Raw genomic sequence first — 57,671 nt, 5'->3', positions numbered from 1 at the left:
AGAGGGACACCTTGTTCTTTTACAAATACTTCTTTTCGAATATGAAAGGCAGTTTCTAAATCAGTAAGTTCTGTTATAAGTTTGGATTGCAAAATGTTCAGTCCTTTCTAATGTAATCAGCTTGTGTTTTCATAGTATATCATAATAATGCGCTATAAAGAGAAGAACATACTAAAAAGCCAACTTTAAAAAGTTAGCTTTTATTACAATTCCTTTATCCCATTTTTAGCGCCGATAATTACTTTACTCGTCATACTTATAAACAACCCTGTTTCAACTACACCAGTAATCATTTTTAATTGAGTGTGTAAATGGGCAGGATTAGAAATATGATTAGGGAATATACAATCGATAATCATGTTATTGTTATCGGTTATATAGGTTTCATTATTTTTCAAACGTAATGTTGTTTGACATCCTAAAGACTGAATTTTATTTTCGGTTTGTTTCCATGAAAAAGGGATGATTTCAATAGGTAATGGAAAAGTACCTAAATGTGTTACAAGTTTCGATTCATCAGCAATGATAATTAGTTCTTTAGAGGAAGAGGCAACGATTTTTTCACGAAGTAATGCACCGCCACCGCCTTTTATAAGTTGTAAATTTGAATCAATTTCATCCGCTCCATCAATTGTAAGATCAAGACTTTGTACGTCGTTTAACGAAATTAGGGGGATATTTAGTTGATGTGCTAATGCTTCAGTTTCCTTTGATGTCGGTACAGCTTGAAATGATAATCCTTCTTTTACACGCTCACCTAATTTTTGTATTGTCCAATATACAGTAGAACCTGTACCAAGCCCAATCTTCATGCCATCATTTACAAAGTTAGCGGCATATTCGCCAGCGAGCTGTTTTAAATTCATCGCTTTACTCCGCCGGACGCGGTCCAGCATCAAGACCTGAATTTTCAACTGTAAGTACCGGACGAACGACTATATCTTTATGTACACGCATTTGACAAGATAATCGTAAATGATCTTCAATCCCTTTTTCCGTCATTGCATGTTTCTCATTCGCACTCGCTTCACAGAAATCACCTGCTAGTATTTCTACTCTACAAGTTGTGCAACGTGCATTCCCGCCGCAACGATGAAGAATGTTGACACCGCTATCTTCAATTGCTAATACTAACTTCGTTCCTTCTTTTACATCAAATGTTCCCGCACCTTCAATTGTTAATTTTGGCAAATTTGTTCCTCCTCACGTAAAATTGTACATAACATATTTATGACCGCGAATTATTGAACATAAACATTATTTTTTTATATCCCCGTAACTTTTTTTAATGTTGAATCGTTTATTAAGTAAGCGCTGAAAAGGAGTGGTTATTTTGTGCACAAAAGTAACTCATGTTTTAAAGAACCGTATCGATATGAATCATTCAAATATAAACTTTTTAATTGAACAATATGGAGAGTTAAAAAGATACTGTACTTTTTTAACGAAAAACAAATGGGATGGGGAAGATCTCGCCCAAGAAACAGTGTGTAAAGTGCTTCAAAAATATAGAAATAAAGATATTTGTATGACACTCGTCTATAAAATAGCAAGAAATCGTTGGTTAGATCAGATGAAGTCTAAGTCTGTTCATGAAAAAATAAGAGAACAAATCACTTTTGAAGAACCACATGAGAACATTGCAGATTTGCATGAAATGGTAGGGAAAGTATTGTCTTCATTAAATGTACAGCAATCCGCAATTTTATTATTAAAAGATGTTTTTCAATATAGTATCGCTGATATTGCTAAAGTGTGTTCTGTATCAGAAGGTGCAGTGAAAGCTTCTTTATTCCGGAGTAGAAATAGGCTGAAAACTGTAAGTGAAGAAGGGGTCGAGATAGTCGAATTCACAGATGATATGGAAGTTGTAGTAACGTCTATTCGAGAAGAGAGACCGGAATTATTAACGAAACTGCTTCCCTCAATAGATTTTACTAAGTTACCATCTAAACAGCCAGTCTTATTATTTAATGTGAAACAACCTTCTTCCTACAGTTGTATGCTTTGCGCAGCATAACAAGTATTGGAGGGATTTAAAATGAATGCAATTCCATATGTAGTAGAACAAACAAAATTAGGAGAACGTTCCTATGATATATATTCAAGGTTATTAAAAGACCGCATTATTATTATCGGTTCAGAAATTAATGATCAAGTAGCGAGTAGTGTCGTAGCTCAATTATTATTTTTAGAAGCAGAAGATGCAGAGAAAGATATATTCTTATACATCAATAGCCCCGGCGGTTCAACGACAGCAGGTTTTGCAATATTAGATACGATGAATTTAATTAAACCAGATGTGCAAACGCTGTGCATGGGCTTTGCGGCATCATTTGGTGCATTGCTATTATTATCTGGAGCAAAAGGAAAACGGTTTGCGCTCCCTAACAGTGAAATTATGATTCATCAGCCGCTTGGTGGTGCACAAGGGCAAGCAACAGAAATTGAAATAACTGCGAAAAGAATATTAAAGTTAAAGCATGATATTAATAAAATGATTGCAGAAAAAACAGGCCAACCGATTGAAAGAGTAGCACATGATACAGAAAGAGATTATTTTATGACTGCAGAAGAAGCGAAGGAATATGGGATTGTAGATGATGTTGTTACGAAAAAATAAGATGAAAAAGGCTAGAGGATATATTAATTCTCTAGCCTTTTTATTAATCCTTTACCCATTCATCAACTAATGCTTGATTTTTTTTAATCCATTTTCGCGCAGCTTCTTCAGGATCTTTTGTTTTATTTAACATGACCATTAAAGTACCGAGCTGTTCATCGTTCATTTTCCATTTATCAAAGTATTTTATAACATCTGGGTGATCTTTTTCGAAACCTTTACGAACGGAGTAATAAATGTCATCTTTTTCACCATATACTTTCTTAGGGTCTTTTAAATATTTCAAGTCAAATTCTGAAAAACCCCAATGCGGATTCCAAAGCGTAACAGCGATTGGTTTCTTTTTTGTATATGCTTTCTTTAGTTCACTCATCATCGCAGCTTCAGAGGATTGGACAAGTTTTAGTTTTATATCATATTCTTTCATTGCTTTATTCGTTAAATTCATAAGACTACTACCGGGTTCGATACCGACAATTTTATTATCTAGTTCATCTTTATGAGCATTTAAATCTTCGATACTGTTTATGTTTTTCATATAAGAAGGGACGACTAAACCTAGTCCAGTACCTTCGTACCATTTTGATTTTAAGACAATATCATCTTTATAACGATCGTTTAGCGGTTTATCTGTAACTGGTAGCCATACTTCTAAATTCGCATCAACATCGCCACGAGCAACACCAGTCCAAATTGCGGCTTTTTCTAAATACATGAGCTCAACTTTGTAGCCTTTTTCTTCTAATAAAACTTTCCACATGTTTGCAGTTGCAATATTTTCTTTCCAACTTGTTACACCAAGTTTAATTTTCCCTTTCGAATTTGCATTTGTTGCATTACATGAAGTGAAAATCATAGTAATAAATAATGCAAGGCATATAAACCAAATTTTCTTTCGCATTGAAAACCTCCTAAGTAACGTTTGCCTTATAAAATAAATGTATAAGTAAGCATTCTTATTATGAACGGAAACGAGAATTTTAAAGAAATCTTATGAATGTCATTTTTATGTAATATTTCTTTGTAAAATCGCAACACTATGTGAATAGATGGGTAGAAAAGGAGTAGTGACATGGATAATACAAAGGTGCGTGTTGAAAACGTAACAAAAGTATTCGGGAAACATCCGCAAAGAGCCCTTTCCTTATTAAAAGAAGGAAAAAGTAAATCGGAAATTTTAAAAGAGACAGGAATGAACGTTGGGGTGAAAAAAGCAACGTTTGAAGTATACTCTGGAGAAATTTTCGTTATTATGGGTTTGTCTGGTAGCGGGAAATCTACGCTAGTTCGTATGTTAAATCAATTGATTAAACCAACTGCAGGTCATATATACATAGATGGTGAAGACATCGCAACGATGGGAAAAGAAGAGTTACGAAGAGTAAGAAGAACGAAAATGAGTATGGTATTTCAGAAATTCGCTCTATTTCCGCATCGTACAGTTATACAAAATGTTGCATATGGGTTAGAAATACAAGGAGTTCCGGTTGAAGAGCGAGAGAAAAAAGCGTTAGAATCGCTACAGTTAGTAGGACTCGATCATCATAAAGATAATTATCCAAGTCAACTTAGTGGCGGTATGCAGCAGCGCGTTGGAATCGCAAGGGCGCTAACGAATAATCCAGATGTATTACTAATGGACGAGTCATTCAGTGCATTAGATCCACTTATTCGAAAAGAAATGCAAGATGAATTGTTAGAGTTGCAAGATAAAATGGAAAAAACGATTATATTTATTACGCATGATTTAGATGAAGCGCTTCGAATTGGAGATCGTATCGCATTAATGAAAGATGGAGAAATCGTTCAAATTGGAACGCCAGAAGAAATTATGATGAGCCCCGCTAATGAATTTGTAGAAAAGTTTGTTGCGGACGTGAATTTAGGAAAAGTAATTACGGCGGAGTCTATTTTAAAACGACCAGAAACTTTATTAATTGATCGTGGACCTCGTGTAGCCCTTCAAATTATGAGGAATGCTGGTGTTTCAACTGTATATGTTGTAAACAAAAAGTATGAGTTTTTAGGTATATTAACTGCGGATGATGCGAGTAAGGCAGTACAAAAACAGTGGCCGATTGCTGATTTATTACTTAATGATATTCCGCATGTGTATTTAGATACTTTACTGGAAGAGACGTATGCAAAAATGGCGGAGATGAAATATCCGTTACCAGTAATCGATGAGAAGAAAAGGCTAAGAGGAATTATTAAACGTGAAAGTGTCATTCAAGCTCTTGCAGGAAACATTGAGGAAGAGGTGAAAGACGATGAATAGTATACCGCGTATTCCGTTAGGGGAATGGGTCGACTCATTTGTTGTAAGTTTATATGAGCACTTTGAAGGCTTATTCCGAGGATTCTCTTATATTATTGGTGGATTCGTTGATTTACTCACTAATTTTTTAATAATAATTCCTGCCATATTGATGATTATTATCTTATGTTTCCTCATTTGGTACACAACGAGAAAACTATCTTTAGTCATTTTTACGCTTATTGGATTATTATTTATTTTGAATATTAACTACTGGGCACAAACGATGCAAACATTAGCACTCGTACTTACGTCAGTTATTATTTCAATTATTGTCGGAATTCCAATTGGTATATTAGCATCTCAAAATGAACGTTTCTCAAAATTTTTAAAACCAACATTAGATTTTATGCAAACAATGCCTGCATTCGTATACCTTATTCCAGCGATCACATTTTTCGGAGTAGGTGTAGTACCTGGAATTATTGCATCAGTAATCTTTGCAATGCCACCGACAATTCGTTTTACTGACTTAGGAATTAGACAAGTTCCAGAAGATTTAATTGAAGCAGCGAATGCATTTGGATCCACGGCATCACAAAAACTATTTAAAGTACAATTACCACTTGCAACCGGAACGATTATGGCTGGTGTGAACCAAAGTATTATGCTTTCATTATCGATGGTTGTAACAGCATCACTTGTAGGAGCTCCAGGACTTGGAGTTGATGTATATCGCTCGGTAACACAAGTTAATATCGGAATGGGATTTGAAGCTGGATTAGCTATCGTAGTAATCGCAATTATATTAGACCGAATTACACAAGGGTTCCATACGAAAAGAAAATAATGACCAAAAAACACACTTTTATACTACAAAGTGTGTTTTTTATTGCATCCAGTTTACATACGAACGATAACAGAACCTCCAGCTGGTGCACAAACTTGGTTTTGCTGTTGTTCCATGGATTTAATTAATTGATTATTTTCTTCAATTAATGAGATTAATTTAGCTAACTGACTTTCAAGACTTGCGATGCGCTGCATCATATATTGTGAATCATGATGCAATGTATTCCTTACAGGATGGGGGAATAAACATACTGTTGATTTATATTTGGATTCCAATGAGGATGCATTTGAATCGTTCCTCCTTCAATAAATTACGGATCTTTCTTATAGTAAATGCCTATATATATTTAATGGTTACTTGAAATTTTTTCATTATAAAAGGAGTATGTACAGAAAATGGAAAATATTATATATGAAGTTAAAGTGCATTTTTTGAAAAGATTCAAGCGAGATAGTGCGTATATTAATACATTTAAGTGAATGCATGTTGTTTAGGGAGAAATGATGGGAGGAGATGCAATTTTGGCTAAAAATAAAAAAAGAAATGATGCTTTGGCAATAGGTGTCGGTATAGGGGGTGTAATCGGTGTATTTCAAGGGCACTTTACAAATAATTTAGTAATCGGAATTGTGATTGGGATTATAATTGGGATTGCGTTTTTGAAGAAATAATGAGATGTAAATTCATTTCAAAAATTGTTGTATCAAAAGAATGAAAATTCGGAATACGAAACCTGTTTTTCCTTTTTTTGTGCTATTATATATGAAAAGGAAGGTGATGGATAATGTCAACAAACAATCAAATAGAACAAAACTGTTTCATTTGCGAAAAACATAAAGGAATTATTATAGTTCCAGGTGGAGCTATTTACGAAGATGAACTCGTTTACGTTGGACATGTCTACTGGGATAGTGAAGAAACATACCTAGGTTATGTAATGATAGATATAAAAAGACATGTACCTGGCCTTGCTGAACTAACAGATGAAGAAGCGAAAGCGTTCGGACTTATAACAAGTAGAGTAAGTAAAGCGCTAAAAGAAAGCGAAGGTGCAGAGCATATTTACACTTTTGTTTCAGGAAATGGTGTACCACATATGCATATGCACATTATTCCACGTTATCCAAATACACCAAAAGAATTTTGGTCACCAACCGAAGTAGCGAAATGGACTGGTGCACCATATGGTGATGAAGAGAAAATAAAAAAACTATGCGAAAGAATACGTAAGTATATGGTAAATGAGTATGCATACAACAAATAATACACAATATTCATGGGTTGGAAATATAGAAATGTGTTTAGGAGAAATTTCAGTTAAGCAATATGGTGATATTGTACTTGGTAAATATGGCGGGAATATAAGTGCTGGAGCGAAAAAGAATGAAGATGGTGCATTAGTTTGGTCAAATGGTGAATGGGAATTTGCAGCTATATTAGATGGACATAATAGTGCAGAAAGTGTTGATTTAGTAGTAAATACAATCGAAAAAGAATATGAAAATATAAGCGTAATTTTGAATGAACCAATTGATAAAGTATTTCAGTATGTTGAAAATCATATACTTACAATTTTTCAGTCATCTTCATTTAAGGAAAAGTGCAAAAGAATACAAGGTGAAACAGCTTGCTTACTATGTGTAAGAAAAGAAAATTATATATGGTGGCTTTCTATTGGTGATTGTTTAGTGTATGTATTTCATGAAGAGTTACATAAGTTAGGACAATATGCATTAAATCAACGTCATTTTTACGAATGGATTGGAAATGTAAACACATTTGATTTACCTGTTCCTTGTTATTCATCAGGTATTCGTGAATTACGTACTGCAAAGAACCGAATTGTAATGGTGACAGATGGAGTATTAGAATGCGGGGAACGCCGATATGAAACGCCAGTAAATCTGTATAATAATATGAATAGAAATAATAAAAAACTTGAAGAAAGTGTTCATCATGTATTAGAGCACGTTCATCATCAATTCGGACGCGATAGTGCGACTATAATTAGTTGGGACGTTGAAAATAAAGAGAGTGCTACGTATCCGAGTGATCAGCCGGAGAAAAGGTAAAGGAGGAGGCCTTTCTGTTTCTTTTGAAACTAATTGTCTTATTGTTATGGATTATAATTTTATTCTTTTTAGAAAAAATTGTGAGGAAGAAGTTAAATATACCGAGACAAACTGGATGGAATAGTAAATATGTCAGCCAATCACATAAATGGGGGCAATGGATTATCATTATTTCTTATGTAGTACTTATGATGATAGGTTCAATTTTGAATCCAATATACATGACTTATATACCAATTTTCTTTTTTATGACGTTGTACATTTTTCAAGGATATATGCAGTGGAAATATGATAGGAAAGCAAAAGAATATATTATTTCGTTTGGAATTGTTCCGTTACTAATAATTACAGGTTTTATTTTGAATGTATTCTATAATACGTATTGGTGATGAATGGTCATACAAATAAAGGGTGAGAAAATGATAAGACCACGTTTACGGGCTGAAGTAATGATTGTAAACGACGAACATTCAAAAGTACTAGTACAATGTGATGAGAATGAATCATTTTATCGTTTTCCAGGTGGCTCTATTGAATTTGGTGAAACGTCAAAAGAAGCAATAATTCGAGAGTTAATAGAAGAATACGATTTGAAAGTTGATGTTCAAGAGTTAGCAATTGTAAATGAACATATTTTTGAGTGGGGCAACGAAAATGGTCATCATTGTACATTGATACATTGGGGGACTGTTGAAAAAATCATTACAAATGAAATAAGGCATAAAGAGCATGAGGATATTATATTAATTTGGAAAAGTCTAGAGGAATTACAGGAGAAGCCGACATATCCTGAAGGCATCATAAGTTATTTAGAAGGGGATAACCGTAATATAGTCCAATTTATTTCAAGTAATTAAATGAAATAATAGGAGGGGTTAAAATAGGAGCTTCTACTTTTTGGATTATAACTATTGTTTTTTGTATAGCTGTCTATTTTCTCGATAAGTTTTCAAGAAAAAAATTGAATATGCCCACGGGTGGTTTTTGGGGATATAAGAAACATGTAAATAGTTTACATAAAAAATTGGAAATAGGACTACTTTTTATTTATTTAATAACTAGCTTTATATTTATCTTTAAATTTGAGAGTGTTAATATCGCTTATGTCATTTTTACTTATTTAGGTGGGACGTTAATCTTAAGAGCATTGATGGAATGGAAGTATGATAAAGAATCGAAAGAATATATATTTTCGGTAATTGGGGTATTCACGTTTATTTTTATGACTTCGATACTATTTTACTTCTTTCCACCTGCTGTATAATAAAAATTTGATAGTACAAATAATGAAATAACTAATAAACAAGAAACCATTTACTACTAAATGGTTTCTTGTTTATTTAAGCATTTATTTTAGTTAATATAGATGTAATGAAATTAGTTTTATCCTCTGCATACTTATGTTTATCAGTAGGATTAGCTTGTGAAAGTTGAATCTTTAACTGTTCATACTGCATGCGTGCAGTTTTATTGTCTATTAAGTAATCACGAAATTGTAATTGTTCTATTAAATATGTATTCCCTTGTTCATACATATGAATTTGATGAGTTCTTGGTTCACCTTTATTAAAATAGTATCTTTCGGGTAATACTTCTTTTCTATATTTATAGTTTAGTAGTTCTAACTTTTTAATACAATGTATACCGTCCGTATAATTTTCTAATTCAATTGCTATATCAATAATTGGCTTTGCACTTAAATATGGAATAGAAGTACTACCAATATGGTGTATCGCTAAAATATGTTCGCCAATTTGTTCCTCAATGATTTGTTTCTCTTTCATAAACTCAATTTCCCATTCTTCAGTCCACGGCACTAAAAACACTTTCCCATACGGTAAACCTAACATTTAATTAGCACCTCTTTCAAAATAGTTTATTACATCTTCTTAAAGCTTCTCAAAACAAGGTATTCCCACAATCTCCAAGGAAGAATCTTCTTCGTAAAGATCATAAATTTTACACCTTTTCCAATAGGATATCGTAAAGTAGTACGCTTTTTTTCAGCAATTTCAACGATTTTATTAGCAACATCTATCGGATTACCAAATGTATCACTACCGCTATTAATATGTTTTTGTATTTTATCCATATATTCTTTGTAAGGAGATGTTGTATCAGATTGGTTTTCAGCTAGTTGTTTACCAACCTCCCATATATTTGTGTTGTAAGAACCAGGTTCAATTAAAGCGACATCTATTCCGAAAGGTTTTAATTCTAAGCGAAGCGATTCACTCCAGCCTTCTAATGCATATTTTGAAGATACATAAGGAGATAAACCAGGGAATCCAACTTGGCCGCTAATGCTGCTTATATTAATGATTTTTCCACTTCTTTGTTTTCTCATATACGGTAAGACAAGCTGGGTAATTGATATAGCTCCAAATATGTTCGTTTCAAATTGTTTACGGTATTCCTCTACTGGAATTTCTTCTACAAAGCCCCCATTTGCATATCCTGCGTTATTTATAAGGAGATCTATTCTATTAATTTCTTTTAAAAACAATTGGAAATTATGTATAGAATTTTGATCTGTTACATCTAATTGTTGAACTTTTATATTGTGCTGTAAGTTAAGTTGAGTAACTTGGGATAGTAAGGTTCCTTGTTTTTCTAGGTTTCGCATTGTAGCGATAACTAAATAATCTTTTTTTGCGAGTTCGAGTGTAGTTAATAGTCCAAATCCACTTGAGGCTCCTGTAATTATTGCGATTTTTTTATTCATTTTCCGCCAGCTTTCTTTTTCTTTTATCATAACGAGTTATGATAAGAAAATCTATTATTCTTACATTTAGTATGAAATCAATTTGTATGTAAAAAAAGGGGATCATAGGGAATCAGCGTATATAGAGTAGTGTATATTAATATGATAATGAAATGAGGGAAGAAACATGGTCCATGTAAAAGCTGTATTAGCAGATCAGCTATTAGCGAATGCAAATGATCCCAGTTGGTATATGCCATTTTCAGATGCAGTTAAGGATTTATCTGAGAGGGAAGCTTTCTGGAAACCGAATGAAGAGAGTAATAGTATAGCTGAAATCGTACAACATTTACTGTATTGGAACTCTACGTGGCAAACTAGGTATAAAGAATCAAATGTGAATGCAGTACCCGCTATAGGAGATAATAACAAAAGTTTTATGCTCTCAGATAATCAAACTTTCGATGAATTACGGGAAAAACTACTAGAAAAACTGTTACAATGGCAAAATCTCATAAATGAAGAAAAGGTTGAAAGTGATGTAGTGGGATTTCCTGTTTCTGCAAAGTGGTGGGAAGTGCTAGCGAATGTAACAACTCATAATGCATATCATATTGGTCAAATTATTTACATCCGAAAATTACAGAAGAGCTTTGATAATGAATAAAGTAACAATTCTCTTATTAAGGGAACAAAAGTGGACAAAACGAGACAAACGTCTCATTTTGTCCACTTTTTTATTGTTAAAAGATAGAGAAAACCTATTAAAACAAGGATTCGAAATTGGCACAATACTTGCAATATAAAAGACGAACAAGAAAATAGGAGGGCTGGACATGTTAAAAACAACTGAAAGTAAAGGGAATGAAATTACGAAAGAACAAGCTCGTTGGATGTACGAAAAAATGTTAGAAATTCGTAAGTTTGAAGATAAGGTGCATGAATTGTTCGCGCAAGGCGTTTTGCCAGGTTTCGTTCATTTATACGCAGGTGAAGAAGCGGTAGCAGTTGGTGTATGTGCCCACTTAACGGATAGTGACAGTATTACAAGTACACATAGAGGTCATGGACATTGTATCGCAAAAGGTTGTGATTTAAATGGTATGATGGCTGAACTTTTCGGGAAAGCGACAGGATTATGTAAAGGTAAAGGCGGTTCCATGCATATTGCCGATTTAGATAAAGGAATGCTTGGTGCGAATGGCATTGTAGGCGGGGGTTTCCCACTTGCTTGCGGTTCAGCATTAACAGCTAAATATAAAGGAACAAAAGATGTAAGTGTTTGCTTCTTCGGTGACGGAGCAAATAATGAAGGAACATTCCATGAAGGGGTTAATTTAGCGGCGATTTGGAAGTTACCAGTTATTTTTATTGCAGAAAATAACGGTTACGGTGAAGCAACTACATTTGAATATGCTTCAAGTTGTGATTCTATCGCTGATCGCGCAAAAGCTTATAATATTCCAGGTGTTCAAGTAGATGGAAAAGATCTTCTAGCTGTATATAAAGCTGCTGCAGAAGCAGTGGAACGTGCACGTAATGGTGATGGTCCAACAATTATTGAATGTATGACATATCGTAATTATGGTCATTTCGAAGGTGAAGCACAAACATATAAAACATCAGAAGAAAAAGAAGAACATTTAAATGAAAAAGATGCAATTGTGAATTTCCGTAAGCATTTAATTCATGAAGGTTTATTAACGGAATCTGAACTTGTTGATATGGAAAAAGCAGTAGATGATGCAGTACAAAGATCCATTGAATTTAGTGAAAATAGTCCATACCCAGACGATGAAGAATTATTAAAAGATGTATACGTTTCTTACAAATAAGAGGAGGGTGAAAAATTATGACTAGAACAGTAAGTATGTCAACTGCAATTAATGAAGCGATGAAAATCTCAATGCGTCGTGATGAAAATGTAATTTTAATAGGTGAAGATGTTGCAGGCGGTGCACAAGTTGATCATCTGCAAGATGATGAAGCTTGGGGTGGTGTTCTTGGTGTTACGAAAGGACTTGTACAAGAGTTTGGCCGAAATCGTATATTGGATACACCAATTTCTGAAGCGGGTTATATGGGAGCTGCGATGGCAGCTGCTGCAACTGGATTACGTCCGATAGCTGAGTTAATGTTTAATGATTTTATCGGTAGTTGTCTTGATCAAGTATTAAACCAAGGTGCGAAATTCCGTTATATGTTTGGAGGTAAAGCAAAAGTACCCGTTACAGTACGTACGATGCATGGCGCTGGTTTTAGTGCAGCAGCTCAACATTCACAAAGTTTGTACGCATTATTTACGAGCATACCAGGTATTAAAGTTGTTGTTCCTTCCACACCGTATGATGCAAAAGGCTTATTATTAGCGGCAATTGAAGATGATGATCCAGTAATCTTCTTTGAGGATAAAACACTTTACAATATGAAAGGTGAAGTGCCAGAAGGATACTATACAATTCCATTAGGAAAAGCAGATATTAAACGGGAAGGTTCTGATGTAACAATTGTCGCAATCGGAAAGCAAGTTCATACAGCGCTTGCAGCTGCAAAGCAATTATCGAAAAAGGGGCTTGAAGTAGAAGTAATTGATCCACGATCTTTATCACCACTTGATGAAGATACTATTTTATCATCTGTTGAAAAAACAAATCGTCTTATCGTCATTGACGAAGCGAATCCTAGATGTAGTATCGCAACAGATATTGCGGCAATTGTAGCGGATAAAGGTTTTGATTTGTTAGATGCACCTATTAAACGAATTACAGCACCACATACACCTGTTCCGTTCTCACCACCACTTGAAAAGTTGTATTTGCCAACACCAGAAAAAGTAATTGAAACTGTATCAGAAATGATCGGAGACCAATCTTTATTACATGTGTAATAAAACGATGAGAAGGGAGAGAGAGACATGGCTGTAGAAGTTGTAATGCCGAAGTTAGGTATGGCGATGAAAGAAGGTATTATTACGAGCTGGAATATTAAAGCAGGCGATAATGTAGCAAAAGGAGAACTAATTGCTAGTATTAATTCAGAAAAAATTGAAACGGAAATTGAAGCGCCAGCTGATGGTACGGTACTTGATATAGCTGTAAGTGAAGATGAAGGAGTGCCGCCTGGTACTGTAATTTGCTACATCGGTAAACCGAATGAAAAGGTAGAAATGCAGGAAAGCACACATGTTGTAGAAGAAAAAACATCTAATATAGAAGTACAAAATGTACAAAATCAAGAAGCAAATGGGAAAGAAGTATCGAAGCAAAGAATTAAAATTTCACCTGTAGCGAAGAAAATTGTAAAGTCTGAAAATCTGGATATCAAGGCATTAGTTGGTACAGGTCCTGGCGGAAGGATTACAAAGGCAGATGTATTAAAAGCACTTGAGGTAAGAGTAAACGTTCCGGAAATATCTGAACGAGAAGAAAGTAAAGCGATTCCTGTTACTGGTATGCGTAAAGCAATCGCAAATCGTATGCACGCAAGCTTACAAAATAGCGCACAATTAACGTTAACGATGAAAGTAGATGTAACAGATTTAGTTGCTTTACATAAAGAAATAGCGGAAGTTGTACAAAAAAGATATGATAATAAATTAACTATTACGGATTTCGTCTCGCATGCTGTTGTATTAGCACTTGGAGAACATAAAGAAATGAACAGCGCTTATATAGATGATGCAATTCATCAATTTGAACATGTGCATTTAGGCATGGCAGTCGCATTAGAAAAAGGGTTAGTCGTTCCAGCTATTCGCTTTGCAAATAATTTATCTTTAGTAGAGTTGTCTAAAGAGATTAAGAATGTGGCACAAAAGGCACGAACAGGTAGCTTAAGTAGTGATGATATGCACGGAACGACATTTACAATTAGTAATTTAGGTAGCTTTGGTATTGAATATTTCACACCTGTATTAAATACACCTGAGACTGGCATTTTAGGTATTGGCGCAATTGAACATGTTCCTGTATATAAAGGGAAAAAATTAAAAAAAGGTAGTATGTTACCTTTAAGTTTAACATTCGATCATCGTGTACTAGACGGTGCACCAGCAGCTGCATTTTTACGCACAATTAAACATTATTTAGAAGAACCTATAACAATTCTTTTATAAAGAGAAGGTGAGAGAATGAGTAAATTAGTTGTTATTGGGGGCGGACCTGCTGGCTATGTAGCAGCAATTACCGCGGCTCAAAATGGCAAAGATGTCACTCTTATTGATGAAGCTGACCTTGGCGGAACGTGTTTAAATGTTGGTTGTATGCCTACGAAATCACTGTTAGAAAGTGCTGAAATACATGACATTGTGAGAAAAGCGAATGATTATGGAGTTACGCTTAATACAGGAAGTATATCAATTGATTGGGATCAAATACAGGCGAGAAAATCACAAATCGTAATGCAACTCGTCCAAGGAATACAATATTTAATGAAGAAAAATAAAATTAAAGTTGTAAAAGGAAAAGCGAAATTCGAAACGGATCATCGTGTGCGAGTTGTACAAGGAAATAAAGAAGAAGTAGTTGATGGAGAGAGCTTTATTATCGCATCTGGTTCCGAACCTACAGAATTACCATTCGCTCCGTTCGATGGAAAATGGATTTTAAATAGTAGCCATGCCATGTCTCTTGAGAGTGTACCATCGTCATTGTTAATCGTTGGCGGTGGTGTAATAGGATGCGAGTTTGCAAGCATTTATAGTAGACTTGGCACAAAAGTATCGATAGTTGAAATGGCACCGCAATTAATACCTGGTGAAGATGAAGATATCGCGAATACTTTAAGAGAGAAATTAGAAAAAGATGGGGTGAAAATTTTTACGGGAGCAGTTTTAAAAGGTTTAAATAACTATAAGAAGCAAGCTTCATTTGAATACGAGGGAATTACTCACGAAGTAACTCCAGAATTTGTTCTTGTTTCTGTAGGAAGAAAACCACGAGTGCAACAATTAGGATTAGAAAAGGCAGGGGTTCAGTTTTCAAATAAAGGGATTGCTGTGAATGAACATATGCAAACGAACGTATCGCATATTTACGCAGCTGGTGATGTGATTGGTGGAATTCAGCTTGCTCACGTTGCCTTCCATGAAGGAACGACAGCAGCATTACACGCAAGCGGAGAAGACGTGAAAGTAAATTATCACGCTGTGCCCCGTTGTATATACACAGCTCCAGAAATAGCTAGTGTCGGGTTAAGTGAAAAAGGTGCAAGAGAACAATATGGTGATATTCTCATCGGAGAATTTCCTTTTACAGCGAACGGAAAAGCTCTTATTTTAGGAGAACAAGTAGGTAAAGTAAAAGTCATTGTAGAACCTAAATACCAAGAAATTGTAGGGATTTCTATTATCGGTCCTCATGCAACTGAACTTATTGGTCAAGGAACCGTAATGATTCATACAGAAGTTACCGCTGATATAATGAGAGATTATATTGCAGCACACCCTACTTTATCAGAAGCAATTCATGAAGCGTTAATGCAAGCGGTAGGACATGCTGTACATGCTTAAATGGAAATATAATAAACCACTATTCTCTAAACAAATAAGAGAATAGTGGTTTGATTTTTTATTAATAGAATATCTTATTATTTTTTAATTTCAATCGCTGAAGTAATATCGTTCCAATCAGGAGCTAAATTAGCAGTTTTACCATACCAATCAGCGTGTTTAAATATAACACCTTTTCCATATCCTTGTGTTGAAGTGTGCTCCCAAAGTGTCGTTGAATAACTTGCAGAAGGTGAGGCTGTACTTACAGAAGAAATTCTGTCATTCCAGCTAGATGGTAAGTTTTTAAAGCCGCTGCTCCAGTAAATATATTGACCACCTTTATCTTTATGTTCGTAAAAATCAGTACTACCAGCACCGCTACCTAAAGGATTAATATTATTTTTAATTGCTTTTTTATCCTTTGCAATATACGCATCCAATGTTTCGCGGCTAGTAAAACCATAAGCTAGCCAATCTCCATTTTCATTTTGCTCTGGTAATACCATAGTAATTTGGATATCTTTCTTATCCTGATCACTTAATTTTGCAAATGAATTAACATTTTGTTCATCCACTTTTAAATAATCAAATGACTTAATTGTGTTACTTTTTTCCTCAGCACTTACTGCACCTAGTCCTCCAGTTAATGCAAAACCCGCTACTAATGTCCCTGCTACTAATTTCTTCAACATATAACCATCCCTTTTTGTTTGAATTTTTGTACAGGTGAATCTTGTACAGCTAAAATGTATTCTAATTTTATACTTTTGTAAATATTCTGAAGTTTTAGAAATAATAGGCGGAATATTTACATTTTTACATTATTTCTTTAGAAAAAATGGTTATTGGAATGATATAATAAGTGGATGTATTGCTTTTACTGGATGTAAAGATATTTTAGGAGAGGTGTCATTGAAATATTTTACAAGAGAATGGTATAAAAAAATGCAAGTTTTAGAATTTATAAGTTTTATAGAGTCTATAAAAGAATGGTCGGAAATGGATATACAAAGTTTAAAGGAAGAAATAGAGGAAAGGAAAATAGATTTATTAAAATTCCTTCCTGAATCGATATACTCAATTATACAAAACATAACAATTAATTCAGAATACCCATCAGGTGAACTGAAAAAACTTATGCAAGAGTGGACAACAGATTATGAGAAAAGAATGGCACAATTAGATCAATCATACGTAGAATATTTTAATTCCATTGAGAAAAAACTTCCGTCAAATGTCGCTCAGTTACACAAGACATCACTACACGATAGTGTAATTAAAGTAATAAAGAGAGAATCAGAAGATACTTTGTCTATCGTATTAGATTGCAGTGGTACTTTTAGTGAATTTGATAAACTTGAAGTAACCTTTATAGGAGTAACACAGTGTTCTATGCCGGAAAACTTTGAAAATGCTTGGTGGTTATATCATGAAATAGCTCTTACTGAAGATGGTTTTGAACTAGGCGTTTTATTTGACTCTCCGTTTAGAGAAGTGACGATTTGCGCAGCAGATGTATTACTTGTGAAGAAATAATGTTGTATGGAGTATTACAAACGTTTGACATAATAAAAAAATAAAGTTATTGTAGATACATGAAGTCTACAATAGGAGCTGTACTATGAAATATTCTAAAGCTACAAATTATGCTCTTCATACAATGCTTTTTCTGGCAAAGGCCACACCAAATAAGTTAGTTAGTGTTCACCAATTAGCAGAAATGCAAAATGTTTCACCAACGTACTTGTCTAAAATACTAACTAAGTTGACGAAGGAAGGGATGATACACTCATCATCTGGTCCAAAGGGCGGTTACTCGCTTAGTAAGAATTGGGAAGATATTTCATTTTTAGATATTATACATGCAATTGAAGGCAAAACATCATTGTTTGACTGTTGTTTACATGACAAACCTGGATGTTTAATTAATGAGGCAATGCTCGCAGCAGAAGAGAAAATGGAAGAAGAGTTAAGAAATCAAAAAATCGTAGATCTTGCGAAAAAAATAAAAGTGGATTTTTAATCTGCTTTTATTTTTAAATTAATTAAGGATAAAGAGGCTCTTTAATATCTTTAATTGTAGTTAGAAAATGATATGAAGAAGGAGAGAAGATGATGAATAATTTTTGGAATGATCGATATAAATCAGATGAATATTTTTACGGGGAAGAACCTAATACATTTATTAAAGAACAAGCATTTCGTTTAGCAAATCACAATAAAGTAATAGCATTTGCGGAGGGAGAAGGTAGAAATGCTGTATTTCTAGCAAGACAAGGGAACGAAGTAACAGCTATTGATTATTCGGAAGATGGATTAGAAAAGACAAAAAAATTGGCAGAGAAGCATAACGTAAACGTGCATACAAAAAAAGTAGATTTATTAGCTGATAGTTTGCCAGAAAATGAATATGATGCGGCAATTATGGTATTTGGACATTTTCATGATGATTATAAAAAAATGATATTAGATAAAATGATACAAACGATAAAACCTGGTGGATTAATTATGTTTGAAGTTTACTCAAAAAAACAAATAAACTATTGTACTGGTGGACCAAAAGATGTTGATATGCTGTATGATCCAATTGATATCCTTACTTGGTGTGAAGAACATAAGGTAATTCATTTCTTTAATGGAGAACAAGAGCGAGTTGAAGGGAAAGGACACACTGGTTTAGCTGATGTTATTCAAGTTGTTATTAGAAAATTAATATAAGTGTTAATGAAAGTGTTAAATGTATGAATGTAAAAAGACCAGTCGTATAAGACTGGTCTTTCTATTTAGATACTAAATTATCAAGCTTCCAATATGTATTTGTTAACGGCGCAGCTTTGCTATCTATGTATAAATACATATTATTTAAATCTTTTGGTGAAGTTTTCAGTTCAAATACAACGTCAGTAGTTAAAGAGAATTCGTGTGGAACATTTTTATAGTGCTCGTCATCTATCGGATGAGCTTCACCTTCATATTTCTCACCAGTTTTTTCATCTTGTATGAAATATTCTATTTCCGAAAGATCAATAGTTTGTCCATCGTCTCGAACATTATTAATCATAACACGAGTAGTAAGGCGCCGCTCTTTGTCTATTTTTTCAAACTTTGCATTCTCAACTGTTGCTCTATAGTATTCGTTTTTAACTATTTCTCCATAGTGCATTGCATTCTTTTCGAGAGCGCTCTTTTCTTGTTTTGATGTAGTATTGCTATTACATCCTGTTAATATTCCAGTAAATAATAATGCTGTACATGTCGTTTTGATTAATGATTTCATAGTAATCCCTTTCTGTATTAAAAAGTAAAACATAGGAATAATTTTACATAAATAGGAAGGTAAATGGAAGTATTTTTGCGTAATATACAGATATACATTTATTTGGTTGTCAAGTTAACAGGATAGAAAGAGGGAGAAGACTGTATAAAACGGAATAAATAAGAATTGAAAATATTGTAAAACGGAAGAGGCATGCATATAATTAAAATAAAGTTTAAGTTTCTGAACCTTCAATAACGGTGGTGATAACATGTTTACTGAAGAACGTCGAGAGAAAATTTTAGAACTACTTAATACAGATGGAAGAGTAATAGCAAAGGATCTTGCGGAAAGATTTGATATGTCTATTGATTCTATAAGAAGAGATTTGTCTATTATGGAAAAGGATGGTTTATTAAAAAGAACGCACGGAGGTGCAATTGAACTTACGCGAGTGAGAAACTTAGCTGCGGAACCAACTAAACGTTATAGTGATAGCTCAATATATGAGGACACAATTGCAAGAGTTGCGGTATCTTATATACAAGAAGGTGATTCAATTTTTATTGGTGGGGCTTCCGTTCATAATGCGATGCTGAAATATTTACCGGAAGTATCATTTACGGTTATTACGAATTCTATAGAAATAGCTGGTTATCTACGAGAATATAAGAATATTGATACGTATTTAATTGGCGGAAAAGTAAAACCTTCAGGGAATATTACTGATACACTTGCCTCTGAATTGATAAGTAGATTTTCTATTGATCTGTATTTCTCTACAGGTGGAGGCATTTCATTACAAGGTATTAGTACCGCAACACCTGAAGTTGCTTATTTTAGTAAAAGAGTAAGTGAAATTGCTAGAAGAAATATTTGTTTAGTTCCGCATAATAAACTTGGAATAGATTGTTTTATAAGAGGAGAGTCTCTAAAAAAAATTGACATTATTATAACTGACGAAGAGGCTAGTAAAGAAACTGTTCAGGACTTTGAGAAACAAGGTAAACAAGTTGTAATAGCGCCATTATATTCATTTGAAAGGAGTTTGACATGATTGTAAAAGAGCAAGAGTTTCATATAAATGGATTAACTTATACAATTCGTTCTGCAGCTGAGAAAGATGCTGACCAGTTATCGAAAATTAGAGTTCAGATTGATGGAGAAACTGAAAATATGGATAGAGATGCTGGAGAGGGATTTATAGATAATCTAGGATTTCAAAAAATAATAAAAACAGATAGTGAAGAGACGAAGAATCTCTTTTTAGTTGCAGAAGTGCACAATCGAATCGTTGGATTTTCAAGGTGTGAAGGATCAAATTTTAAGAGATTATCTCATAAAGTGGAGTTTGGCGTTTGCATTTTAAAAGAGTTTTGGGGATATAAAATGGGTAAGAGCCTATTACAACAATCTATTAAATGGGCTGACGAAAATGCAGTAAATAAAATATCTTTACAAGTATTAGAGACAAACGAGAAAGCTATTCATCTTTATAAAAAATTAGGTTTTGAAGTAGAAGGCGTTTTGAAAAATGACAAAAGACTATCGGACGGAAAGTATTATAATACGGTAGTGATGGGAAGGTTTACTGATACTTTTCATAAAAGAGGTGAAGAAGTATGTTTTACAGAAGGAAGTACTATGTAGTGAAAAATGAATTCATAGAAGTATTTAATGATCATTTCAATAACACGAACTTACCTAATCAATTAAAGCATGGTTCTAAGCTAATAGGACGCTGGATGAAAGATAATAAGAATGGTACGTCTGAAGTATTTGCCATATGGGAATATGATAGTTATGAACAGTATAAAGAAATAGAATCGAAAATTAGAAGTGACGAGAGGCATATTAGAAGAATACATGAATGGTATGAAAACCATGGCGGGAAAGAATATGTTTTACAGGAGTACATAGTAGAGATGAAAAATGAAGAGTTAGTATGTACTGTAAAGTAATAGAGGGGTGAGGGATAATAGGAATGAAAACAAAATTATATTTTAGTTTAGCATCCACTATTTTATTTGCAATAGCCGTGATTGTTTTCTTTATAAACGGTAATCCACAAAAGTGGTTTTGGTTATGTATTTTCTTTGCTTCCATTATACAAAATATAGTGCTACTAAAAAAGAATAAAGAAGTGCATTAAGATATTCAAATTATTAACATATTTGTGTCGTCTTTCTAGTTTTATTGAAAACGCTTTTATTCAGTTTTATAATAAAAGTATGTTTTTACAGATCTCCAAAACAATGAATAGGGAGATGATACAATGTTAGCTTCACCGTTTTACTTACATACATGGAAAAAGTTTATTAATGAAGGAGTCCTTGATTCGAACCGTATAAACGAAAGAATTTCAGAGTCATGGCATCGATGTAAACAAGCAAATGTGAATCCTCACATGAATAAAGGTCAGAAAATTTTGTCTTCTAATTTTTTTCAAGATCAAAAGAAAAAGAGTGAAATCTTCCTAGATATCGCAATCCCTCAAATACAAAATATGAGAAAAACCATTGATGAACTACAAATGATGGCATTATTAATCGATCCAGATGGTTATGTTCTATCGTTAAGTGGAAATAAACAAACGTTAAAGCGAGCGAAACATATTAATTTTATTGAAGGTGTAAAATGGACGGAAGCAGCTGTGGGGACAAACGCAATAGGAACAGCGCTAGAAATTGAAGAAGCTATTATGATAAGTGGTACTGAACATTACTCCGTGGTATCTCATAGCTGGAGTTGTGCGGCTGCTCCCATTCATAATGATGACGGGAAATTAATTGGTGTTCTAGATTTCTCCTGTCCAATTGAATTTTCGCATCCATATATGCTCGGTATGGTAACTTCAATTGCACATGCGATAGAACGTGAATGTAGCATAAGAGTTCATCAAAATGAATTACACTTAATTCATCGTTTTTTAGATGTCATTGATAGTGATGAACAAGTAGTTATTTGTAATCATCGTGATGTTATCGTTTCTGCGAGTAAGAGCGTTCGTGAACGAATAAATAATTGGTCAAGAATGAAACTTGAAGAGTTAATGCACCATGGATTAGAAACTAAATTAGAGATACCAGTATATAGTAATGAAAGAATGATTGGGAAATGTATGTATTTAAAGGAAAACGAACAAATGAATACATATTCTGCTCTCACATTTATAAAAGGAATTACTTTTCCAGGAGTTACTGGGACAAGCAGAGCATTTCAACACACACTAGAAGAAATTAAGCTTGTTTCACCGACTGATGCTAGTGTGTATGTATGTGGTGAGACAGGAGTGGGAAAGGAATATGTCGCGAGAGCGATTCATGAAAATAGTCCAAGAAAAGACGGGCCCTTTATAGCTGTTAACTGCGGTTCTTTGCCTAAAGAATTAATAGAAAGTGAATTGTTCGGTTATGCTGAAGGTGCATTTACAGGTGCGCGACGTCAAGGATATAAAGGGAAATTTGAACAAGCGAATGGAGGAACATTATTTTTAGATGAAATTGGTGAAGTACCACCAGAGATGCAAGTAGCATTATTGCGTGTTTTACAAGAACGTACAATAACTCCAATAGGAAGTTCAAAAGAGGTACCAGTAAATATTCGTATTATTACTGCCACACATAAAGATTTACTACGGTTAGTAGAAGAAGGGAAATTCCGTCAAGATTTATATTATCGTTTGCACGTTTATCCGTTATATGTTCCATCGTTAATAGAAAGAAAAGAGGATATCCCATATTTTATACAACACTTTTGCGAACAGAAGAATTGGAATGTTGTATTTTCGAAGAGTATTTGCAATCAATTTTTACAACATACATGGCCCGGAAATATTCGAGAACTAGTAAATGCATTAGAACGCATTTACATTTTGTCGCAAGGACGGGAAATATGCGAAAAACAAGTCGCTCTTTTGATACAAACAATGATGGGAAATCAACAACAACTTGAGTTACAAGTTGAAAATAAAACCGAACATACATTGAATTTTCGCGAAAAAATACAGCGTGATAGCATGATTGAAGCATTACAAAAGACAAACGGAAATGTTTCATTAGCTGCAAAACTATTAGATGTACCCCGTAGTACATTTTATAAACGAATGCAAAAATATAAGTTATAAAGTAGATTTTTGTAATCTACTTTTTCTTTGTGGGCTCATGTTCTGTCGGAATGTGCGCTTGCCGGGGAAATAATAGAACAGTTAGAAATTAATTTCCGAAAGGGGGACTTATGTGAAGTATATTGAAATTGGCTTCGGAAATAGGTGGTTCGTTCGAACAGAAACTGAAAATAAAGATGGAACTGAATTTGAGGAACGAGGAATTATAAAACCTATTTATTTTGAGTCTTTATATGTACGAATTTGGTTTCGGAAAACGTGTTTTATTTTTGATACGAAAGAAGGGTTTAAAAAAACTAAGAAGAGGAGGATTGAATATAAATTTATAGTTGGAATTGTAAGTAGAATAAATAAAGAAAAAGTGTGCTGATATACGTTATTATATTGACCAGGAAATTCTTTGGACTTATATCAAATTCATAAAAAGCAATTTTACTAAATATAAATTGTTAATACAACCACTAAAAATTATTATCAAGACCTAAAAGCTAAAAATCTTTAAAAAATAAAGGTGAGCGCATATTAGTCATGTATAATATGTACTCACCTTTATTTTCTTGTTCAAAGCACCCGTTAGTCACTCATGGAACATGGAATAAAGTGTGGTATTGATTTAAAATAAAGTTTGATAATTTATAAAAAAGATTGATAAAACCCTGTATTAATATAAGGTTTTTTTTGCCCCTTAAATTTCAGTTGTATTGTTCAATTAAAGGGCCAGATTGTTGAGGAAACAGGAATAATAAGAATACTCAAAAGATTGTTTGTGAAGTGTTACACTTAAACTAACGGGCAGTTTAGCTTAAGTACATTTTTTCACAAATTTAAATGGGGAAATTTCCCCATTTTTTATACTAGCTTAACGTTGATTCGGGAATATTGAACTTCGCTACCTGCTAATTGAATTCTACTTCATCTGGAGACCTTTAAATTAAAATGTTTCCTTTCTTCTGACAGACTTATTAAATTTCGAAAACAATCAATTCAATCATCTTTTCGTATAGAAAAACTTATTAAGAAACATGCACTAGAAAAAATATAAATCATATATAGGAGATATCCCGTTTGAATGCTTGAGGAGGATATTATGAAACCTATGTTACCTAGTGAAAAATATTTCGGTAATTTAGAACTAGTTTATGCATTTTATGGGGCTATGCCTACAGGTGTTACTGTTTCAGAAACCGGTCGTATTTTCATTTGCTTTCCGAAATGGGGAGACGATGTTAAATTTACGGTGGCGGAAATTTTTGAGGATAAATTGCAGCCTTATCCTAATTTACAAACCAATTTGGTTAACCCCGAGAATATCCCAATGACTTTCATCAGTGTCCAAAGTGTAGTTGCTGATGGAAGGGGAACGCTTTGGATATTAGATACAGCGGCACCCAATTTTTCTGAACCTATTAAAGGGGGGGCAAAATTAGTCGCTGTTGATTTAGAAACCAATACAATAAGAAAAGTATATACCTTTACAGAAGATGTTGTCCTGCCTACAACTTATCTGAATGATGTCCGTTTTGATTTTCGTGTTGGAAAAGCAGGTTATGCCTATATAACGGATTCTTCTTCAAGAGGACCAGGAGCTATTATCGTCGTAGATTTATCAAATGGAAACGCGTTTAGACGGTTAAATGGAGCAAATTCAACTTCACCCGATCCCTATTTTTTACCGAAAGTAGAAGGTCAAATTTTAATGAATCGAAACAAAGACGGTTCAACTTCTCCATTTAGATTGGCGTCTGATAGTCTTGCGATTTCTCCTGATGGAAAGATATTATTTTTTGCTCCACTAACCAGTCGGCATTTGTTCTCGATCTCAACAGAAGCCCTGAGAGACAGAACGATATCGGACATGAATTTACCTTATCATGTGGAGTATTGGGGAGAAAAAGGTGCGTCTGATGGAATGATCACTGATGCAAAGGGAACTGTTTATGCTGGAGATTATGAAAACAACAGTATTCGTAAGATATTGCCAAATGGCATAATGGAAACTATTGCACATGATCCGAGAATTTTGTGGCCGGATACTTTTTCAATTGGTCCGGATCAATATTTGTATGTCATTGTGAACCAATTACATCGACAGCCTAGATTTCATTATGGAAAAGACTTACGACAGAAACCTTATAGTTTACTTCGTATCAAAATTGATGAATTTCCTGCTCCGACCTTTTCATAATAAAAATAGTCAATTAATTGTTTTCATTGATAGAAAATGATCAAACTTTTTTATAAAACCAAAACATAAACCTGCTGGATAAGAATCCATTTTGATCAATCTTTTTCAAAATGGATTCTTTTTATTTACCATAGAATACGGGTTAACACGATATTTTTAATCAAACTTTATTTTAAAATTACGAAGAAACTCATGAATGTTTTAAAAAATATGGTGAAGTAGTAATACCCGAACTTATGAGTGAAATTAATGAAAAGTTAAAATGGGATGTTATTAGTTATGTAGATCATAAGGAGTATGCTTTATGGCCACTACTAAAATATTTTAAAAAGATAATTAAACAAGATTCACAAGAATGGAAAACGCGAGGTTTAGAACTGTATAAATTATCTAGTGTAGCAGATATAAAGGGGAGTAATTTTCTTATCCTTTCTATATAGAAATTGTTATTGGTATTCTTATACAATAGGTGTCAGAAAATACAGTTGTTTATTATTGGAGTGGGAGGGAATTATATGTCGATGTCGCTATATTATAAAAAAATCCGTGAGCAATTAGGCCATGAACTAATTCTAATACCGAGTGTAGCTGCTGTTATAAAGAATGGGCAGGGAGATATTTTGTTTCAATATCCTGGCGGGGAATACTGGAGTTTGCCAGCTGGAGCAATTGAGCCTGGAGAAACTCCAGAAGAAGCGGTAGTTCGTGAAGTGTGGGAAGAAACGGGTTTGAAAGTGCAAGTAAAAAAACAAAAAGGGGTATTTGGAGGGGAAAGGTTCCGTCATATATATCCGAATGGCGATCAAGTAGAATATATTGTTGTTGTGTTTGAATGTGAAATTACTAGTGGAAAACTGAAATCGATAGATGGTGAATCTTTAAAACTACAATATTTCTCATTTTCTGAAAAGCCTACTTTAGCGCTACCATACCCAGATAATATATTTTTATAGATGTAAAATAACACACCTTACTTATTGAAGGTGTGCTATTTATATAACCCGGTCGTATACATCTCCGTTAACGTATACACAATTTCCTCTAAGTTAATCTTTTTATCATTTTGCGTAATAGTCCAAAGAAACGATTCATTCATCGCGAACCAACCGCGTGCTACAATCTCTTTATTTAAATTAGGTTGTGCTAATCCACTTTCTTGAGAGTAAGTAATATCCTGTTTAATACTTGTTATAAAACGTTCCCGAATCTCATCCCATTTTTGCCGTATTTCTCTTGATAATCCTATCGCTTCCTCTACAACTTGCAAAATAGCGCGTTCTTCATCTGCTAATTGCAGGAATGCTCTAACTTGATTTTGGATCATTATACGTGCTTCCTCTTTTGTTTGTGGAGAAAAAGAGAGCTCAGCAATATTATAAAATTGATTCATAACATCTTCCATTAAACTAATTAGGAGATCATCTTTGTTTTTGAAGTATACATATGCTGTTCCATAACCAGTTTCTGCATGTTTAATAATTTGTGTAATTGTCGTTTTTTGAAATCCATTATTTATAAAAATAGTGTAACCAGAGTGTAATAGTTTCTTCTTCGTTTCTAAGGAGCGGTGTTTTCTTGATGAAAGAGTAGAGTTTTTCAAAGAATCACCTCTTTATACTGAAATATCTGAAAATATAACTGTATTGTAAAAGAAGTTCATATATAAAGTCAACTGACACAATATCATTGACGTTGTATCAATTATGGTGATATATTTCAATTAGTTAGAATAAAAAGAAAATTAAGAGAAGGTGACACCATGTATAAAGAACCATTTCAACCAACTTATGAGTATGCGCTTGAATGTGATAAACATGATGAACTGAAAGATTTTCAAACTGAATTCTATAAAAAAGAAGGTACTATATATTTAGATGGAAACTCATTAGGGCTACTTTCAAAAAGAGCAGAGAAATCATTACTTACGTTGCTAGATTCTTGGAAAGAGTATGGCATTGACGGCTGGACAGAAGGTGAGCACCCGTGGTTTTTCCTTTCAGAGAAATTAGGTAAACTTACAGCCCCTCTTATTGGAGCTTTACCCGAAGAAACTATTGTAACCGGTTCTACGACTACGAATATACACCAAGTTATTGCGACGTTTTATGAACCAAAAGGAATACGTACAAAAATACTTGCGGATGAATTAACTTTCCCGTCAGATATTTATGCACTTCAAAGTCAAATTCGTCTAAAAGGATTAGACCCAAATGAGCATCTAGTAAGAGTGAAAAGCCGAGATGGTAGAACACTTTCTGAAGAAGATATTATTTATGCGATGGAAGATGATATCGCTTTAATTTTATTACCTTCTGTTTTATATAGAAGTGGTCAAATTCTGGATATGAAACGTTTAACAACGGAAGCTCATAAACGCGGCATTCATATCGGATTTGATTTATGCCATTCAATAGGATCTATTCCGCATCATTTCAAAGATTGGGATGTCGATTTTGCTGTTTGGTGCAATTATAAATATTTAAATGCAGGACCGGGTGGCGTTGCAGGAATTTATGTGAATAATAAACATTTTAATAGACTACCAGGGTTGTCTGGATGGTTTAGTTCTAGAAAAGATAAGCAGTTTGATATGGAGCATACATTAACAGCTGCTGATCATGCAGGTGCTTATCAAATTGGTACACCGCACGTTTTAAGTACAGCACCATTAATTGGTTCACTTGAAATTTTCAAAGATGCTGGTATTGAACGTTTACGTGAGAAATCTTTACATATTACGAGATACATGCTGAATTTAATTGGACATGAATTAAAAGATTTCGAATTTACAATTGGAAATCCATTAGAGGATGAAAAACGAGGCGGGCACATTTATTTAGAGCATGCAGAAGCAGCACGTATATGTAAAGCACTAAAAGCAAATGGAGTAATTCCAGATTTTAGAGCGCCAAATGGGGTGAGACTTGCGCCGGTCGCTTTATATAACACATACGAAGAAGTGTGGAAATCTGTACAAATATTAAAGAAAATTATGAAAAATAAAGAGTATAAGCAGTTTGAAAATAAGCGAGAGGTTGTGGCATAAATATGAAAACATCAGAGTGGATTGATATTTCACAACCGCTAAATAATAATATTGCAACGTGGCCAGGAGACACACCGTTCTCGTATGAAGTTTCATGGTCAAAAGAAGAAAGTGGCTCGGTAAATGTCGGAAAGTTAACGATGAGTATTCATACAGGCACTCATATTGATGCACCATTTCATTTTGATAATGATGGAAAGAAAGTATTGGATTTAGATGTTCAAGTTTATGTTGGCCCAGCACGGATTATTGACGTTTCTAATCTTGAAAGCATCGGGAAAAAGGAATTAGAAAGCTTTCATTTAGAAGGTGTAGAACGATTATTATTACGTACATCTTCACATGGAAAAGCTGAAGAATTTCCAGAGGTGATCCCTCATTTACGTGCAGACATAGCGTCGTTTCTTTCAGAGAAAGGTATTCGTTTAATCGGAGTAGATGTACCATCAGTTGATCCGCTAGATGATAAAGAATTAGCAGCGCATCATCAATTATTTAAACATGGAATTCATATTTTAGAAAATGTCGTACTAGATCATGTAGCAGTCGGTGATTATGAACTTATTGCATTACCACTTGCATTAACTGATGCAGATGGAAGTCCAGTTCGAGCCGTTATTAGACCAATATAAGTAGAATCATATAAAAGGGGCGTTTGGCTAATATGAAAGAAAATGAAAAAGTAATTATGGAAAAAGGGATTCATACGGATTTTAAAGAGAATATGACGTATGGGGAGTATTTACAATTAGATAGTTTACTATCTTCTCAAAAAAGATTATCGGACCATCATGATGAAATGTTATTTATCGTTATTCACCAAGCAAGTGAGCTTTGGATGAAGCTCATTTTACATGAGCTAAATGCGGCGATTGAATCTATTAAACAAGATAAATTACAACCAGCTTTTAAAATGTTAGCACGTGTATCAAAAATTCAGTCTCAAATTATTCAATCTTGGGATATTCTTGCGACATTAACACCATCAGAATATATTGAGTTTCGTGATTCACTCGGTCAAGCTTCAGGTTTTCAATCGTATCAATATCGTATGATTGAGTATGCACTTGGCTATAAAACGCCACACGCATTAAAAATTTATGAAAAGGATCCAGAATTACATGCACGACTTCATAAAGCGCTACATGCACCAAGTCTATATGATGTCGCGATTCAAGCATTAGTAAAAGAAGGATTCCCTATTCATAAAGATGTGTTAAACCGTGATATTACGCAGCCTTATGAAGAAGATGCAACAGTAGAAGCAGCATGGTTGGAAGTGTATGCGGATGTGAAAAAATATTGGAATTTATATCAGCTTGCTGAAAAATTGATTGATATTGAAGACTGGCTACAACAATGGCGTTTTCGTCATATGAAAACAGTAGAACGAATTATTGGACATAAAATGGGAACAGGTGGATCCTCCGGTGTTTCTTATTTAAAACGAGTACTTGATCAACAATTCTTCCCAGAGCTGTGGAATGTTCGTACGAAATTATAAAAATAAACCTGTCAGTTCATTATGACTGACAGGTTTATTTTTATTTGAGCACAATTATGTTTAAAATGAAGGAACAAGATATAATAAATGGAGTAACTATTTAAATGGAGGTAAAGTTTTTGGATTTCAAGCAACTAGAAAATAAATTCGAAAAGAAAAAAGTGAATACATTTCTTGTTTATCAAAAAGGGGAATTAACAACTGAGTACTATAAAACACCTGAATGTGCAAATAACTTATATAAAATAAATTCGATTACAAAAAGTATTGTATCTTTATTAATTGGTATTGCTCTTGATAAGAGCTATATAAATGATATACATACACCGATTACAGAGTGGATTGAAAATGTACCTGGGGAAAAACATGATTTGACGCTTTATCACTTATTAACAATGACTACTGGTGAGGATTGGAAAGAGTTTGGAAATGGAGTAGTATTCCCAAATGACTTTGTAGAATCAGAGAACTGGGTACAGTACATATTAGAAAAGCCAATAATTGAAGAACCTGCTACAAAAATGAATTATAATTCAGGTTCTTCTCATTTACTGAGCTATATTATTCAAGAAGCTACTGGAATGTCGACAGAGCGGTTTGCAAAGAAATATTTATTTGATCCATTAGAAATTAACGAATACGAGTGGCAACAAGATCCGCAAGGTATATATGTCGGCGGCTTCGGTATGAAAATGAAATCTACCGATTTATTAAAATTAGGAAAGTTATGTTTGCAAAATGGATATTGGAATGAAAAAGAAATTGTATCAGCGAAATGGTTAGAAGAGTCAAGTAGGGCTCTATTTGAAACATATGAACATGTCGGTGCATATGGATATCACTGGTGGGTATTACATAACGGAAGATTTCACATACCGTATTGTATATATTTTGCTATGGGATACGGCGGACAATACATCGTTATCATTCCTCAGTTGGAAATAGTAGCTATTATAAGTAGTCATATGCCAAAACGTGGGCTCGTTCCATTAAAACTATTTATTGAGCATGTACAGGGAAATTCTAATTATATATAAGAAAAGGAGGGAATGTATGAAGGATGAAAAAATTTTATCTTTATTTAGATTATGTTTAAGTCTTCTAGTGTGTAGCGCCATTATTACGCAATTCATAATTAGGGCACAAGTGAAGCCGTTTAATCCAGTTAACTTTTTTAGTTTCTTCACCATTGAAAGTAACATTTTAGTTGCATGTATTCTCCTTTTAAGCAGTATCGGAACAGCTACATTTGGTCACTCAGAACAGTTTAGTATACTTCGTGGTGCGGCAACGGTATACATACTTACGACAGGACTCGTTTATTTTTTGTTACTAAGAGGGTTAGAAGAGTCACTTCAAACGGCAATACCATGGGTAAATACTGTGCTACATTATATCATGCCGATTGCAATGCTTTTAGATTGGATTTTAAATCCACCTATTAAGAAAATCACTTGGAAACAAGCTGCAAGTTGGCTCTTATTCCCGTGTTTTTACGTTGTATATAGCTTAATACGTGGTCCAATCGTGAATTGGTATCCATATCCGTTTTTAGATCCGAGAATAGGTGGATATGGTAAAGTACTTTTATATAGTATAAGGATAGCTGTAGTAATTGGCGCTATTTGTATATTGGTAAGATTTTTAGGGAATCGAAACTTTAGGAAAGAATTTTAGAAATGCAAGGAACCCCACTGTTTCCATTTTTAACAGTGGGGTTTCATTTTATCCCGCATTAACGGGCAGCCCGATTGGTGAGGACTGATTAAAGTTTCACTTTATCTACTCGTCTTCTGAAACGACAACTTTATAAATTTCTCCGTCTTCGTTTCAAATTCTACATCAACAAAAACACCATATTCTTTTCCATCTTCACGTAACCACAATTTAAATTTTTCAACAGTTATTTGAACTGTTTTTGGTTTTCTACCTATATGAAGATAGTCAATAATTTCTGCTTTTGGGTATTGTTCTTTCGTCTTTTCTACGGCAAGTTTACCCCATTTGGCATACGGCGGCTGCGCATGAACAATTGATGAGTCTGTATATATATTTGAACATGTTGTTAGGAACAGAATGACGAGTGCGACACGTTTTAACGATTTCTTCATGATGAACTCCTTTCATCCTTTTTTATATTGTTTACATATTTTTTCAACGATATTAGTTTGGATTTTTTTGTCTTCTTTACATAAAAGCGAGGCTTTTACAAAACATAACCAAGAAATCATTTCCGTAATTAAGGAGGGAAAATTATGCGCCAAAAAGCTATTTTTAAAATAGCAGTTTTACTTGCGTTCATAGGACTGTCTTTAATGGTCAGTAGTATACAACTAAAGAATGTAGAAGCTTTTTCTAATCAAGTTATTCAAAGAGGAGCATCTGGCGAAGATGTCATTGAACTGCAATCTCGTTTGAAATATAACGGATTTTATACGGGAAAAGTGGATGGTGTTTTCGGATGGGGTACATACTGGGCACTTCGGAATTTTCAAGAGAAATTCGGATTACCCGTTGATGGTTTAGCTGGAGCTAAAACGAAGCAAATGCTCGTGAAGGCAACGAAGTATGACAAGTCAACTGCTAATAAAGGGACGACAACGAATAAAGGAAATAGCGGCGGAACTGCACAAGAGAATAAACCACCTCAAAATAAAGGGACAAATGTTCCGAACGGTTATTCTCAAAATGATATTCAGCTTATGGCAAACGCAGTATACGGAGAATCACGTGGTGAACCGTATTTAGGACAAGTTGCAGTAGCTGCCGTTATTTTGAATCGTGTTACAAGTGCGTCATTCCCAAATACTGTTTCAGGTGTAATCTTTGAGCCTAGAGCATTTACCGCGGTAGCCGATGGACAAATATATTTAACGCCAAATGAAACAGCAAAAAAAGCAGTTTTAGATGCGATTAACGGATGGGATCCAACAGGAAATGCTTTATATTATTTCAATCCAGATACTGCGACTAGTAAATGGATTTGGACTCGTCCACAAATTAAAAAAATCGGTAAACATATTTTCTGTAAATAGAGCGGAGGTGGGACAATGTTACGAGGTATTATCATTGTATTATTAACAGTCGGTGTAGTAGGAACAGGCTATTGGGGCTATAAAGAGCACCAAGAGAAAAATGCGGTTTTAATTCGAGCGGAAAATAGCTATCAACGTGCATTCCATGATTTAGCATACGAAGTCGATTTATTACACGATAAAATTGGCACAACACTTGCGATGAATTCACGATCATCTTTATCACCTGCATTAGCGGATGTATGGCGTTTAACATCTGAAGCTCGCTCAGATGTAGGACAACTTCCTTTAACATTAATGCCATTTAATAAAACGGAAGAATTTTTAGCGAATATCGGTGATTTCAGTTACCGTGCAGCCATTCGTGATTTAGAAAAAGAGCCGTTAAATGAGCAAGAATATAAAACGCTACAAACTTTATATTCAAATGCAGGAAATATACAAGATGAACTAAGAAAAGTACAACATCTTGTTTTGAAAAATAATTTACGCTGGATGGATGTAGAAATGGCACTTGCATCAAATCGTGATCCAGCAGATAACACAATTATTGATGGATTGAAAACTGTAGAGAAAAACGTAACATCATATTCTTCTACAAACTTCGGACCGACCTTTACAAGTGCGCAAAAAAATAAAAAAGGAGGATTTGAAGCGGAAGGAAAGGCAATTTCTAAAGATGAAGCGGCGAAAATTGCCAAATCGTTTTTGAATTTAAAAGGAAATGAAAAAGTAGATGTAGAGAAAAGTGGAAAAGGTGCGAAAGAATCCTTCTATAGTGTGAAAATTAAAGATAAAGCAACGAACAATGAGTTCTATATGGATATTACCGGAAAAGGCGGATATCCAATTTGGGTTATGAATAACCGCGAAATTAAAGAACAGAAAGTTAGTTTAAACGATGCAGGTAGTAAAGGTTTGAAATTTTTAAAGGACCATAAGTTTAATAAAATGGAGCTTTATGATAGCTCTCAATATGATAATGTTGGTGTATTTACGTATGTAGTAAATGAAAATGGAGTACGAATTTATCCAGAAGCAATCCAAATGAAAATTGCTTTAGATGACGGTTCTATCGTAGGGTTCTCCGCAAAAGAATATTTAGCGTCACATCAAAAACGAACAGTTCCATCGGCAAAGCTAACTGCAGCAGAAGCAAGAAAGAAAATCAATCCGGATGTAAAAGTAATGGAAGAACGTAAAGCTGTAGTAGTTAATGATTTGCATAATGAAGTACTTTGCTATGAATTTGTAGGTACTTTAGGAAAAGATACGTACCAAATATTCATTAATGCTAATAGCGGGGCCGAGGAAAAGGTAAAGAAAATGCAAGCTGTTGAAAAAATTTATGATTAAACCTTAAAAGTGAAGTGGTGAAAATAATGAAAACTCTAATATATATATTAATGCTTTGCTTCGTTATAACTGGATGCAGTATTGGAACAAAAGAAAACCCAAACGAAAAGCCGGAACAAAAAAATGTTTCAATGAAAAATGTTAATTATACGAATAAATCAAATAAGCCAAATGAAAAAGCGGCAGATCATTTAGCATCTTTAGCAGCAAGTGTGCCAGGTGTGAATGATGCGACAGCGGTCGTTGTTGGAAAATATGCTATTGTAGGTATAGACGTAAAAGCAAAACTTGATCGAACTCGTGTTGAATCAATTAAATATTCTGTTGCAGAAAGTTTAAAAAATGACCCTGACGGTGCTAATGCAGTCGTTGTAGCAGATGTTGATACGTATGAACGCCTCAAACAAATCGGAAAGCAAATTAAAAAAGGAAAAACAGGTGAAGGTATACTAGATGAATTAGCGGCTATTGTGGGACGAGTAATGCCACAAGTTCCAAATGATATGATTGAAAATCGAGAAACGAATCCAATTAAAGATAATGATAAACAATTACCAAAAGATGAAGAACAAGAGTTAAGAAAAGAACAGGATGATCAATCAAATAATCATTTGAATAAATGAAATTAGCCTCGTACTTAATTGTGCGAGGTTTTTAAGTATAATATTAAATATTCAGTTTATTTTTAAGGGAATATATGGTTTAATTATGATGGGAGGGACAACTGTTATGATGAAAAAAAGCGCATGTATATTGTTTAGTTTATGCTTAGGTTTCAGTATGACAGCGTGTGAAAAGAGAAAAGAAGTGAAAAATCAAACAGCAACTTCTTCTACTGTGATGGAAAGGCAACAGAAAGAATCTATCAATATAAATCATTTCTCGAACATAAATGAAGGAATGACTTATACAGAAGTGAAAGATTTAATTGGTTTTGAAGGGGATTTACTTATAGAAGAAGGGGTAGAACATTCTACACAAATTAAACAAATTTTTGCTTGGAAAGGAAACAATCCAAATTCATTTGTTGAAATTACCTTTTTAGATGGAAGAGTGCATTCAAAAGCACAGCAAGGTATAAGTTAATAAGCTAAAAAATGGGAGAGTTTAGCATGAACATACACACAGGGGAAATTCAATTAGTTCCGTATAAGGAGAAATATAAAGAAGTTATACAAACATTTACTTTACCAAGTGAACAAGTTCAGTTTACAGCAGATCCAAGCGCATTACTGGAAAAAGCAAAAAGTGATCGTACAAAAAATGTGATTGTTATTTTAGATTACAATGGGGTACCGGTGGGTCTTTTCGCATTGGAAACGGGAGATAGAGTAAAGGAGTTCACAGATAATGAGGATGCTTTACTTTTAACGTCATTTTCTATTAATCACAATAGACAAAGAAAAGGATTCGCTAAAAAGTCATTGTTATTATTAGAAGAGTTTGTAAAATGCTATTTTCCAATAAAAAATGAAGTTGTACTTGCTGTGAATGAAAGAAATATTCCTGCACAAAATTTATATGCAAAAGTGGGCTTCGAGGATAAAGGTTTTAGAAGAATGGGACCAATTGGCCAACAAATAATAATGCATTTACCTATAATGAAATAATGAGATAGAAAACTTACTCTTGAATATTCACGTAGTAGGTTTTTTTATTTTAACAATATATAATATATGTATATAAAATGAAACAGGAATGAAGGATATAAAAAATGAATCAAGATAGAAAATGGAATATCGTTGGGGGAAGAGTGATTAAAACTGGGATTGCAGTTTTTCTTACAGTGTTAGTTTGTGAATTTTTTAACATTCCAACTATTTCTGCTGTAATAACAGCAATTGTTACAATTGAACCAACTGCAACAGACTCAATAAAAAAAGGGCTTATTCGCTTTCCGGCCTCAACAATTGGATCGGCATATGCCATGACGTTCACATTTTTCTTAGGTCATCAAGCAATTTCTTATGCATTAGCTGCGATGTTTACGATCGTTACATGTCAAAAACTAAGGTTACATGCGGGAACATTAGTCGCAACTTTAACTGCTGTAGCTATGATTCCAATTACGGCAGATCATTATTTCACTGCATTTTTAATTCGTTTAGCTACTACATCTACTGGTATTATAGTATCTACTTTAGTGAATTTTTTCATTTTCCCACCACACTACACGAAAACGATTTTTGGATGTACAGAGGATCTATTTGCTAAAACAGCAAATATTATGGAAGAATGGATTACTGCATTAGTTGCAGGAAAAGGTATGAAAAAGGAGACCGCTCAGGATTTATCTAAATTGACTGTATTATTGCATAAGGCGATACAATTTGTTCAATATGAGCAGAAAGATTGGAAATATCATCAACATACAAAGAAGGAAATGAGAAGCTTTTTAACCATGCAGAACCAACTTCATATATTACAGCAAATCATTTACCATATAGATAATTTAGCTCGAGTGTCAATTGAGACTTGTGACTGGTCACAAAGTGAAAGGGAAATATTACAACGAACAATTCATTCTATAATTGCTATATTGAGAAACCGTTGTAATGAAATTGATGAGGAACATTTGAAACTTATTGCTGAATTAGACAAGCAATTTTGGAGTTATAAAAATGATTTAAAAGATTATAAACCAAATCATTATCATCACCATTTTTCAAGTGAGTCTATTATTTTATTTGAGGTATTATCTATTCATGATATGTTAGAAGAATTAAAACAAATATCCGAGAAATATGAGTGGGAAAATCGATTCAATTGATAAGTTTATTTTATTGTGAGGGGAATAATATGACACTTTATATTGCATTACTAAGAGGAATCAATGTCGGTGGACATAAAGTAATCAAAATGGCTGATTTAAAACGAGTGTTTGAATCAATAGGGTTAAAACAAGTGAAAACATATATACAAAGTGGTAATATCGTGTTCGAATCTGAGGAAGATATAAGCTTTCTAAAGGACCGAATACAATCTGAAATAAAAAATGAATTTGATTTCGATGTTCCAGTCATGCTAAGAACATATGGTGAATTTATAAATATTATTAAACAATGTCCGTATGAAGTTCATTCATTGTTAGAAGGAGAAAGTGTTCATGTTGCTTTTTTAGCTAATGTACTTTCTGAAGAGGAAAGTAGTCAATTGCTTACATTTAAAAGTGAACTTGAAGATTGCTATATAGATGAGAAGGTTGCTTATTTGTTTTTCAAAAATAGCATTCGAAATTCTAAATTAATGAACCAGTTTCAGAAGTTACATACACCAGCTACAGTTAGGAATTGGCGTACTGTGAATAAATTAAAAGCAATTGTAGAGAGTATGTAAATATAAAAAGATGAGGTTTTCTACATGTAGAAAACCTCATCTTTTTACTTATATTGTTTTGCAACTATGAGTTCGACAATAGGATAAATAAAGAATGAAGAGCAAATTGCGATGAACAGAGGGAAGTTTTTAACGCCATCTAAATTAGCCCCCATAGAAAATCCTTCGGAGAAGATTAATAAAAGGAACATTACAACTACAAGCACAAAATACGCAATTTTAAAGCTTTTATATGTAATTTGTTGGCCCATTTCATCTTGACTTTCTTCTGATACACCGTGGGGATCTCCCCAAGTAATGTGATTAATTAAATTACTAAGTATTAACGAGATAGCAAAAATCGTACCACCCAAAATAGAACCTTCAGTGATGTATTTATATGTGCCATGTACTAGTATTGCAATTAATGCTAAAACAATGATTATAAAAATAGTTTTTTTAGTATTCAATAAATAATTGCCCCCCTCGATTGTAAAAACCTCTTTACAAATATAAGTATAAAATTGGAAAAGTATCATGTCAAATACTTTTTACATATAATATGTCAGTATGCAATATTTTGGTTTTATGATAAATAAAAAATTACAATACATTTGAATGTAAAAGAATGGGCTCGCATATATTTGGAAGGGATGTCAGATTAATTTAGGGGGTAGTTATGTCTATACTTTTAAAAGCTGGTGCAGATGCAGGAAACAACGGTTTGAAGTTAATGGTGAAAGGGCAAGACCCTATTTTTATTCCGAGTATTTATTCTTTATATATAGGTGAGCCGACAGGACTCTTAGATGAGGTAGATGTTTCATTATCTGAATTAGAAAACCACATTGATGTGACTATAAGTTCGCCATCGTTAATGCTTAATAATGTACGATACATCGTTGGAGAAAAAGTCATTCAAGATCAATTAAAAGGTACTGAGGTAGAGAAGAAATCAAATAAGTCAACGGATGAGTTAATGGTTATTACAATACTATCAGGTTTGGCGGTAAGCGCTATGCGTCAAAGTCCAACTTCTAGCCATATTAATATTCGTTATGATTTATCTGTCGCTCTTCCTATGCAGCTTATTACACAAGAAATAGCTGCTGAAAATGCAAAACGTTATATGGGAAATCATAAGGTTATTTTCCATTATCCGAACGGACGCGATGTGACAATTAATGTTTCAATTGAGTATTGTAAATGCCTGCCTGAGGGTGCTTCTGGGACGTGGGGCATTGTATACGATGAAGAAGGAAATGTTGTAAAACATAAAATAGAATGTGAGCAAAATCAAGTTTCTGAAATTGATTTTGTAGATAAAACTCTACTCTCTTTTGATATTGGTGCAGGGACGACAGAAGAAGTCGTTTCATTAGGGGTAAATTTCCGTCCGCAACTAAGTAAAGGTTTATCTTATGGTGTAAAAGAGACGCTACTACAAATCATTACGAGATGGAACCGGAAGTATCCAACTAAGACGATTGATAGTATTACAGAATTCAATCAAATTTATTTAAATGATACGCATCCGAGAAATACCTTATTAGTTGAGGAATCACAGCCGGCACTATTAGGTTTAGCAGCGCGTGTCGCAACAGATATTATAAATAAAATTGATGATATGAAAGACGATCCATACGTGTTTATTTATGGCGGGGGTGCAGTAATTATTAAAAACAGTTTAAAAATGATTTTAAAGCAAAAAGGACGACTAAAAAATGTAATCTTTGTAGATAATCCGTTATTTACAAATGCACGAGGATTATTAGTTTATACTTGTTCGCCAAAATATAGAGAGCATAAGCAAAAAGAGTTAGGATTTACAAACTTAACGATAAGTTAGTTGGTGGAAGTATGCGATCTAGGCGATATAAACGTGGTGATCGAGTAAAAATCAGTATTCATAAATCGGTATCACCTGAAATGCTTGCGTGGCTGAATAAACAATCAAATCCAACTAATTTCTTCTTTTTTGCTGCGCAGCAATTATTTAAACAAGTAGGAGATATTGACGTTTCAAAAGCTTTACCAAGCAGCCATGTTTTCTCATTATATGTGGAGCCTTCATCCTTATTAAAAGTCGAAGTAAACCCTTTTAAAAACATGACACTAGAAGCAAATACATCCACCGAAAATGCAAAAAAAAAATTATGGGAATCTGTTGATCAATTAGATTGTCCATTTTTTTAAACATAGAAAAATATAAGAAGTCCCATCACTATACATACGAATACAGTGATGGGTTTTTGTTTGTAAATGGAAGGGGGCACAATACAATTTGTGCCCCTTCTGTTAATTATTTGTTTGTCTAAATTTCAGATGTATGTTTAGAAACCGCAGTAATTATGCTTTCCCAATCATTTGGATGATTTTCATGACCTGCCCCTTTAAGAGTTAATAATACTGAGCTTGGAATTTCATCAATTAGTGCGAGGCCATGTTCAAATGGGAGTGCTGTATCGTCTGTTCCATGAATAACCAATGTTGGTGCTTGTATGGAGTGAAGTACACCTTCATATGCATCATCACCTTGAAGTAAAGCGTGATTAAACATACTTAATAAATTGTTTGCGCGTTCTATTTCTTGTTTTACTTGTGTATAAACTCTATTTTCATCAAATATTCGTTCTGATCCACATAATAGACGAGATCCTGAAACTAAATACTCTGCCACATCATTTTTATTTGTCCAATCAATACTTGCGCTCTTTACATGATGTGTTAAAATCCTTTCATCCATTGGGGGTAAATCGCGAGTATTATTATCAGATCCTATTACACTAGTCGCTAGTAAAGTTAGCGTCAAAATTCTTTCGGGATGTTTTACAGCGGCAATTTGAGCAATCATACCACCTAATGACATACCAAAAAGATGGGCTTTATCAATATGATAAGCGTCTAATACCCCGATTGCATCTTCAGCCATATCTGTTACTGAATAATTTGAAGTGCCAGGTTCATATGTAACAGAGCGTCCAACATCGCGATTATCAAAGCGAATAACAAATTTTCCTGTGTTCGCCAACTGTTCACAAAATTCTTCATCCCAATATATCATTGAACAAGTAGCTCCCATAATTAATAAAATAGCGGGATCATTAGAGTTACCGAAGCTTTCTGTACATATATCAATACCGTTTATTTTAAATATCTTTTCACTCATAAAGTTAGCCCCATTTCTTTTGAATTTAATTAATAATACAGTTTTGAATAATTCTAAGATGTGTGTAAGATTCTTTTTGAAATTCATCCCGCTATTTGCCGGGCAGTAAGAGCCCGATTGGTGAGGAATGATTAAAGTTTTACTTTATAATGCTTTTTGCATAATTACCCCCAAAAATAAGTATATGGTAATTCAAGGCAAAAAATTTTGAGAAATAATTGTATGTTATTAAAATAAACAGTAAGGAGGAGAGGAAATGAAAGCAATTGTTATTGATCGATATGGCAGTGTTGAAGAATTAAAAGAAAGACAAGTTTTAAAACCGGTTGTTAAGAATAATGAGGTATTAATACGTATTCATGCAACATCTGTTAATCCAGTTGATTGGAAAATAAGAAAAGGTGAGTTACAAGAACAGTTACGCTTTTCATTTCCAATCACTTTAGGATTAGATGTAGCTGGAGTTATTGAAGAAGTTGGAGAAGATGTAGAGTGTTTCAATATAGGAGATAAAGTGTTTACGAAACCTGAAAATATAGGAAGCGGCTCTTATGCTGAATTCATTGCAGTACAATTAGATTTAGTATCACATATGCCTAATAATATTAGTTACGAAGAAGCAGCTTCTATTCCTCTTGCAGGACTTACAGCGTGGCAAAGTCTTGTAGATTACGCAAAAATAAAAGAAAATGACCGTGTATTCATTCATGCTGGAGCTGGTGGCGTTGGAAGTTTGGCAATCCAAATCGCAAAATTATTTGGAGCTTTTGTTGCCACGACTGCTAGTAGAAAAAATAAAGAATTTTTACAGTCTTTAGGAGCGGATCTCGTTATTGATTATAAAAAAGATAAATTTGAAGAACTAGTATCAGATTTTGATATTGTGTTAGATACAATAGGTGGCGAAGTGCAAGAAAAAAGTTTTCGAATTATTAAACCTGGTGGTGTTCTAGTTTCCATTGTTCATGAACCACTACAAAAAGTAGAAGGAATAAAATCAGGATTTTTATGGCTAAAACCAAATGGAAAACAATTAGAAGAATTATCAGCTTTAATTGTAAACGGGAAAATCAAACCAATCATAAGTAAAGTGGTGCCATTTAATGAAGCAGGAGTTCGAGAAGCTCATATTTTGAGTGAAGGACAACATGTTAGAGGAAAGATTGTAGTTAAAGTGGAATGATAATCAAGATTACAGCTTATAAAGTAACTAGATTTGAATAACGAAAAAGCTCAACAATAGATAATATCCCATACTATACATTTTCATTTGCAGGTATTATTTATTGTTGGCTATTGTGATATTACTTCTAATAAATACTGTTTCGTATTGTATCGTGTAATTTCTCTAATCCAATTTCCATATCTTTCTCGTTTAACATTGAATAGCTAATTCTTAATTGGTTATCATTTGTTTCGTAATTTAATAGACAAGCTGTTCCTGGTAAAAAAGAGACATCTACTTCATTTGCTTTTTGTAATAAGGTAAAGGGATCTATCGAATCAGGCAGTGTCACCCATAAATTAAAACCGCCATTTGGTATTTCAAAGTTTAGTTCTTTTAATGGCGATAATATATCAATTGTTAAATCACGTCTCATTTGTAAAGCTGTTCGTAATTTTTCTAAATGATTTTTCATACGTTCCGCACGTAAAAACGGTAGAAGTGCCTTTTGTGTTAATAAAGGACTACCGATATCCATTGAACCTTTCACTGCATATAGCCATTCAAAAATAGGGCCATCGGCAATAAGTGCTGCAATACGCAATCCTGGTGCTAACGTTTTACTAAATCCTTTTATATATATTACGTGGCCATCCTTATCAAAACTTTTGATTGGAGGTGGTACTACAGCATCTTCAAAATATATTTCTCCGAAAGAATCATCTTCAATGATAAAAAATTGATATAGCTCCGCTAGTTCTATAAGTTCCATTCTTCGTTCTTTACTCATTACTGTACCTGTCGGGTTTTGGAAGGTCGGATTCGTATACAATAAAACGGGATTTTTACTTTGACAAATATCATCAATTAAGTCGGAGCAAACTCCATGATTATCAAGAGAAACAGGAATGATTTGAACACCTTTATTGATGAAAACATCAAGCGCGGCACTGTAACACGGACTTTCTACTAATACAGTATCTCCAGGTTTTAATAATGTTTGAGCAATTAAATCAATTCCTTGTTGTGCTCCGCTTGTAATTAATAATTGAGATGGGTCCGTCACTAATTTTTGGTGTTCATTTAAGTAATTTGCTATTTCAACTCGCAATTCATAATCGCCTTGAACTGGCCCATAAGTTGCTAACAACATCGGATTTTTATCTAGCAATTTATGCATTTCGTCTGCCAAAAATGGATTTGGTAACAGACGGGGATACAGAATTGCTTGTGAAAAATCATAATATTTACGGTGTTTATTCATTGCATATTGAGAACGCATAACATTAATCGTTTTCGTTTGTTGCCATTTATACGGAATTGGTTTGAAATCTTTCTTTACCCGTTTATATATGTAAGCACCTTTTCCTTGTTCGATGCGTATATACCCTTTCGTTTCTAACTGTTTATACGCTTTACGAACTGTTAATACATTGATTTGTAAATCTGTGGCCATACAACGTAAAGAAGGAAGAGATTCACCATGTGAAAGCATACCACTTTGTATTCTGTCAACAATTTGCATATATATTTGCTTGTAATACGGTATGTTTGTTTCTTTACGCAATACAATCTTCATAGGTTCACCTATTTTTCTTTTTAATTTAATTAAAGCGAAAAATATATAGGGAATCAACTACAACTTGAAGTAACTGTTATATGTACCGATACACTGTTATACACCATAGCCTCTATACTCATTTTAAGAGTAAAAAGGAGGAAGTAAAATGGTCATTTTTAATTACATTTTAGTATGTATTATTTTCGGGACAACATTTTTAACGATTAAAATTGGAATTGAAGCAGGGGCGCCACCGTTGTTTTCAGCAGGAATTCGCTTCTTTTTAGCGGGTATAATCCTTATGATTATTTTTAAATTAAAGCGAAAAGAAATTATGCCACATATATTTTCAAAACGTATTATGTATGCTGGATTTTGTTTAACATTTATGACATTCGCAAGTTTATATTGGTCAGAACAATATATTTCTTCGGGATTAGCTGCTGTTCTTTCTGCTACGGGACCAATGATGATTTTATTAATACAAGCAAAGAGGAATATGGAGAAATTACAAAAGGAACAACTCGTTGCTTTAGTTATTGCACTAATAGGTGTTATATTTGTTTCTTTACCAGGAATGCATCAACAAGTAAGTTTCATATGGAGTATTGCTTGTATTGTTTTAGTTATAGGAGAGTTATTTTACGGAATAGGCTCTATTCGTTCGAAAGAAATACTTTCAGATTTATCAAATGTATCACCATTTCTTATTAACGGAATTCAAATGTTTTATGGAGGGATTTTACTACTAATCGCATCTATTATTGTAGAACAACCAAATGTAACTGTATTAACTTCATGGAGTGTACAATGGCCTATTTTATATCTCATATTTATCGGATCGATCGGTGGACACGGATTATATTACTGGCTCTTATCAAAAACAAACCCAGTATTTCCATCGACGTGGTTATATGTATCACCGTTAATAGCAATTATCGTAGGGTATATCGTATTAGGAGAACCCTTAAATCCTACAATGGGAATGGGGGCTTGTTTCATTTTGATAGGTGTATTTTTAGCAAACCGTACAACAATTGGAGCTTATTTTAAGCAAGGGAAGCTATTAAAGAAGGAGCTTTAAATAGAAACGACTAAAGTGTTTTGAGAACTTAAATAAATAGATGACACAAAAAACATGCTATTACTAATTTGTAGCATGTTTTTCTTATTGGAGCCGTTACCATAATTTTCTTAGAGAATAACGAACACTGTACTTTACGAACAGTGTTCGTTATGTTATAAATAGAACAAGTAATTCAAAAACATGTAAGGTGTGATTAATGATGGAAAGAACGAAAAATATGAAAAAAAGAATTGCCATTATAGGCGCTGGACCAGGAGGATTAACATTAGCTCGTATATTACAACAACATGGTTTAAAAAGTGTGGTGTATGAAAGAGAAACATCCCCAATGATTCGTCAACAAGGAGGTTCATTAGATATCCATCATGATACTGGTCAAGAAGCGCTAAAAGAAGCAGGATTGTTAGAGAAATTTTATGAATTTGCTAGATATGAGGGAGAAGATTTTCGATTATTTGATAAAAGTGGAAAAATATATTTAGATGAAGAAGCAGATTCAGCTGGCGGGAATCGTCCTGAAATTGATCGTGGTACTTTGCGTGAGTTGCTTTTAAACTCTGTTGATTCAGAATGTATACATTGGGGATATAATTTAATAAAAGCCGTTTCTCTAGAAAATGGTATGCATAAACTTCATTTTGAAAATGGACATGTAGATATTGTGGATTTAGTTGTAGCGGCAGATGGTGCTTTTTCACAAATTCGCCCACTTGTCACAGATTCGGCACCGCAATATACTGGAATTAGTATGATTGAATTGAATTTGCAAAATGTCACGGAAAATCATCCGGGAATAGCGGAGTTTAATCGACGTGGTAAAGTCTTTGCGCTTTCGGATCAAAAAGGTATTTTGACACAGTTAAATGGAGATGACAGTATTCGAGTATACTTAAGTTTTAGAACTAATAAAGAATGGCTTGATAATTGTGGGATTCCATTTGAAAATGTAGAAGAAGCAAAGAGTCAACTTCTACAATATTTTGAGGACTGGGATGAAACTCTTAAAAATTATATTAGATGTGCAGATGGTGCAATTTTTCCTAGACGAATTTATATGTTACCTGTGGGGCTAACTTGGAATAGTACACCTGGTGTTACTTTAATTGGTGATGCTGCTCATTTAATGTCTCCATTTGCTGGAGAAGGTGTGAACCTAGCTATGCGTGATGCAGCAGAACTTGCACTAGCTATTGTAAAGTATGACGATTTGAACGAAGCAATCAAAACTTATGAAGGAAAAATGTACGATTATTCTTCACAATCTGCTGCTATCTCAAATGATAACCTTGAAATTTGTTTTTCAGAAGATGCTGCTATTAAAATGTACAATCTTATGAATCAACTTCATGGACAACAATAAAACTGGATGTAATTAAGGAGAACTATGGAAGAGAAAACAAATACAACGAATAGCCGTCGTTCGCGACCAGCAAAAGAACCATTGAGTAAAGAAATCATTGTGAAAACCGCATATAACCTCCTGGAGTCTGAAGGAATATCAGGCCTTAGTATGAGAAAAATTGCAAAAGTGCTAGATACAGGACCATCTTCTTTATATGTTTATGTTAAAAATGCTGATGAATTAAGAGCGTTTGTATTAGATTATGGTCTAGGAAACATTGAAGAAATAGATGTCAAAAATGAAACATGGAAAAAAGAATTATTTGAACTTGTATATTCATATTTCAGAATTTTGTTCAATTCCCCTGGAATGGCAGAATTGGCTTTAATGACAATTCCAATTGGACCAAATTCGTTAGCTCTTACCGAACGGATTTTGCACCAATTACACCTAGGAGGAGTAAATGCGAAATCATCAGCATGGGGAGTAGATATTCTACTGTTATATGCTGCTTCAGTCGCCTTTGAACAAACAGCACGTAAAGAAAAGGGAACTACACTTGACGCAATTCGTGCTTCGTACGAAACATTAGATGTAGTAAAGTATCCGATGATTGTAAGCTTAAAAGATGATATGTTGTCTGGTGGAGAAGAAAGGTTCCGCTGGGGATTAGAAGTTGTACTTCAAGGTATTTTACATGCACAATAATAAGGATTTTAAAATCGAGAATTAATGGCGATATTTATATAAAATAAAAAACACACTATGTCTTTAAAATATAGTGTGTTTTTTATAATTAATTCACTTTTTTAATAAAGCCTTTATAATGACGTTTTACAAGCTGGCTTTCTAACGTCTTCATAGTTTCTAGTGCTACACCGACAATGATAAGTAAGCTTGTACCACCAATTTGAGCAGAAGGTGGTAACGTAGCAATTTTCGTGAATACGAGCGGTAATATAGAAATTGCACCTAAGAAAATTGCACCAATAAATGTTAAACGGTATAAAATTTTAGTTACATATTGTTCAGTTGCTTTACCAGGACGAATACCAGGAACATATCCATTTTGCTTTTTCAAATTCTCAGCCATTTGTTCAGGATTTACTTGAATAAATGCGTAGAAGTATGTGAAAGCAACGATAAGACCGACATAAAGTGTCATTCCAATTGGATGTGCGAAATCAAGATTTGCAACTAACCATTTTGATACGCTTGAATCAGGGAAGAGCTGCGCAATTGTACGCGGCGTCATTAAAAATGCAGAAGCAAAGATAACTGGTATAACACCAGCACTATTTACTTTAAGCGGTAAATGAGTGTTTTTTGCTCCTTGATATTGATTGTTTCCTGAAACAGCTTTTGCATATTGGATCGGTATTTTACGTACAGCTTGTTGAATGTAAATAACACCAACAACTATCGCTAAAATTACGAGTCCAATTAAAACAATTTTTATTATGTGCATAAATAGCTGATCGCCAGCATTTTGGAATTGTTGTAAATAAATTTGATTTGCAACATTTGGAATCGCGGCAACGAGACCTGCGAAGATAATCATCGAAATACCATTACCAACTCCGTTAGCGGTAATTTGTTCGCCTAACCAAAGTAAAAATGCAGTACCTGCAGTTAAAACTGTCGCAATAAATAAGTATGTAGTCCAGCTTTGATCTGTTATTAATTGTCCACCTGCTATATTATTAAAGCCATAAGACATTCCGATGGCCTGTATGAATGCGAGAATGATTGTAAAGTATCGAGTGAATTGAGCTGATTTCTTACGGCCCATTTCTCCTTGCTTTGCCCATTCCGAAAACTTAGGTATAACATCCATTTGTAGTAATTGTACTATGATGGAAGCTGTAATATATGGTGTAATACCTACAGCAAAGATTGAGAAATGTTGCAATGCTCCTCCACCAAATACGTTTAACATACCTAGAACGTTAGCTTGATCTTGTACTTTTAATACCTCTGCGTTAGTATGAGGAACTGGAATAAACGTGCCAATTCGAAAAACGATTAACATCGCTAGTGTAAAAAGGATTTTCCTTCTTATCTCAGCTACTCTCATGAAATTTGAAATCGTACGAAACATTATGTCGCCTCCTATATTTTTATCAGTAAAAAACTGATTATTATACCCTATGAAGTAACCACAAACCTCCTTCCGCACTAAATTCATTTGACAAATGGATTTTCATACATTTTGTAGTTTTCACGGATATAAAAATATAAGGTGTTATATAAGCGACCTTTACACTTTACGTAATCATTCAATACCCATAATATATCGAATAAATTAACAAATGTACATACATACGCATTAAAAATGAATAAATAGGGTCATTTTTTACATTTATTTAATGATAAATTGATAGGACATTATTATTCAAGATTGTTATACATGTTATCAATTAAAGTTTATCCCGCATTAACTGGTAGCCCGATTGGTTCAACTAATAATCAGTTGGGATGAACAAAACCATCGCTGATTAAAGTTTCACTTTATGTGATTAGAAAATTCTTTTTGTTTAAGAAGGAATAAATATTAAAGAGAGCTAAATAAACAGTGTACGTATTTATAGGGGAGAAGATGTAAATGAAAGTTGTTATAAAAAAATTACCACCATTAGAAGTAGCGTATATAAGACGAACTGGTAGCTACTTTGAACCGCAAGATCACTGGGGGAAGTTACTGAACTGGTCAATTGAAAATAAACTGTATCCACCAGAGCAATCATTTATCGGAATATCATTAGATAATCCTGAACTTGTTGCAAGTCATAAGTGCCGGCATGATGCATGTGTTACGATTCCTGAAAACTTCGATAAAGAAAAGTATCATGATGTGCAATTTAAAAGATTAGATGGAGGTACATATGGTCTATACCAGTTCTATGATGAACCTCATAAATTAAGTGAAGCGTATCAATACATGTATGCAGAGTGGCTACCAAATAGTGAGTATGATGCAGATTATGATAGAGATAATTTAGAGTTTTGCTTAAATAATGTTGCTGAAGATCTAGAAGGAAAGTTAAAGGTTGATTTATTTGTGCCAATTAAAAACATACAAAAAAACAAATAACTTCATTTGTGGCTTTAAAATGAAATTGGAATAGTAGTGAAAGAAAATCTGTTTTCGAAGATAATATTTTTAGCGTAGAAATTTAAGTATGTAGGTTGCAATGAAAGGAGAATCCACATGGATACATTTGTAAATGACAAGTTTTATGAAACGAGAAATCAATTAGTTGAGGAAATTTCTTTGTTGAGTGATGCTCAATTTAATAGGAAACTAGATAAGGATAAATGGAGTATTGCACAAGTTTGTCATCATATAGTTTTATTAGATGAGAGAGTTATAACAGTTATTTCCTCAGGATTAAAAAAGTTAGATAGTACCCAAAATGAGCGTAAAGAAATTCACACTATTTTATTAGATAGAACGAAAAAGTTTATAGCTCCAGAAATGATTGAACCAAGTATAGAACCATTTGAAGTGCAACAAATGCTCAATATGCTAAACGAATCAAGAAAAGAATTGATGCATTTCCTGAGTACAATAGAAGATGAATCAATATTAGCGAAAAAATCAGTGATGCATCCAGCTCTTGGAGAATTGCCCCTTGATCAGTGGATAGAACTGATCTATCTGCATGAACAGCGCCATATAGAACAAATCAAAGAGATAAAATTGCTTTGTGAAATTGAAAAGTAAAAATTTCTCCCTATTTATTGATACGTATTATAAACAGGGAAAACGGTTGATTCATATTGATTCAGAAGAAGACAAAAGTAGAATGAGATTAGTTGAAAGTAACCAATAAACTTAAGAAAATATGAAACTACCCGATTTTCTGTATAAGTGTAACCCCGTCTTAAATGAAGAGCGGGGTTATTTTTTTGAAAGTGTTTTTATTTAGAAGGAAATAAATCAGCAACGAAATTCAAAAAAATAATCATCATAACATATTGTATATGCCCGTTTTAATAAATTGAAATAATGATTTTTATGTTGACGAATGATATGTATATATTTTGAAAGTGCTCTTCACACGTTTAAGGAAGGAGTATTCTGTCAGAAAACGATAAAATACGATTCTGTTAGGGGATGTATGCAATTTATTCTCTTTATTTTTGCAACAGAACCACCTTCAAAATTATCTTTTGTAGTTGAAGTTTCCTGAATAATAAGTTACATTTTTAAAGTTCAAGCAACTTTATGAAAGTACAAAAAGGGGAGAAATATTATTATTATGCAAAAAATGAAATGGAAGAACTATGTATGTTACTTTGTAATTCTATTACTGCTTGGAACAGCAGTAATAGTCAAACCACCTATCTCTAAGGCTGAGGAATCTGAAGTAAATATTACATTGTTAGGTACTGCAGATATTCATGGTAGATTTATGCCTTGGGATTATGCACTTGATGGAGCAAATATGAGTGGAAGTTTGACGCAGCTTTATACGGTTATAAAGAAGGTCCGTCAAGAAAATCCAAATACCATATTAGTAGATGCCGGGGATACAATTCAAGGAAACTCAGTAGAATTATTCAACGATAAGCCACAATCGCCAATGATGGTAGCGATGAATACAATGGGATATGACGCCTGGGCATTTGGAAATCATGAATTCAACTTTGGATTAGATACATTGAAAACAGTTAGTGAGCAATATAAGGGAAAAACGTTAGCAGGAAATATTTATAAGGAAAATGGAGAGCGCTTTCTTCCTGCATATACAATTGTAGAAAAAGGTGGAATTAAAGTTGGGATTATTGGTATGAATACACCAATGATTAGTGATTTTGAAAAAGGGACAGATCACTTAAATGGTTTAGTGGTGAAAAATCCGGTAGAAGAGACGAAAAAGGCAATTAAGGAATTAGAAGGTAAAGTAGATGTAATGGTAGGAGTTATGCATATGGGACTAGAAAATGAGAATGGTATCCCTGGTACTGGTGTTCAAGATATTGCAAATGCTTGTCCGGAACTAAGTGCTATTTTTGCGGCTCATATGCATAAACTTGTAAAAAAAGAAGTTGTAAATGGCGTAATTATTACAGAACCAGATAAATATGGAACACATATTTCACGTATTGACCTTACTTTTACAAAGCAAGATGGGAAGTTGGTTTTAAAAGATAAAACTGCTACCGCTATACCTGTAAAAAATGCTGATGGAACAACGATATTATCTGATCCTACACTTGAAGAAATACTAACACCTTTTCACGAATATGCGAGAGGAGATGCAAATGTTGTAGTCGCTCAATTAAAGGGTAGAAATCTTGTTCCTGAAAATGAAATAAAGGGTATCCCAAGTGTTCAGATTCAAGAAACACCTTTATCAGATTTCTTTCATGAAGTCATGCTCTACTACAGTAAAGCAGATGTAGTAGCCCATCAAATTGATAATGATTATGCCCGTTTGGATACAGGTCCTATTAAGAAAAAAGATATTGCGTATAATTACCAATATGCCTTGGGAGAAATTACAGTATATAAGATTTCTGGAAAAGATTTAAAAGACTATATGGAATGGGCAGCAGGATATTTTAACTCATCTCGTGCCGGAGATGTAACCGTTAGCTTTGATAAAACCCGCCGTGCATCTAAATACAGTACGAACGATTTCTTTGGAGGCGTAAAATACGAAATTGACTTAACAAAACCATACGGAAGTAGAATTACAAATTTACGCTCTATTCGTACAAACAAACCAATCAAAATGAGCGATGTTATGACGCTGGGAATGAATGCATATAGAATGGAGGCTCTTCAGGCAAAAGGAGGAGCTTTAGAGGGGCGTAAGTTTGAACAAATTTGGTCATCTAAACAAGAGAATGCATTTGGAGAAACAGGTGGAACCATTCGTAACCTCGCTATTACATATTTAAAAGAGGTAAAGAACGGTGTATATACGCCAAAAGTTATGCGTAATTGGAAAATTACTGGTGTAGATTTACATTCTTCAGAGCATAAGGCGGTAGTTGATCTTGTGAATAAAGGGATTTTAGAAATTCCAAAAACAGAAGACGGAAAATACACAAATATAGCATCTATAAATACTAAAGACTCAATTTCAAAAGAAGAGATTATATTCCTCTCACAAAAAGCAAATATTAATCCAAATCAGTTTAATCATGTAAAGACAAAAGGTGAATTCTACAAAAAACTTAGTAGGATCACTAAAAAATATAAATTATAAAATTTCTTATAGTAATTGTTATTTTAATAGCATGAAACCCACTCTTAAAATAGTTAAGAGTGGGTTTTTATGTTGTTATTTAGATGTAAGTATACTTTTATTAGAATGAATATAGATAATTAATAACTAACCAATTGGATGAGCGCCTATAAGGACTCTCTTTTATTCAAATTAATGTACATATGTGTTCCGTTCATTATTTATAATATTGACCACAATTTATGTAATTTTGCATAATGTTACATAAATTGTGTATTTTCTCTTTTTTCCGACAGAAATAGACAGTATACTTTGTACAAGCTTTCTATTTCAAAAATTATACGAGGTGAAATAATGAAAAACAAAAAGACATTAACTAAGGTAGCATTAACAACAGGATTAGCTTTAACAGCTGTGGCACCATATGGGGTAGGTCATGCAGAGGAAACAGATCAACTACAAGTTCAAATTCAGGAGGAATCGTTCCGTTCGGGTGAACTTACACAGCCGTCACAAAAGGCACCAGAAAATGTAGTAAAGGATGCACTTAAGGAGAAAACAGAACAAGCTCTGTCCCAAAAACAAGTCAATGGAGAAGTAGGAGTAGATTATAAAGTCCTGCAAAAACGTGGTTCGTATGATGGAACTACACTTGTGCGTATGCAGCAAACATACGAAGGAAAAGAAGTATATGGCCATCAATTAACTGCACACGTAGATAGTAAGGGTGTTATTAAAAGTGTTTCAGGTGATAGCGCGCAAAATCTAAAACAAGAAGAATTGAAAAAACCTATTAATCTATCAAAAGATGAAGCAAAACAATATATTTATACGAAGTACGGGAACGATATCAAGTTTATTTCCGAGCCAGCAGTTAAAGAGGTTATTTTTGTTGATGAAAATAATGGACAAGCTAAAAATGCATACCAAGTTACCTTTGAAGCTGCAACACCAAACTATGTTTCTGGTACTTATTTAGTAAATGCACAAAATGGTGAGATGTTAAAGAATATAGTACAAGAATCTAACTTAAAAGCCAGTGACAAACTAGTTGGAGCCTTAAAGAAAAGTAAACAAAGCAGTCTTACATCATTAACTGGAACAGGAAAAGATGATTTAGGTATTTCTCGTTCATTTGGTATTTCTAAACAAAGTAATGGCAAATATGCTCTTGCTGATTATACAAGAGGGCAAGGAATTGAAACATATGATGTGAATTACAGAGATATTACTAAAGAAGAAAGCTATTATCCTGGTACATTAGCGACTAGTACTTCGGCAACATTTAACGATCCAAAAGCGGTAAGTGCTCATTACTTAGCAACAAAAGTATTTGATTTTTATAAAGATAAATACAAGCGTAATAGCTTTGATAATAAGGGACAAAAGGTAGTTTCAGTTGTACACGCTTGGGATTCTGAAGAGACGAATGATCCGAAGAATTGGCAGAATGCATTAAGTGCTAATAATGGAAGTATGCTTGTATATGGTGATCCTATTGTTAAAGCATATGACGTAGCTGGACATGAATTTACACATGCTGTTACTTCTAGCGAATCTAATCTTGAATATTACGGGGAATCTGGTGCGATTAATGAGGCACTATCTGATATTATGGGAACATCTATTGAGAAATACGTAAATAATGGAAACTTTAACTGGACAATGGGAGAACAAACAGGATCTGTTTTCCGTGATATGGAAAACCCAGCTTCTGTTCCATCTTCACTAGGAGTACCTTATCCAGATGATTACAGTGAATTTAACGATTTTAATGGATGGGATCAAGGCGGTGTTCATTTTAATTCAAGTATTATTAATAAAGTTGCGTATCTCATTGCAAAAGGCGGTACTCATAACGGAGTAACTGTTAAAGGAATTGGTGAAGATAAAATGTTTGATATTTTCTATTATGCAAATACTGATGAGTTAAACATGACTTCTAATTTCAAAGAATTGAGATCAGCATGTATTCGAGTGGCAACTAATAAATATGGTGCGAATACAGCTGAAGTTCAAGCAGTTCAAAAGGCATTTGATGCAGCAAAAATTAAGTAATTTAGAAATATAGTCATCATTCATATATTAATACATTATGAAAAACAGCTAGTATCATTTTAAGGATATTAGCTGTTTTTTTACGTAGCTATGTATTGTTGAAAATAAACTGACTAAACAATAATTAGGTGCGTTATCTGTAAGAAGTTGCGACAAATAAATAAGGTTTAAAATGTGTAAAAACAGAAAATTAATAATATATTGACCTCTTGATAGAAAGTCTATAAAATGAAAGCGATAACAAACGATTGCTTTAAAATGATTTCCCTGACCTTTTAGCATTTACAAATATATGAGGGCATACACAAATCTATTTTTTTAACTATTAATGCAAACGTTTTCGTATTAAAAGGTCATTGAAATACATACGTGAAAATAGCCAATATGGAGGTGAATTAAAAGAGATTTCTAGATTAATTTAAGAAGTGTTATTCAGTGTAAGCATAATAAATCGCTAGTAATATTTGAAGAAAGGGTGTATGTGGTGCAAATTACAAAAAGATTAATTAACAAAACAGTTTTATTACTTACTTTAATCGTTATGTTATCATCTGTTTTCTCCTTTCAGGGTGTGAGAGCAGTTTCAAATTTGAAAACAACTGAAGTTATCATTCATTACAAAGAGAAGCTTGGAAATACAAAAGACTGGAATCTTTGGTTATGGGGTGAAAATGCAAATGGTACATCTTACGAATTTACTGGTGAAGATGAATTTGGAAAATACGCTAAGATAAAAATAGACGGTGACTATAATCGTGTAGGATTTATAGTTCGAACAAATGAATGGGAAAAAGATGGTGGAGATCGTTGGATTGAAAATATAAAGGACGGTCGTGCTGAAGTATGGATTCTTTCGGGTGATGAAAAAGTATATAACTCTAAGCCTTCATCGGATCTCTCAATTCAAAAAGCAACTATTGATAGTTTCCATGAAATTACTGTAACGACTAATGTCCCATTTAATATTAGGGAAAAGAAAATTGAAATTGAAGGCATTAAAATTAAGGATATTAGTCCTTATGATATAAACAGTGGAGATATTACTAATAAGGTTAAAATAATTACGGAACAGAAAATTGATTTAAAACAAACATACAAACTTAAAATAGAAAACTTAGCTGATACGAATACTGAAATTGGTAAAGTCATTCGTAGCGAGGAATTTGATAATTTATTATATTATAGTGGTAACGATTTAGGGAATACATATACCGCGCAACATACAAAGTTCCGTGTATGGGCTCCTACTGCAAGTGAAGCGAAGTTAGTTACATATAAAAAATGGAACGATAAAATAGGTACTGAAATAAACATGCAACAAGGTGAAAAGGGAACTTGGACAGCAGAACTAAAGGGGAACCAAAAAGGGCTCTTTTATACGTATAAGGTCAAAATTGGTGATAAGTGGACTGAAGCAGTTGATCCATATGTGCGTGCTGCTTCTGTAAATGGGGATAAAGGTGCAGTCGTTAATTTAGAAGAAACAAATCCGAAAAAATGGAAAGCAAACAAAAAGCCAAAATTTAAAAATCCGGAAGATGCTATTATTTATGAGTTACATATACGCGATCTTTCCATCCAACCTGAAAGTGGTATTAAACAGAAAGGGAAGTATTTAGGTGTAACAGAAAAAGGAACAAAAGGGCCAGAAGGTGTAAAAACAGGACTTGATCATATAAAGGATCTCGGTGTTACTCACGTTCAGTTTTTACCGATATTTGATTATGCTTCAGTAAATGAAGAGACTTTAAATGAACCGCAATATAACTGGGGATATGACCCTAAAAATTTCAACGTTCCAGAAGGCTCCTATTCTACAAATCCTTATGAGCCAACTGTTCGAATAACTGAATTAAAGCAAATGGTTCAAATACTACATGATAATAATCTTCGTGTGGTAATGGATGTAGTATATAACCATATGTATAACGCTGCTGAATCTAATTTCCATAAGTTAGTTCCAGGTTATTATTATCGTTACAATGAAGATGGAACATTTGCAAATGGAACTGGAGTAGGAAATGATACTGCTTCAGAAAGAAAAATGATGAGGAAATTTATGATAGATTCCGTCACATATTGGGCAAAAGAATACAATTTAGATGGATTCCGTTTTGATTTAATGGGTATTCATGATTATGAAACGATGAATGAAATACGTAAAGCTGTTAATCAAATTGACCCTTCTATTATACTACACGGAGAAGGATGGGATTTAAATACACCTCTTGCAGCTGAGCTGAAAGCAAATCAAAAAAATGCAGAGAAAATGCAAGGGATTGCTCATTTTAATGATAATATACGTGATGGATTGAAAGGTAGTGTATTTGAGGAGAAGGAAAATGGTTTTATAAATGGAAAGGAAAACATGGAAGATCGTATTAAAAAAGGTATTACGGCAGGTATTGACTACGATACAAATTCGTCTACCTATCAAGATCCAGAGCAGGTGCTAACTTATGTGGAAGCACATGACAATCATACATTATGGGATAAACTTGAGTTAACTAATCCAGGTGACAACGATGAAGTGCGAAAACAAATGCACAAATTGTCTTCTTCAATTTTATTAACATCACAAGGAATTCCATTTTTACATGCAGGGCAAGAGTTTATGCGGACGAAATACGGTGATCATAATAGTTACAAATCTCCAGATTCAATTAACCAGATGGATTGGCTGCGCCGTGCAACGTTTAATAATGAAGTAGATTATATGAAGGGTTTAATAGAATTACGCAAAAAGTACTCAGCTTTTCGAATGACATCTGCAGAGCAAATAAAAACACAAGTTTCATTTATAGGTGCCCCGAAAAATACGGTAGCTTATACAATAGAGGGGAATAAAAATGAATACTTTACGGTGGCTCACAATGCAAATAGAGAAGCGGTTGAAATAACACTTCCATCGAAAGGGCCTTGGAAAGTACTAGTAGACGGGAAGCAGGCGGGAAGTAAACCACTTTATGTTGTCCATGACAATAAAATTAAAGTTCCTGCATTAAGTTCCATTGTTTTAAAATCAGAAAAACCTACTAAATAAAAGCGAAGAGTGTGGAAATAAATACTGAATTGAGCAAAGTTAATAAGGATTGCAAATAAAAAAAGCGAAGTGAAGATTATTCTCACTTCGTTTTTAAAGTTAATGTAATATAATTTCACATACTGTAATTATATTACAATTTAACAAAAGAAATAAGCAATAGATTATTTCTTTTGTGACAGTAGGGGGAGAAGATATCTTTGAGTTTATTTATAAAATT

63 protein-coding genes and 1 pseudogene (1 of these 64 running past the window's edge) are annotated in these 57,671 nt (G+C 33.6%); 49 read left to right on the top strand and 15 right to left on the bottom strand.

Annotation, left to right across the window (positions count from 1 at the left end; all coding sequences use genetic code 11):
- From ACO6VI_RS18390 to ACO6VI_RS18380, 3 genes are all read right to left on the bottom strand, one after another.
- A protein-coding gene (locus ACO6VI_RS18390; protein ID WP_043935622.1) for a GNAT family N-acetyltransferase crosses the window boundary here: on the bottom strand, nt 1-92 show its 5' portion. It extends 343 nt beyond the left edge of the window; 92 of the gene's 435 nt are visible here — the first part of the coding sequence; its start codon is at nt 90-92; its stop codon lies beyond the left edge, outside the window.
- A 111-nt stretch (nt 93-203) separates the two neighbouring features.
- Entirely contained in the window at nt 204-866 is a 663-nt protein-coding gene (gene rpiA / locus ACO6VI_RS18385) for a ribose 5-phosphate isomerase A (protein ID WP_001049982.1), read from the bottom strand.
- Between the two features lie 4 nt (nt 867-870).
- Complete coding sequence (locus ACO6VI_RS18380; RefSeq protein ID WP_001125388.1) at nt 871-1,191, bottom strand: 2Fe-2S iron-sulfur cluster-binding protein; 321 nt, start codon at nt 1,189-1,191, stop codon at nt 871-873.
- A gap of 142 nt (nt 1,192-1,333) precedes the next feature.
- On the opposite strand from ACO6VI_RS18380, the gene ACO6VI_RS18375 reads away from it, so the two are divergent.
- Nucleotides 1,334-2,020: an RNA polymerase subunit sigma-70 gene (locus tag ACO6VI_RS18375; RefSeq protein WP_000337521.1), complete on the top strand. Its 687-nt coding sequence runs from the start codon at nt 1,334-1,336 to the stop codon at nt 2,018-2,020.
- A gap of 21 nt (nt 2,021-2,041) precedes the next feature.
- A complete protein-coding gene (clpP, locus tag ACO6VI_RS18370) occupies nt 2,042-2,623 on the top strand; it encodes an ATP-dependent Clp endopeptidase proteolytic subunit ClpP (protein WP_000991612.1) in 582 nt (193 codons plus the stop codon).
- 43 nt (nt 2,624-2,666) lie between these two features.
- Here the strand turns inward: clpP and ACO6VI_RS18365 are convergent, their stop codons facing one another.
- Nucleotides 2,667-3,524, bottom strand: a complete 858-nt coding sequence (locus ACO6VI_RS18365; protein ID WP_001227615.1) for a glycine betaine ABC transporter substrate-binding protein — start codon at nt 3,522-3,524, stop codon at nt 2,667-2,669.
- Nucleotides 3,525-3,695: 171 nt separating this feature from the next.
- Here ACO6VI_RS18365 and ACO6VI_RS18360 point away from each other — a divergent pair, with 171 nt between their 5' ends.
- Nucleotides 3,696-4,901 (top strand): quaternary amine ABC transporter ATP-binding protein, encoded by a 1,206-nt coding sequence (locus ACO6VI_RS18360; RefSeq protein ID WP_000370606.1) that lies wholly within the window; start codon nt 3,696-3,698, stop codon nt 4,899-4,901.
- On the top strand, nt 4,894-5,730 hold the full coding sequence (locus ACO6VI_RS18355) for an ABC transporter permease (RefSeq protein WP_001084773.1): 837 nt from the start codon (nt 4,894-4,896) through the stop codon (nt 5,728-5,730). The genes ACO6VI_RS18360 and ACO6VI_RS18355 overlap by 8 nt, the downstream gene beginning before the upstream one ends.
- A gap of 53 nt (nt 5,731-5,783) precedes the next feature.
- On the opposite strand, the pseudogene ACO6VI_RS18350 reads toward ACO6VI_RS18355, so the two are convergent.
- A pseudogene (locus tag ACO6VI_RS18350) lies at nt 5,784-6,019 on the bottom strand (hypothetical protein).
- A 217-nt stretch (nt 6,020-6,236) separates the two neighbouring features.
- Here ACO6VI_RS18350 and ACO6VI_RS18345 point away from each other — a divergent pair.
- The 6 genes from ACO6VI_RS18345 (at nt 6,237) to ACO6VI_RS18320 (ending at nt 9,069) form a co-directional block, all read left to right on the top strand.
- On the top strand, nt 6,237-6,404 hold the full coding sequence (locus ACO6VI_RS18345; RefSeq protein ID WP_140157184.1) for a septum formation initiator: 168 nt from the start codon (nt 6,237-6,239) through the stop codon (nt 6,402-6,404).
- A 113-nt stretch (nt 6,405-6,517) separates the two neighbouring features.
- Nucleotides 6,518-6,997 (top strand): HIT family protein, encoded by a 480-nt coding sequence (locus ACO6VI_RS18340; protein WP_023522158.1) that lies wholly within the window; start codon nt 6,518-6,520, stop codon nt 6,995-6,997.
- Nucleotides 6,981-7,805, top strand: a complete 825-nt coding sequence (locus ACO6VI_RS18335) for a PP2C family serine/threonine-protein phosphatase (protein ID WP_422423788.1) — start codon at nt 6,981-6,983, stop codon at nt 7,803-7,805. Before ACO6VI_RS18340 ends, ACO6VI_RS18335 begins: the two co-directional genes overlap by 17 nt.
- A 23-nt stretch (nt 7,806-7,828) precedes the next feature.
- The gene (locus ACO6VI_RS18330) at nt 7,829-8,194 is read left to right on the top strand and encodes a DUF4181 domain-containing protein (RefSeq protein WP_000767735.1); all 366 of its coding nucleotides are present in this window, start codon (nt 7,829-7,831) and stop codon (nt 8,192-8,194) included.
- Nucleotides 8,195-8,224: 30 nt separating this feature from the next.
- Complete coding sequence (locus ACO6VI_RS18325) at nt 8,225-8,662, top strand: NUDIX domain-containing protein (RefSeq protein WP_000620919.1); 438 nt, start codon at nt 8,225-8,227, stop codon at nt 8,660-8,662.
- Between the two features lie 23 nt (nt 8,663-8,685).
- A complete protein-coding gene (locus tag ACO6VI_RS18320; protein ID WP_063547511.1) occupies nt 8,686-9,069 on the top strand; it encodes a DUF4181 domain-containing protein in 384 nt (127 codons plus the stop codon).
- 76 nt (nt 9,070-9,145) lie between these two features.
- Here ACO6VI_RS18320 and ACO6VI_RS18315 read toward each other — a convergent pair whose 3' ends face one another.
- Nucleotides 9,146-9,655, bottom strand: a complete 510-nt coding sequence (locus ACO6VI_RS18315) for a GrpB family protein (protein WP_000901208.1) — start codon at nt 9,653-9,655, stop codon at nt 9,146-9,148.
- 29 nt (nt 9,656-9,684) lie between these two features.
- Nucleotides 9,685-10,530 carry an oxidoreductase gene (locus tag ACO6VI_RS18310; RefSeq protein ID WP_063547508.1) on the bottom strand — a complete coding sequence of 282 codons (846 nt, stop codon included), beginning with the start codon at nt 10,528-10,530 and terminating at the stop codon, nt 9,685-9,687.
- Nucleotides 10,531-10,696: 166 nt separating this feature from the next.
- Here ACO6VI_RS18310 and ACO6VI_RS18305 point away from each other — a divergent pair, with 166 nt between their 5' ends.
- From ACO6VI_RS18305 to lpdA, 6 genes are read left to right on the top strand one after another with little or no spacing between them, the layout of a single operon-like run.
- Nucleotides 10,697-11,176, top strand: coding sequence for a DinB family protein (locus ACO6VI_RS18305; protein ID WP_000233778.1), 480 nt, complete (start codon nt 10,697-10,699; stop codon nt 11,174-11,176).
- The gene (locus ACO6VI_RS18300) at nt 11,169-11,315 is read left to right on the top strand and encodes a hypothetical protein (protein ID WP_162900592.1); all 147 of its coding nucleotides are present in this window, start codon (nt 11,169-11,171) and stop codon (nt 11,313-11,315) included. Before ACO6VI_RS18305 ends, ACO6VI_RS18300 begins: the two co-directional genes overlap by 8 nt.
- A gap of 30 nt (nt 11,316-11,345) precedes the next feature.
- Nucleotides 11,346-12,344 (top strand): acetoin:2,6-dichlorophenolindophenol oxidoreductase subunit alpha, encoded by a 999-nt coding sequence (acoA, locus tag ACO6VI_RS18295; RefSeq protein ID WP_000921275.1) that lies wholly within the window; start codon nt 11,346-11,348, stop codon nt 12,342-12,344.
- Between the two features lie 17 nt (nt 12,345-12,361).
- Complete coding sequence (acoB, locus tag ACO6VI_RS18290) at nt 12,362-13,396, top strand: acetoin:2,6-dichlorophenolindophenol oxidoreductase subunit beta (protein ID WP_000198898.1); 1,035 nt, start codon at nt 12,362-12,364, stop codon at nt 13,394-13,396.
- A gap of 27 nt (nt 13,397-13,423) precedes the next feature.
- The gene (locus tag ACO6VI_RS18285; protein ID WP_422423784.1) at nt 13,424-14,623 is read left to right on the top strand and encodes a dihydrolipoamide acetyltransferase family protein; all 1,200 of its coding nucleotides are present in this window, start codon (nt 13,424-13,426) and stop codon (nt 14,621-14,623) included.
- A 15-nt stretch (nt 14,624-14,638) separates the two neighbouring features.
- The gene (lpdA, locus tag ACO6VI_RS18280) at nt 14,639-16,018 is read left to right on the top strand and encodes a dihydrolipoyl dehydrogenase (RefSeq protein WP_063547504.1); all 1,380 of its coding nucleotides are present in this window, start codon (nt 14,639-14,641) and stop codon (nt 16,016-16,018) included.
- A 77-nt stretch (nt 16,019-16,095) separates the two neighbouring features.
- On the opposite strand, the gene ACO6VI_RS18275 is transcribed toward lpdA, so the two are convergent.
- Nucleotides 16,096-16,692, bottom strand: coding sequence for a hypothetical protein (locus ACO6VI_RS18275; RefSeq protein ID WP_000914433.1), 597 nt, complete (start codon nt 16,690-16,692; stop codon nt 16,096-16,098).
- Nucleotides 16,693-16,912: 220 nt separating this feature from the next.
- Here ACO6VI_RS18275 and ACO6VI_RS18270 point away from each other — a divergent pair, with 220 nt between their 5' ends.
- From ACO6VI_RS18270 to ACO6VI_RS18260, 3 genes are all read left to right on the top strand, one after another.
- Nucleotides 16,913-17,536 (top strand): DUF4085 domain-containing protein, encoded by a 624-nt coding sequence (locus tag ACO6VI_RS18270; protein ID WP_063547502.1) that lies wholly within the window; start codon nt 16,913-16,915, stop codon nt 17,534-17,536.
- 85 nt (nt 17,537-17,621) lie between these two features.
- Nucleotides 17,622-18,023 (top strand): Rrf2 family transcriptional regulator, encoded by a 402-nt coding sequence (locus ACO6VI_RS18265; RefSeq protein ID WP_000877649.1) that lies wholly within the window; start codon nt 17,622-17,624, stop codon nt 18,021-18,023.
- An 89-nt stretch (nt 18,024-18,112) separates the two neighbouring features.
- Entirely contained in the window at nt 18,113-18,718 is a 606-nt protein-coding gene (locus ACO6VI_RS18260) for a class I SAM-dependent methyltransferase (RefSeq protein WP_063547500.1), read from the top strand.
- A gap of 61 nt (nt 18,719-18,779) precedes the next feature.
- On the opposite strand, the gene ACO6VI_RS18255 is transcribed toward ACO6VI_RS18260, so the two are convergent.
- Nucleotides 18,780-19,277, bottom strand: a complete 498-nt coding sequence (locus tag ACO6VI_RS18255; protein WP_063547498.1) for a hypothetical protein — start codon at nt 19,275-19,277, stop codon at nt 18,780-18,782.
- A 250-nt stretch (nt 19,278-19,527) separates the two neighbouring features.
- Here ACO6VI_RS18255 and ACO6VI_RS18250 point away from each other — a divergent pair, with 250 nt between their 5' ends.
- The 7 genes from ACO6VI_RS18250 (at nt 19,528) to ACO6VI_RS18220 (ending at nt 26,520) form a co-directional block, all read left to right on the top strand.
- On the top strand, nt 19,528-20,313 hold the full coding sequence (locus tag ACO6VI_RS18250; protein WP_000493642.1) for a DeoR/GlpR family DNA-binding transcription regulator: 786 nt from the start codon (nt 19,528-19,530) through the stop codon (nt 20,311-20,313).
- Entirely contained in the window at nt 20,310-20,906 is a 597-nt protein-coding gene (locus tag ACO6VI_RS18245) for a GNAT family N-acetyltransferase (protein ID WP_000635672.1), read from the top strand. The genes ACO6VI_RS18250 and ACO6VI_RS18245 overlap by 4 nt, the downstream gene beginning before the upstream one ends.
- Nucleotides 20,879-21,217, top strand: a complete 339-nt coding sequence (locus ACO6VI_RS18240) for an NIPSNAP family protein (protein ID WP_000499988.1) — start codon at nt 20,879-20,881, stop codon at nt 21,215-21,217. The genes ACO6VI_RS18245 and ACO6VI_RS18240 overlap by 28 nt, the downstream gene beginning before the upstream one ends.
- Before the next feature lie 314 nt (nt 21,218-21,531).
- Nucleotides 21,532-23,382, top strand: coding sequence for a sigma-54-dependent Fis family transcriptional regulator (locus tag ACO6VI_RS18235; protein WP_422423779.1), 1,851 nt, complete (start codon nt 21,532-21,534; stop codon nt 23,380-23,382).
- 112 nt (nt 23,383-23,494) lie between these two features.
- The gene (locus ACO6VI_RS18230) at nt 23,495-23,752 is read left to right on the top strand and encodes a DUF3977 family protein (protein ID WP_000873825.1); all 258 of its coding nucleotides are present in this window, start codon (nt 23,495-23,497) and stop codon (nt 23,750-23,752) included.
- 717 nt (nt 23,753-24,469) lie between these two features.
- Nucleotides 24,470-25,567, top strand: a complete 1,098-nt coding sequence (locus ACO6VI_RS18225; RefSeq protein WP_069355723.1) for an L-dopachrome tautomerase-related protein — start codon at nt 24,470-24,472, stop codon at nt 25,565-25,567.
- Between the two features lie 515 nt (nt 25,568-26,082).
- Nucleotides 26,083-26,520, top strand: coding sequence for an NUDIX hydrolase (locus ACO6VI_RS18220; RefSeq protein WP_000062938.1), 438 nt, complete (start codon nt 26,083-26,085; stop codon nt 26,518-26,520).
- A gap of 35 nt (nt 26,521-26,555) precedes the next feature.
- Here the strand turns inward: ACO6VI_RS18220 and ACO6VI_RS18215 are convergent, their stop codons facing one another.
- Entirely contained in the window at nt 26,556-27,167 is a 612-nt protein-coding gene (locus ACO6VI_RS18215) for a TetR/AcrR family transcriptional regulator (protein ID WP_000798534.1), read from the bottom strand.
- Between the two features lie 159 nt (nt 27,168-27,326).
- Between ACO6VI_RS18215 and kynU the strand changes: the two genes are divergently transcribed.
- From kynU to ACO6VI_RS18190, 5 genes are all read left to right on the top strand, one after another.
- On the top strand, nt 27,327-28,613 hold the full coding sequence (gene kynU, locus ACO6VI_RS18210; RefSeq protein WP_161519859.1) for a kynureninase: 1,287 nt from the start codon (nt 27,327-27,329) through the stop codon (nt 28,611-28,613).
- A gap of 2 nt (nt 28,614-28,615) precedes the next feature.
- A complete protein-coding gene (kynB, locus tag ACO6VI_RS18205; protein WP_063547486.1) occupies nt 28,616-29,245 on the top strand; it encodes an arylformamidase in 630 nt (209 codons plus the stop codon).
- Nucleotides 29,246-29,277: 32 nt separating this feature from the next.
- Nucleotides 29,278-30,117 carry a tryptophan 2,3-dioxygenase gene (kynA, locus tag ACO6VI_RS18200; protein ID WP_000661957.1) on the top strand — a complete coding sequence of 280 codons (840 nt, stop codon included), beginning with the start codon at nt 29,278-29,280 and terminating at the stop codon, nt 30,115-30,117.
- A 119-nt stretch (nt 30,118-30,236) separates the two neighbouring features.
- Nucleotides 30,237-31,154 carry a serine hydrolase domain-containing protein gene (locus ACO6VI_RS18195; RefSeq protein WP_029442518.1) on the top strand — a complete coding sequence of 306 codons (918 nt, stop codon included), beginning with the start codon at nt 30,237-30,239 and terminating at the stop codon, nt 31,152-31,154.
- Between the two features lie 16 nt (nt 31,155-31,170).
- Nucleotides 31,171-31,794, top strand: coding sequence for a Pr6Pr family membrane protein (locus ACO6VI_RS18190; RefSeq protein WP_161519860.1), 624 nt, complete (start codon nt 31,171-31,173; stop codon nt 31,792-31,794).
- Between the two features lie 101 nt (nt 31,795-31,895).
- On the opposite strand, the gene ACO6VI_RS18185 is transcribed toward ACO6VI_RS18190, so the two are convergent.
- Nucleotides 31,896-32,228: a DUF3889 domain-containing protein gene (locus ACO6VI_RS18185; RefSeq protein ID WP_016512695.1), complete on the bottom strand. Its 333-nt coding sequence runs from the start codon at nt 32,226-32,228 to the stop codon at nt 31,896-31,898.
- Between the two features lie 144 nt (nt 32,229-32,372).
- Here ACO6VI_RS18185 and sleB point away from each other — a divergent pair, with 144 nt between their 5' ends.
- The 7 genes from sleB to ACO6VI_RS18150 all read left to right on the top strand — a co-directional run bounded on the left by sleB (nt 32,373) and on the right by ACO6VI_RS18150 (nt 37,844).
- Entirely contained in the window at nt 32,373-33,152 is a 780-nt protein-coding gene (sleB, locus tag ACO6VI_RS18180; protein WP_001249053.1) for a spore cortex-lytic enzyme, read from the top strand.
- Nucleotides 33,153-33,167: 15 nt separating this feature from the next.
- Nucleotides 33,168-34,508 (top strand): germination protein YpeB, encoded by a 1,341-nt coding sequence (gene ypeB, locus ACO6VI_RS18175; protein ID WP_098852583.1) that lies wholly within the window; start codon nt 33,168-33,170, stop codon nt 34,506-34,508.
- A 26-nt stretch (nt 34,509-34,534) separates the two neighbouring features.
- On the top strand, nt 34,535-35,131 hold the full coding sequence (locus ACO6VI_RS18170; RefSeq protein ID WP_000854060.1) for a YhcN/YlaJ family sporulation lipoprotein: 597 nt from the start codon (nt 34,535-34,537) through the stop codon (nt 35,129-35,131).
- Nucleotides 35,132-35,237: 106 nt separating this feature from the next.
- Nucleotides 35,238-35,594, top strand: a complete 357-nt coding sequence (locus ACO6VI_RS18165) for a hypothetical protein (protein ID WP_016512697.1) — start codon at nt 35,238-35,240, stop codon at nt 35,592-35,594.
- A gap of 11 nt (nt 35,595-35,605) precedes the next feature.
- Nucleotides 35,606-36,118, top strand: a complete 513-nt coding sequence (locus ACO6VI_RS18160) for a GNAT family N-acetyltransferase (RefSeq protein WP_120460134.1) — start codon at nt 35,606-35,608, stop codon at nt 36,116-36,118.
- 104 nt (nt 36,119-36,222) lie between these two features.
- Complete coding sequence (locus tag ACO6VI_RS18155; protein ID WP_422423772.1) at nt 36,223-37,278, top strand: aromatic acid exporter family protein; 1,056 nt, start codon at nt 36,223-36,225, stop codon at nt 37,276-37,278.
- 29 nt (nt 37,279-37,307) lie between these two features.
- Complete coding sequence (locus ACO6VI_RS18150) at nt 37,308-37,844, top strand: DUF1697 domain-containing protein (protein ID WP_000177386.1); 537 nt, start codon at nt 37,308-37,310, stop codon at nt 37,842-37,844.
- 44 nt (nt 37,845-37,888) lie between these two features.
- Here the strand turns inward: ACO6VI_RS18150 and ACO6VI_RS18145 are convergent, their stop codons facing one another.
- Nucleotides 37,889-38,293: a hypothetical protein gene (locus ACO6VI_RS18145; RefSeq protein ID WP_161519861.1), complete on the bottom strand. Its 405-nt coding sequence runs from the start codon at nt 38,291-38,293 to the stop codon at nt 37,889-37,891.
- Between the two features lie 209 nt (nt 38,294-38,502).
- Between ACO6VI_RS18145 and ACO6VI_RS18140 the strand changes: the two genes are divergently transcribed.
- A complete protein-coding gene (locus ACO6VI_RS18140; RefSeq protein WP_000025623.1) occupies nt 38,503-39,672 on the top strand; it encodes a ParM/StbA family protein in 1,170 nt (389 codons plus the stop codon).
- A gap of 11 nt (nt 39,673-39,683) precedes the next feature.
- Nucleotides 39,684-40,019, top strand: coding sequence for a hypothetical protein (locus ACO6VI_RS18135; protein WP_063547480.1), 336 nt, complete (start codon nt 39,684-39,686; stop codon nt 40,017-40,019).
- Between the two features lie 118 nt (nt 40,020-40,137).
- Here the strand turns inward: ACO6VI_RS18135 and ACO6VI_RS18130 are convergent, their stop codons facing one another.
- Nucleotides 40,138-40,992 (bottom strand): alpha/beta fold hydrolase, encoded by an 855-nt coding sequence (locus tag ACO6VI_RS18130; RefSeq protein WP_001290786.1) that lies wholly within the window; start codon nt 40,990-40,992, stop codon nt 40,138-40,140.
- Nucleotides 40,993-41,248: 256 nt separating this feature from the next.
- On the opposite strand from ACO6VI_RS18130, the gene ACO6VI_RS18125 reads away from it, so the two are divergent.
- Entirely contained in the window at nt 41,249-42,175 is a 927-nt protein-coding gene (locus ACO6VI_RS18125) for an NADP-dependent oxidoreductase (RefSeq protein WP_000644578.1), read from the top strand.
- Nucleotides 42,176-42,302: 127 nt separating this feature from the next.
- Here ACO6VI_RS18125 and ACO6VI_RS18120 read toward each other — a convergent pair whose 3' ends face one another.
- Nucleotides 42,303-43,736: a PLP-dependent aminotransferase family protein gene (locus ACO6VI_RS18120; RefSeq protein WP_065483908.1), complete on the bottom strand. Its 1,434-nt coding sequence runs from the start codon at nt 43,734-43,736 to the stop codon at nt 42,303-42,305.
- Between the two features lie 148 nt (nt 43,737-43,884).
- On the opposite strand from ACO6VI_RS18120, the gene ACO6VI_RS18115 reads away from it, so the two are divergent.
- From ACO6VI_RS18115 to ACO6VI_RS18105, 3 genes are all read left to right on the top strand, one after another.
- Complete coding sequence (locus ACO6VI_RS18115; protein ID WP_098852580.1) at nt 43,885-44,802, top strand: DMT family transporter; 918 nt, start codon at nt 43,885-43,887, stop codon at nt 44,800-44,802.
- A 199-nt stretch (nt 44,803-45,001) separates the two neighbouring features.
- Nucleotides 45,002-46,165 carry an FAD-dependent oxidoreductase gene (locus ACO6VI_RS18110; protein WP_097983931.1) on the top strand — a complete coding sequence of 388 codons (1,164 nt, stop codon included), beginning with the start codon at nt 45,002-45,004 and terminating at the stop codon, nt 46,163-46,165.
- A 24-nt stretch (nt 46,166-46,189) separates the two neighbouring features.
- The gene (locus ACO6VI_RS18105) at nt 46,190-46,855 is read left to right on the top strand and encodes a TetR/AcrR family transcriptional regulator (protein ID WP_023522125.1); all 666 of its coding nucleotides are present in this window, start codon (nt 46,190-46,192) and stop codon (nt 46,853-46,855) included.
- Between the two features lie 88 nt (nt 46,856-46,943).
- Here ACO6VI_RS18105 and secY read toward each other — a convergent pair whose 3' ends face one another.
- A complete protein-coding gene (gene secY / locus ACO6VI_RS18100; RefSeq protein ID WP_000490135.1) occupies nt 46,944-48,248 on the bottom strand; it encodes a preprotein translocase subunit SecY in 1,305 nt (434 codons plus the stop codon).
- 504 nt (nt 48,249-48,752) lie between these two features.
- On the opposite strand from secY, the gene ACO6VI_RS18095 reads away from it, so the two are divergent.
- The 5 genes from ACO6VI_RS18095 (at nt 48,753) to pulA (ending at nt 57,451) form a co-directional block, all read left to right on the top strand.
- Nucleotides 48,753-49,241: an AraC family transcriptional regulator gene (locus ACO6VI_RS18095; RefSeq protein ID WP_075719286.1), complete on the top strand. Its 489-nt coding sequence runs from the start codon at nt 48,753-48,755 to the stop codon at nt 49,239-49,241.
- A 117-nt stretch (nt 49,242-49,358) separates the two neighbouring features.
- Nucleotides 49,359-49,874: a DinB family protein gene (locus ACO6VI_RS18090; protein ID WP_063547468.1), complete on the top strand. Its 516-nt coding sequence runs from the start codon at nt 49,359-49,361 to the stop codon at nt 49,872-49,874.
- 538 nt (nt 49,875-50,412) lie between these two features.
- On the top strand, nt 50,413-52,371 hold the full coding sequence (locus ACO6VI_RS18085; protein WP_063547466.1) for a bifunctional metallophosphatase/5'-nucleotidase: 1,959 nt from the start codon (nt 50,413-50,415) through the stop codon (nt 52,369-52,371).
- Between the two features lie 333 nt (nt 52,372-52,704).
- Entirely contained in the window at nt 52,705-54,408 is a 1,704-nt protein-coding gene (locus tag ACO6VI_RS18080; RefSeq protein ID WP_063547464.1) for a M4 family metallopeptidase, read from the top strand.
- A 484-nt stretch (nt 54,409-54,892) separates the two neighbouring features.
- On the top strand, nt 54,893-57,451 hold the full coding sequence (pulA, locus tag ACO6VI_RS18075; RefSeq protein WP_422423767.1) for a type I pullulanase: 2,559 nt from the start codon (nt 54,893-54,895) through the stop codon (nt 57,449-57,451).
- Nucleotides 57,452-57,671 lie beyond the last annotated feature (220 nt).

This window comes from Bacillus sp. PSXD-155 (assembly GCF_049310765.1).
Classification (GTDB): domain Bacteria; phylum Bacillota; class Bacilli; order Bacillales; family Bacillaceae_G; genus Bacillus_A; species Bacillus_A cereus.
This window is presented reverse-complemented; position numbering and strand designations above follow the sequence as displayed.

Coding starts and splice junctions, on each gene's coding strand:
- rpiA (WP_001049982.1), bottom strand. CDS start 866: ATGAATTTAAAACAGCTCGCTGGCGAATATGCCGCTAACTTTGTAAAT.
- clpP (WP_000991612.1), top strand. CDS start 2,042: ATGAATGCAATTCCATATGTAGTAGAACAAACAAAATTAGGAGAACGT.
- ACO6VI_RS18365 (WP_001227615.1), bottom strand. CDS start 3,524: ATGCGAAAGAAAATTTGGTTTATATGCCTTGCATTATTTATTACTATG.
- ACO6VI_RS18360 (WP_000370606.1), top strand. CDS start 3,696: ATGGATAATACAAAGGTGCGTGTTGAAAACGTAACAAAAGTATTCGGG.
- ACO6VI_RS18355 (WP_001084773.1), top strand. CDS start 4,894: ATGAATAGTATACCGCGTATTCCGTTAGGGGAATGGGTCGACTCATTT.
- ACO6VI_RS18345 (WP_140157184.1), top strand. CDS start 6,237: ATGGGAGGAGATGCAATTTTGGCTAAAAATAAAAAAAGAAATGATGCT.
- ACO6VI_RS18340 (WP_023522158.1), top strand. CDS start 6,518: ATGTCAACAAACAATCAAATAGAACAAAACTGTTTCATTTGCGAAAAA.
- ACO6VI_RS18335 (WP_422423788.1), top strand. CDS start 6,981: ATGCATACAACAAATAATACACAATATTCATGGGTTGGAAATATAGAA.
- ACO6VI_RS18325 (WP_000620919.1), top strand. CDS start 8,225: ATGATAAGACCACGTTTACGGGCTGAAGTAATGATTGTAAACGACGAA.
- ACO6VI_RS18315 (WP_000901208.1), bottom strand. CDS start 9,655: ATGTTAGGTTTACCGTATGGGAAAGTGTTTTTAGTGCCGTGGACTGAA.
- ACO6VI_RS18310 (WP_063547508.1), bottom strand. CDS start 10,530: ATGAATAAAAAAATCGCAATAATTACAGGAGCCTCAAGTGGATTTGGA.
- ACO6VI_RS18305 (WP_000233778.1), top strand. CDS start 10,697: ATGGTCCATGTAAAAGCTGTATTAGCAGATCAGCTATTAGCGAATGCA.
- ACO6VI_RS18300 (WP_162900592.1), top strand. CDS start 11,169: ATGAATAAAGTAACAATTCTCTTATTAAGGGAACAAAAGTGGACAAAA.
- acoA (WP_000921275.1), top strand. CDS start 11,346: ATGTTAAAAACAACTGAAAGTAAAGGGAATGAAATTACGAAAGAACAA.
- acoB (WP_000198898.1), top strand. CDS start 12,362: ATGACTAGAACAGTAAGTATGTCAACTGCAATTAATGAAGCGATGAAA.
- ACO6VI_RS18285 (WP_422423784.1), top strand. CDS start 13,424: ATGGCTGTAGAAGTTGTAATGCCGAAGTTAGGTATGGCGATGAAAGAA.
- lpdA (WP_063547504.1), top strand. CDS start 14,639: ATGAGTAAATTAGTTGTTATTGGGGGCGGACCTGCTGGCTATGTAGCA.
- ACO6VI_RS18275 (WP_000914433.1), bottom strand. CDS start 16,692: ATGTTGAAGAAATTAGTAGCAGGGACATTAGTAGCGGGTTTTGCATTA.
- ACO6VI_RS18265 (WP_000877649.1), top strand. CDS start 17,622: ATGAAATATTCTAAAGCTACAAATTATGCTCTTCATACAATGCTTTTT.
- ACO6VI_RS18260 (WP_063547500.1), top strand. CDS start 18,113: ATGATGAATAATTTTTGGAATGATCGATATAAATCAGATGAATATTTT.
- ACO6VI_RS18255 (WP_063547498.1), bottom strand. CDS start 19,277: ATGAAATCATTAATCAAAACGACATGTACAGCATTATTATTTACTGGA.
- ACO6VI_RS18250 (WP_000493642.1), top strand. CDS start 19,528: ATGTTTACTGAAGAACGTCGAGAGAAAATTTTAGAACTACTTAATACA.
- ACO6VI_RS18245 (WP_000635672.1), top strand. CDS start 20,310: ATGATTGTAAAAGAGCAAGAGTTTCATATAAATGGATTAACTTATACA.
- ACO6VI_RS18240 (WP_000499988.1), top strand. CDS start 20,879: ATGTTTTACAGAAGGAAGTACTATGTAGTGAAAAATGAATTCATAGAA.
- ACO6VI_RS18235 (WP_422423779.1), top strand. CDS start 21,532: ATGTTAGCTTCACCGTTTTACTTACATACATGGAAAAAGTTTATTAAT.
- ACO6VI_RS18225 (WP_069355723.1), top strand. CDS start 24,470: ATGAAACCTATGTTACCTAGTGAAAAATATTTCGGTAATTTAGAACTA.
- ACO6VI_RS18220 (WP_000062938.1), top strand. CDS start 26,083: ATGTCGATGTCGCTATATTATAAAAAAATCCGTGAGCAATTAGGCCAT.
- kynU (WP_161519859.1), top strand. CDS start 27,327: ATGTATAAAGAACCATTTCAACCAACTTATGAGTATGCGCTTGAATGT.
- kynB (WP_063547486.1), top strand. CDS start 28,616: ATGAAAACATCAGAGTGGATTGATATTTCACAACCGCTAAATAATAAT.
- kynA (WP_000661957.1), top strand. CDS start 29,278: ATGAAAGAAAATGAAAAAGTAATTATGGAAAAAGGGATTCATACGGAT.
- ACO6VI_RS18190 (WP_161519860.1), top strand. CDS start 31,171: ATGAAGGATGAAAAAATTTTATCTTTATTTAGATTATGTTTAAGTCTT.
- ACO6VI_RS18185 (WP_016512695.1), bottom strand. CDS start 32,228: ATGAAGAAATCGTTAAAACGTGTCGCACTCGTCATTCTGTTCCTAACA.
- sleB (WP_001249053.1), top strand. CDS start 32,373: ATGCGCCAAAAAGCTATTTTTAAAATAGCAGTTTTACTTGCGTTCATA.
- ypeB (WP_098852583.1), top strand. CDS start 33,168: ATGTTACGAGGTATTATCATTGTATTATTAACAGTCGGTGTAGTAGGA.
- ACO6VI_RS18170 (WP_000854060.1), top strand. CDS start 34,535: ATGAAAACTCTAATATATATATTAATGCTTTGCTTCGTTATAACTGGA.
- ACO6VI_RS18165 (WP_016512697.1), top strand. CDS start 35,238: ATGATGAAAAAAAGCGCATGTATATTGTTTAGTTTATGCTTAGGTTTC.
- ACO6VI_RS18160 (WP_120460134.1), top strand. CDS start 35,606: ATGGGAGAGTTTAGCATGAACATACACACAGGGGAAATTCAATTAGTT.
- ACO6VI_RS18155 (WP_422423772.1), top strand. CDS start 36,223: ATGAATCAAGATAGAAAATGGAATATCGTTGGGGGAAGAGTGATTAAA.
- ACO6VI_RS18150 (WP_000177386.1), top strand. CDS start 37,308: ATGACACTTTATATTGCATTACTAAGAGGAATCAATGTCGGTGGACAT.
- ACO6VI_RS18140 (WP_000025623.1), top strand. CDS start 38,503: ATGTCTATACTTTTAAAAGCTGGTGCAGATGCAGGAAACAACGGTTTG.
- ACO6VI_RS18135 (WP_063547480.1), top strand. CDS start 39,684: ATGCGATCTAGGCGATATAAACGTGGTGATCGAGTAAAAATCAGTATT.
- ACO6VI_RS18130 (WP_001290786.1), bottom strand. CDS start 40,992: ATGAGTGAAAAGATATTTAAAATAAACGGTATTGATATATGTACAGAA.
- ACO6VI_RS18125 (WP_000644578.1), top strand. CDS start 41,249: ATGAAAGCAATTGTTATTGATCGATATGGCAGTGTTGAAGAATTAAAA.
- ACO6VI_RS18120 (WP_065483908.1), bottom strand. CDS start 43,736: ATGAAGATTGTATTGCGTAAAGAAACAAACATACCGTATTACAAGCAA.
- ACO6VI_RS18115 (WP_098852580.1), top strand. CDS start 43,885: ATGGTCATTTTTAATTACATTTTAGTATGTATTATTTTCGGGACAACA.
- ACO6VI_RS18110 (WP_097983931.1), top strand. CDS start 45,002: ATGATGGAAAGAACGAAAAATATGAAAAAAAGAATTGCCATTATAGGC.
- ACO6VI_RS18105 (WP_023522125.1), top strand. CDS start 46,190: ATGGAAGAGAAAACAAATACAACGAATAGCCGTCGTTCGCGACCAGCA.
- secY (WP_000490135.1), bottom strand. CDS start 48,248: ATGTTTCGTACGATTTCAAATTTCATGAGAGTAGCTGAGATAAGAAGG.
- ACO6VI_RS18095 (WP_075719286.1), top strand. CDS start 48,753: ATGAAAGTTGTTATAAAAAAATTACCACCATTAGAAGTAGCGTATATA.
- ACO6VI_RS18090 (WP_063547468.1), top strand. CDS start 49,359: ATGGATACATTTGTAAATGACAAGTTTTATGAAACGAGAAATCAATTA.
- ACO6VI_RS18085 (WP_063547466.1), top strand. CDS start 50,413: ATGCAAAAAATGAAATGGAAGAACTATGTATGTTACTTTGTAATTCTA.
- ACO6VI_RS18080 (WP_063547464.1), top strand. CDS start 52,705: ATGAAAAACAAAAAGACATTAACTAAGGTAGCATTAACAACAGGATTA.